Consider the following 55,212-nt stretch of genomic DNA (forward strand, 5'->3'; position numbering starts at 1 on the left):
GTTGGTATAGAACCTGTAAAATAATAATAACCATCTGAGTGCTTATAAATAAACGGATCTGCACGTTGTTCAACAACAGGAGCGTTCTTGAAAATTCTAGTCATTTTAAATGTTTAATTTTGTTTTAATAGTTTCATAATATTCATCAGTTATTTTATATCGGAACATAAGACCGCCCATAATAACATGAAATATTCCTGGGATGATTGTTAGCATTAGAGCAAAACCCATTAATGCGGTTTCTGTCTGTACCTTATCTGGTATATAACCAAAAATGTCTAACAAATAACCAACTGCTGCGCCTGCTACTCCCATTCCGGCTTTTTGAGCAAAAGAAATACCTCCAAACGAAAGTCCAGACACACGTTTGCCAGTCTCTGCATGTCCATGATCTACAGCCTCAGCAATAGCCGACCAGAAAACAGGCGCATGTAAATCGACTACAAATGATAATATAAAGTACATGAAGTAAGCTAATATTAAATCTCCGGGTTTAATAATCACAAACATCACTAAACTAATAACTCCAACTGCAAGTTGTGAATATTTAAAAAGCTTCACTTTACAATAACGTTTCGTAATAAATGTAGAAACTGGCATGGCTAAGATTGCTGCAACAACACCTGTTGCCATAAAAGTTGATTGAACTGTAGCATCACCGCCAAGAAAATACTTTGCATAGAATATAGCTACCGAACCACGAATAACATAGCCTACTGTTCCTGTAAAACAGACTCCAAATAATAGTGTCCATTGACCATTTTTAACTAGTAGTTTGAATTGTTCGAGCAATGGTGTTTTATCGACCACATGTTCTACACGTTCTTTAGTTGTATAGAAGCTAAACAAAAATAAAAGTGTTCCTAGTAATGCCATTGTTCCCATTGCTAGTTGATATCCTTTCGCCAAATCATTTTTACCCAATTTTTCTGCCATTATAGGCACAACTATAGAAACAAGAAAAGCAGCAACTTTTGCAAAGAAAAGTCGAAAGCCATTCGCAGATAATCTTTCTTTTGGATCACTAGTTAATACCCCTATTAAAGAAATGTATGGAATTGTGACAGAAGTAAACATTAGTGTTACAAATATATAAGTGATATAAGCATAAATTAGTTTACCTGTGTAATCAAACCCTGGCGTTGTAAATGTTAAGAAAACTGAAATTCCGAAAGGCACTGACAAGAACAAAAAATAGTGCCTGTAACGCCCCCATTTTGTTGTAAACTTATCAGTTATAAGTCCCATAAGTGGATCCGTTATCGCATCGATAAACCTAACCAACAAGAACATTAATGCCATGTCCGTAGGTTTTAAACCATAAACATCTGTATAAAAAAATGTAATAATTAGAAACATGGAAGAGATAACGACATTGACTGCTGCATCTCCTGATCCATATCCTATTTTTTCAAGTATGCTTAACTTTTGACTGTTAGATTTCATAAATTATTTTCTAAATGTTTAAAATATTCAACAGCTAAGTGATTATCACTTGTGCCATTTAGTTGGTTTAATGTTCCATATTAACCCTCGGTTGGTGATATAGAATTATAATTTCATTATTGTTAATTTCATTTTTGATATATCTCTTGAATTTATTCTTTAAAATGAAAAAATTTAAGTCTTTAGATTTAATACAGTCTTAAAAATGAATTGATACTGTAAAGTTCAACTTGTTGTTTTAATTTGTATTAAGGCTAATTAAGCGAACACCGTATACTCCTGCTGTTGATGAATTTTTATCGGCTTCAAAACGTACGGTCAATACGTCTTTGTCAACCACAGATTCAGGTAAACTATAGTCCACATCAAAAAATGTTTCACCTTTGGAGCCATTTAACTCAACAGCTGCTATTTCTACACCATTAACTAAAATTTTAAACTTCCTTCCGGCATCCTTTCCAAAATAAGTAACACGTATTGTTTTAGCTCTATTTTCCTTATTTTTAAGATTGTAACTAAACCAACCTGTGGCATCGCGCCAATGGCGATTTTGATGTAATCCACTATTAGATTTTTCAGATTTAATATCGTGATCAGCCTCTGGTTGCTGTTCACCTGAAGCCACATAATCTAAGGTTATCGATACTAAATGAGATTCTGCTTTCTGTTTTTCGATTAAATTTCGTTGCATTTCTGCTAACCCATCCTGACTTTCTACTTTGAAATAAATAGAATAACGTTTTTCGTGTATCGTATAAAACGGTTGTAAGAACACGTTTTTATATTTATCAGGATACAATACTGCCGAGGCCGAAAACTTTAAAGGGTATCCCAAAATAGGCTTAATATTTTTTAAAATGTTATTACTGTTTTCAGCAAGGAATATGGGTGCTTCGTCTATGGGGAGAAAAGGACCATTTGCAATATGACCACCCCGACTATCATCTGCAAACAAACCATCCTGATTATCTGTACCTGTTTTGGCTGCAAGTACAATAGGACCATATTTTACAGATACGTACCCCGAATTATCTTGAATTTCTTCTAAACTTAATTGCATGGGCAGCTGCATTTCAATACGATCGCCATTTGTCCATTTCCGATTAAGCACGATGTATGTTCCAGGTTTGGCGTTTATTTCTTGAGATTCACCATTAATGGAAACTTTTAAAGTACCCTTTTTAACCCAACTTGGGTAGCGCAACATTATGGTAGTTTTTGTTTTCCGTTGACCCGTCCAAATTAAAACAGTTTTAGGGTCTTCAGGAAAATTGGTTTGTTGTGTAAGTATTGCACTTTTTTCTTTCCATTTCACCGTTGAAGGAACAAACAGATTCACATAAAGTGCATCGTCCGTTTTTGCATAAATGAGTTCGTTATACTTGGTATGATTTTCCATTCCGGAGCCTACACAACACCAAAAACTTGTTTCGGGCTGTGAATAAACCCTATAATGCCCTGGGCGCATTGGAGTAAAATAAACGAATCCGCCATTGGGATTTTGAGAAGATAAAATATGATTGTAAAGTCCACGTTCATAAAAATCGATATACCCAGCATCTGCAGAACCTTCAAAAAACATTTTGCTCAATTTGAGCATATTATACGTGTTACAGGTTTCCGGACCTTGCTCGCTAGATAAAACCGAACTAAAATCATCGATTGGGTTAAAATGCTCCCTCACACTATTCCCCCCAATACTTAATGAACGATGGTTTACGATATTGTTATAAAAATTTAAGGCTGCATCATGATAGGTTTTAGCTGCCTCCATTTGATTAATTCTTTCAAAGCCAATAAATTTAGGAATTTGAGTATTGGCATGCATTCCTGTTAAAATATCTTCATTAACAGCCAATGGATTTAATAAGGCACGTTCAGAAAATCGCTTTGCTAATTCTAAATATTTAGAATCTCCTGTAATATGGTGAACCTCTGCAAAAACTTCATTAAGCCCTCCATGTTCAGAACGTAACATATCCTGTACCTGAGCTTCAGATAAGTTTTCTGTAACATTTACAAACCAATCGGTCATTGGTATTAACATGTTTTTTGCTTCTGATTTTCTAGCATGGATCCAAGCATCCTTTAATCCGGCAAAGGCCTTATGTATATTATAAAGTGGTACCCATCTGTCATTCAAACTAAAACTACCTGCAGTTATTTTTCCTGCTTTAACTTCGTTCCATAAATCATCACTTTTAGGAATACCACCAATATAGCCATTGCCATTAGCCTTTTGTACACTTTTTAATTCCGATAAAACATAATCAATTAAGGTTTCTGCCTTTTTGTCTTTCGTTGAAGCAAAATACATAGATAAAGCAGACAAATAATGACCAAGTGTATGACCATCTAGCCCTGTATTTTCCCAATTAGTATATGATGGTGCTTTGGGCTTCAATCCGGCTTCTCTTAAATAAGGTGCAAGAAGTCGGTCGGGGTCTAACTGTTGAATATAGTTAAAATCCGTCTCTGCAGCTTGTTTAAAAACCCCTGAAGTTACGGAAACAGCTTCCAAAGGAAACAAATCCACCCTTTGCTGCGCTTTTACACTAAAAAAACCAATTAAAATAATACTAATTACACAATTTTTCATTCTAATCCATTGGTTTTACAACGGGCCAGCCATCAGTCCATGATACTTCTTTCACAATCAATTTTGGTTTTCCATTATCGCTCGCATCATAACCATGCATAAATGTATAATCCTTACCATCAAAGGTAAATACGCTATTATGCCCAACGCCATACCAATTTTTGTTACCTTCAATTACTAAAGACCCTCCTCCTTGATTAAGTTCCTTACCATCTTTATCTACATATGGTCCAGTCACAAATTTTGAACGACCTACAACCAATTTATAGGTGCTTTTATCCCCGCGACAACAGTAATCCCATGATAAAAATTGATAGTAATAATCAGCTTTTTTAAAAATGAATGGCCCTTCTAAAGCGGCATTACCCGCATCTTTATCATCTAGATTGCTATCTCTATCTCGTCTCGCAATAGTGTACCATTCTTCAGGTTTTGCAACTGTTTTTAAACTGTCATTCATTTTTACCATTTTTAATCCACTCCAGAAAGAACCAAAAGCTAACCATGGCGTTCCACTTTCGTCAAAAATTAAATTCGGATCTATTGCATTCCATAAATCTCTACCTGGTACAGACTGAATAACAATACCTTGGTCTTCCCATTTATAATTTTCATCTTTAGGATTTAAAGAAGTATTTGTAACTAAACCAATAGCTGAAGTGTTTTTACCAAAAGCAGACACAGAATAATATAGGTAATATGTTCCGTTATAAAATGAAATATCTGGCGCCCAAATATGTCCGTTAAATCCTGGAGCTACATCTTTAGCCCATTTTGGCTCTTCAGCGAAAATAGGATCTGCTTGTTTCCAAGTTTTTAAATCTTTTGAAGTAAAACTTGTAATACCAGGTCCTGTACAGAATAAATAATAGGTGTCACCTTGTTTAGCCACCACTGGATCGTGGGTAATTGGTCTTTGTTGAGCACAAGAAACCATGGCTATTAATACTACTGGTAAAAGGATAAAACTTTTTATTTTTTTCATGTTCTTAATTTATTGAATACCTTCTGAAGTCATGATAACACGTTTCATTGTGCCATCTGCATTATAATAAAGTCTATCAACACAAACCGAACGTCTAAAACTTCCTCCATTGGGTTGAATACCTCCTGTGTGATAAATAAAGTAATCTACACCTTTAAATTCTAAAATCGCTTGATGGTTTGTGTTAGAGTTTCCAGCTAATTCGTTTAAAATCCCTTTAAACTCCCACGGACCATTAATAGATTTACTCATAGCATAGGCTATTTTTTCAGGAAATTGATATGCATATGATAAATAGTACCAGTCTCCTTTTTTATGAATCCAAGGAGCTTCGGTAAAATTTGGTAAATCTATAGTTTCAATTGGACCATCTAGTTCAAGCATATTTTCATTAAGTTTTGCATAATGACAAACTGTGTTTCCCCAAAACAAGTACGCTTGACCATCATCATCAATCATAACTGAAGGATCAATATCGTCCCAACCGATTTCTGTTTGTGTAGTCATATCGTTAGTAATTAAAGCTTTTCCTAGAGCATCTTTAAATGGTCCAATAGGACTAGTAGATACAGCAACACCAATAGCTTTCCCTCGAATACTTCCGTGCTCAACAGTTACATACCAATAAAATTTACCATTACGCTCTATAACTTGAGAAGCCCAAGCGTCGCCAGATGCCCATTTAAAATCGGTTGTTTTAAGTGGTACTGGATGTTCTTCCCAATGCACCATATCTGATGAAGAGTACACCAACCACTCTTCCATTTTATAAAAATTAAAATCGTTAGGTGCAACATCATGACCTGCATACAAATACACTTTATCATTAAAAACAATAGCTGCAGCATCAGCAGTGTATTTATCTGTTACAATGGGATTATTAATCTTTAATGATTTTTCAACAGTTTCAGATGCGTTCGATTGTATAATCGTATTTTCTTTTTTCGAATTGCATGAAACTATAATTACTAAAAAAACCAGTATATATAAATTCTTCATATTATTAAATTTTCTTTCCCCAAACAGGCAAACCTCCTGAAGTAAGACCTGAATAGGTTATTGTTACTTTTCTCGTTGAAGCTTCCCAATCCCAAGCATCATTCACTTTGCATTTTACACCGTTAATAGTTAATGTTTTAGCAGCACTATCGTAAGACCAAGAACCTGTTATACCTCCACTTACTTTTTTGTCAGCTGTTAAATATATAGTTGACGCATTTTGAATGGTTTTATACTGATATTTCATTTCAATATGTTCCCATGTACCAATGAATGATGTTTCAGAAATCTCAGTTTTTGGCACCCCAGCATATCTTTCTGGTGCTACAACTGGCCAGCCATCTTCGGTCCATTGAATTTCCCTAACATGTCCCATCATTATTGCATTTGAAACTGAAATTCCTGGAACGTTTTCTGGTAAACGTGCTTGAGATGCATAAAACCACTGCTTTGTATCTGGATTTTGAAAAACCGAGCAATGTGAGAAACCTACCCATCCCGTATGATTTTTGAAACTATATGGATGCGTAAGCATTGGATAGCAATCCGCACCACTTGATACATTTGCTCCGTTAATTCCCAAATAAGGACCAGCAATATTTCTGGATCGAGCTACGCGCGTATTATACGCTACAGACAACTCATCATAAGCCAAAAACAGATAATAATAATCGGTATCTGGATTATAAATAATTTCAGGTCCTTCAGAAGCTTGCCACCTGCTATTACCTCGTTTGGCTATCGTTATACCATAGTCTGATAATGTCTCTAACTTATCAGGTTTTCCGGTAGCTGGATTTAATTTTACTGCCGCGATACCTGAATGCCAGGATCCATAAATTAACCAATGTTCCCCTTCTTTAGTTATAACCATTGTTGGGTCTATGGCATTATATTTAAAATATCCGCTCCAATCATTCCCACTTGTTCTGGTATACGTTTCTAAACCATCTGCCACAGAACATACCACCATGCCTTTATCAATCCAATTATTAGATGCTAAATCATCTGTTTCGGCTAGACCAATAAATGCCCTTTCAGACCAAGATGAGTTATAATCGGTTCCAACAATAGGAGCTAAAACAACAATACTATAGTACATTCTATACTTATTGGCTGCCACTTTTTTAATATATGGGGCCCAATAACCATATTCAGGATTATCGATTGGAGGCAATGCAGGACTCATTTTCGCCCGTTTATTATTTAACGAATCCTTAACCCAAGCAGGAACTGTTGCCATTGAAAAATCGCGATATTCCCAATTTATTAAATCTTTTGAACGCCTGTGATGAAAATGTCCATGACCATCATGTGCATTGCCATAAGATGCGTCGGTTTGATACATGTAATAATAGTCGCCGCTTTTTTCAACTGTTGGATCGTGGACATTAGCCAAGTTCCATTGAGCCCTACTTCCCCATGATGCTATTGGAGAATAATTATCTGGATAGGTTGGTCCATTAAAGGATACGGGTTGTACGTAACCACACTCCACCGAGTTTTCAATATTATTAATGGTATAGCCACCCTTTCCATCTGCATATTTAATTATTTGAGTAGTTCCAGAACAATCTTTACTTATAACAGTTCCTGCTTTTGGTTGATCAATTCCATCATCTTTTGAACAACTAGCTACAAAACACGCCAACAACAAGATTGCCAACTTAGTTCCGATTTTAATATTTTGCATTTTTCATCTTTATTTACCCTCCATCATCACCACTGAAAATGGTGGAATTGTTATTTCCAATTTTCCCTTTTTATTTTCAAAAGTTTTAAAAATAGCAGGTTTAATTTTATTAGGATTATCAAAAGTGTTATGATCTTGTAATTTTGAAGCCGACAAAATGGTTCCCGAGAACTTTTTAACATCTAATTTTGTAATGTCAATCTCTACTTTATTTTCTTTTTTTGAATCGATATTTACCAAAGAAACATGAACCAATCCGTTTTTATCAATAGAAGCCGAAGCAGAAATTGCAGGAAGTGATTCGTTATTAAATGTATATGATGGTGATTCAAAGGTTAATGGTAATAGTTTAGCGTCGTGATGTGCTGTGTACATTTTCATAACATGATATGTTGGCGTTAATAGCATTTTTTCCCCTTCGGTTAAAATTACTGCCTGCAACACGTTTACTGTTTGGGCTAAATTTGCCATTTTTACTCTAGCGCTATGGTTATTAAATATATTTAATGTAGTACCTGCTATCATGGCATCTCGCATGGTGTTTTGTTGATATAAAAAACCCGGATTTGTTCCCTCTTCAACATCATACCAACCTCCCCATTCATCAACAATAAGAGCTATTGTGTTTTTTGGATCATATTTATCCATAATATCCGAATGTTTGGTAACTAATTCTTCCATTTTAAGTGCTGTTTGCATGGTTGAAAAATATTGAGCTTCATCAAACTTAGTTGAAGACCCTTTTTTATCCCATGTAACAAACGAATAGGAATGCAAAGCAACTCCTTCAATTAAGTTTTTAGGAATATCACGCATTAAAACTTCTGTCCAATGGTAATCTGCAACATTCGCTCCTGAGGCTATTCTAAACATTTTATCACTGTTAGTCCAATCGGTCATAAATGTGGCATATTGTCTATATAAATTAGCATAATACTCTGGAGTCATATTACCGCCGCATCCCCACATTTCATTACCAACACCCCAAAAAGAAACATTCCACGGTTTATCTCGACCATTTTCTTTTCTAAGTTCTGCCATAGGACTTCCTCCTTTATGGCTCACATATTCTATATATTCCGTAAATTCTTGCACGGTGCTACTACCAACGTTAGCAGCTAAATACGGTTCAGTTTCTAACACTTCACAAAGGTTTAAAAAATCATGTGTACCAAAACTATTGTCTTCAGTTACACCGCCCCACCATCTGTTTACCATAGATGGTCTGTTCTCTTTAGGTCCAATTCCATCCTTCCAATGGTATGTATCCGCAAAACAACCACCTGGCCAGCGTAAATTTGGTATTTTTAATTCTTTCAAGGCAAGAATAATATCATTTCTTACGCCATTTGTATTAGGGACTTTGCTTTCTTCACCAACATAAATACCGTCATAAATACACCTTCCTAAATGCTCTGCAAAATGCCCGTAAATATGTTTGCTAATAATAGGCGATTCTTTATCTGCTTTTATTTCTAAAACCGTAACATTATTTTGAGAATTACTTAAAAAAGTGACTAGAATAAATACAATTAGATTTGACAATTTTAATAGTGCTTTATTTTTCATAGGATTGATTTTAAAAAACATATGGCAAGCATTATGCCTGCCATATGAAACTAATTAACTCAATTAACAAACTTTAATTATAAACATTTTAGTAGCCTGAATTTTGTACGGTTCCTGGATTATTATCCATTTCTAACTGAGGTATTGGGAAAAACTCCCTTCCTGGAGAATACGTATCAAACTCTGGATCTCTTGATTTTAACCAAGTAAGTTTTGTTTGGTCTTGCAACCAACCCCAACGACGAATATCGTCAAAGCGGTGTCCTTCCAAGGCGAATTCCAAATATCTTTCATGACCTATTTGCTCCCTCATTTGCTCTTTTGTCATGTTTGGTTTTACGACACTTAAATTTGGTAAACCAACACGATCTCTAACAGGCTTAATATAGGTATATGCACCAGGAGTATCGTTTGTTTCATTCAAACATTCAGCATACATTAACAATACATCAGCGTATCTTAGTAAACGCTCATTAATTCCAGAACGCCAATCATATTCATTAGGATAAGCGCCATCAGAATTTTGGTATTTTCTACAAAAAAGGTCGTTCAAATCTTGTGCATTACCTCCATAAAACGTTGCGAAGTCTTGACCGTACAGCATCATACCTCCTGGTTTGTTATAAAACATAGTGGCATCTAAACGAGGATCTACTTCACCAGAAATTGTTAATTCTTGTTGAAATTCATTAAACAATGCTCTCGTTGGCTGCACATCAGTCCATCCAAAAGCTCTTGGCCCGTATGTTATAGCTCGTGCAGATGTTTTACCCCAACCAGAAGCAGGAGCACCACCCCATCCTAAATCAACTCCGCCTGCGTCTCTACTAAATTGCACTTCAAATACAGATTCCGAATTGTTTTCATTCACATCTGTGAAGTTATCGCGGTAATTTGATACTAATGAATATACGCCTAAATCTATAACCTTTTTAAATGTATCTCTGGCATTAGGAAAATCCTTAGTAAACAAATATGATTTGCCTAAATATGCTAACGCTGCACCTTTAGTTGCGCGTCCTTTTTGACCTGCATCTAATCCTGAAACATTAGTATAAGAAACTGGAAGTAAATCGGCAGCAGATTGAAAATCTTCAATTACTTGAGCCCATCCTTCCGCTTCTGTTTTCTGAGGGTAAATAGCCGCCAATTCGGTTGGAATAGGTACGTTTTTAAACATATTCACTGCGTGAAACAAAAATAATCCTCTTAAGAAATATGCCTGCCCTAATATTCTGCTTTTTAGTGCAGAATCTTCAAAATCTATATCTGGAACGTTAGTTAATACTTGATTTGCACGATATACTCCTTGATAATATGTTTCGTAAGCCCAACCATAAATAGCCGCATCGGTAACGTTTGAATTAAATTTACCTACCACGTACATAGCTCCCCAAGGGCTATTACTTTTACAATCATCACCTTTTAAATCTAATAACAGAGGTGTACTTCTCATATATGTCCCATCTGTTAATAAACTACCGTAAGCAGCATTTACACCCTCAAGTGCATCAACATCAGTTTTCCAAAAAGAATCAACTGCATCGTTATTAGGATCTATTTGTATTAAATCATCTTCTTTCACGCAAGCAGTTAAAACAACAGATAGCGAAAGAAATAATAATAAGTTTTTAAAATTTATATATTTCATTTTAATTCGTTTTAATTAGTTAATCTAATATTTAAAAATCTACTTGAACACCTAATGAAAATGTTCTTGGATTAGGGAACGACCCACCGTCGTAACCTCTGGAGAACAATCCATCATTATAACTAAAATCCGCATCGTAACCTCTGTATTTACTTATAATAAACAAATTTTGACCATTAACATAAACTCGAGCATTTTGAATAACATTTTTATTGCCTAAAGGAATATTATACCCTATTTCCATATTTTGAAGCTTGATATAATCGCCGTTTTCGATAAATCTGTCAGAATCTCTTGCATTAGCATTAGGATCTCCTATTATTGGTCGTGGCACATTTGTATCTGTATTAGTAGGTGTCCAATAATTTAATGCATCTGTATGATGATTAACGTATTGCATAATCATTAAATTTCTATACATCCCATTAAATACTTTATTCCCACCAGAACCTTGAAAAAAGAAGGACATATCAAAGTTTTTATAAGTACTATTAAAATTTAAACCATAACTGTATTTTGGAATAGTAACCCCTTGATAAGTTCTATCTAAATCAGTTATTTGACCATCATCATTGATATCTTTAAACTTAATGTCCCCAGGAGCAGCACCTACTTGTGTCGGTGAAGCAGCAACTTCGGCAGCATTTTGAAAAATACCATCTGTTTCGTAAGCAAAAATTTCTCCAATAGACCTACCCACTTCTGTTTTTGAGGCAGCTCCATAAATTGGGTTTCCATTTATTCCTATCTGTAATACTTCATTCTTAAGAGTTCCTAAATTTGCAGAAATATCATATTTAAATTCACCTTTATCATTTCTATAAGAAGCGGTAAATTCTAAACCTTTATTTTGAACTGCACCTGCGTTTGTTGTAATGCTAGCAGGAAATGCTCCTGTAGAAAACGGAAGTGGCACACCTATTAATAAATCAGTTGACTTCTTAACATAATACTCGGTAGTAAATTGCAACGCGTTATCCAATAAACCTAATTCTAAAGCAACATTAGTGGTTTTTGTTTTTTCCCAATGCACGTTTGGATCCAATGCACTTACAACAGTTGTTCCAGGTGCCAATGCATTATTAAAATTGTATCCTGCAAATTGATTTGTAGTTGTGGCGAAAAAATATGGAGGAATTGTATTGTTTCCTAATTCACCATAACCACCTCTTAGTTTAATAGAGCTTACCCATTCTGGCAAGTTTATGAAACTTTCGTTACTAATTTTCCAAGCACCAGAAAATGAGTAGAAATTTGCTTTATTATTTATGGCACTAAATAATGATGTTTTATCTTGTCTGAAATTTGCAGTAATTAAATAACGATCATCAAACGAATAATTTAATCTACTTAAATATGACAAACCTGTTACAGTACTTTCATATTCACCAGTACTAGTGTCAGTGGCGTATTCTAAATGACTAATGGTTCCTGCTGGATACCCTACACCCCTCGACCAATGATTATAATAATCATTTCTTTCTTGAACAGCACCAGCTAACGCCGTAATTTTATGCTTCTCAGCCAAAGTCACATCATAAGTAAGTAAATTGTTTAAAAATGTTCTAGTTTGGCTTCCTGTTGCAATATCTAAAGAAGCTTCTTCAGGCGTTGTTAAATAATACCAGCCCAAATTACTTTCTGGGATATATCTTCTGTTTTTCCAATCAAGTCTATCAAAACTAGCATCTATTTTATACTTCAAGCCTTTAACTATTTCGAACTCAGCCCAAATATTTCCTATAAAGCGATTTCTTTCTCCTGTGTTTTGGTTTACATTATTAAAACCAATTACGTTCATAGAAATTGCTCTTTGAGTTAAATTATCTGTTCCTCCATAACCACCTAATCTATTATCATCATATACGGGCATGGTTGGAATAGCCCCTAACAAATCGCTAATAGGACTTGACCCTGCTAGATATTCATTAAAAATTTCCTTATTGGATTGTGTATATCCAATTTTAGACCCATAGCTAAATCTACCTTTATTCCCAGTTAAATTAATATTGGTAGAAATTCTTTCGTAATCTTGCGGTGAATCCATGTAGCTACTATTCTTAAAGTAATCTACGTTCATATTATATCCTAAACTTTCAGCGCCACCACTAAATGTAACTGCATGATTTTCAATAAAACCAGTACTAAAAGCGGCGTCTTGCCAATCGGTATCAACATTACTAATAAACGAAGCGCTGGCTGGGTCATTCCCTGGGGCTATACTTAACCCAGCGTTTAACTCGGCTGCAGTAGTTATGTTTTGATATCCAACTCGATCTGTTACTGACCAACTTCTTGCAACATTTTGAACACCATAGAGGGATTTTAATTTAATATCAAACTTCCCTATTTTTCCTTTTTTTGTAGTAATAATTACAACGCCATTCGCTCCTCTTACACCATAAATGGCTGCGGCCGAAGCGTCTTTAAGAACTTGCATGGATTCGATATCGCCTGGTGCAAAATCAAAAGGACTATCTATAATCATTCCGTCTATTACGAACAACGGATTATTATTACTAAAGGAATTTATACCCCTAATTTTTATATTTACAAATCCGCCTGGTTCGCCTGATGATTGTACCGTAACCCCTGCAACTTGGCCTTGAAGCATTTTAGCTGCATCGTAAGTCACTGTTTTTTTTGCATTATCAATGTCTACAACACTCACCGAACCTGTTAAGTCAGATTTCTTCTGCGTTCCATAACCAACAACTACCACTTCATCCAAAGAGGTTGCGTCTTCTTGTAAAGAGACATTTATTTGTGTTTGGTTACCAACTTGTACTTCTAAACTCTTAAATCCGAGATAGGAAAATACAAGCAAATCATTGTTAGAAGCAGTGATTGAATAATTACCATTAAAGTCACTAACAACACCATTTGTTGTTCCTTTAACTAAAATATTTACACCCGGAAGAGTTACGCCATCATTTGAAGATGTAACAATCCCTTTAATAACTTTTTTTTGTTGAGCAAACATATTATTTGCACAAAAAAATATAATTACAAACGCCATTAGCCATCCTTTTAAGGACTTATAAAATCTGTAATTATTAATCAATTGTTTAGTTGTTGTCATACTAATTTAGTTTAATTTGATTATAAGTGTTAGTTTTACATTTGTAAATTAAAAACAAAAAAACCACATAAACAAATTTTTTGACGAATAAATGTCAAACACACACTTATAATGTAATCATTATGTTACTTTTAATTAAAAATTATATATTAGCTTAAAATTATTTACTATGAATAGAGGTTATAATCCTGCGGACAAAGTCTTTCTTGCTGTAGATTGTATAATTTTTGGATTTGACAATGAAGATTTAAAAGTACTTTTAATTAAAAGAGATTTTGAACCTGAAAAGGGCAAATGGTCCTTAATGGGTGGATTCTTAAAAAAAGATGAAACATTAAATGATGCTGCCTCTCGCATATTATTTAAATTAACTGGTATGCATAACATCTATATGGAGCAATTATATTCGTTTAGCGAAGTTAATCGTGATCCCGTTGCGCGAACCATCTCTACTTCGTATTATGCCATTATTAATATTGAAAAACATAATGAAGAATTAATAGCTAATTATGGAGCTAAATGGTTTAGCCTTGCTAAAGCACCTCATTTAATTTTTGACCATGATGAAATGCTAGGCAAAGCGATTAGAAGATTACGCCGACGCACCTCGATTAGTCCAATTGGATTTGAGCTTCTCCCTGAAAAGTTTACGATGAGACAACTTCAAAAATTATATGAAGCAATCTTAGATAAAGAACTAGACAAAAGAAATTTTATTAATAAGATAAATTCTATGGATATATTAATAAAATTGAAAGAAAAGGACATGAGCTCCTCAACTAAAGGAAGTTATCTATATATGTTTGACCAAGAAAAATATGATGACAAACAGACAAATAACTTTTATTTAAAATTATAAAATAGCCCAATTAAATTTGTTATTCTTTTAATAATCTAGATAAAAAATTCACTACAATTTCTAAATAAAATTAGTCCTAAGCACTCAAATCGCTAAACTGATATTCGGTTTTTACGTATTTCTTGTAACATCTCGTTAAGTCTTGATAGACATACACTGATTCTTAATACTTTTTTTAGCAGACAATCGGCTGCTTTTGCATAATCCTGTTTAGTACAATTAATTTAAGGTTTGCTTTAGTCTGCCAACTATTGGCCCCGGCTAACAAAAAAAATAGAAATCGTCGCTATTTTAAATTGCTAATGGGTATTTAACTTTGGAGTTTGAAAAGTTTCCTTCATATGTAAATAATATGAACTTTCGCTTGTATTTTCACTTTCAAAGTTTATATTTTATCTAAATTTACTATAATACTAGTTGTTTAGTCGAAGCTAATCCTTTCATTCTATTACGGTAATACTTTGAGGTTATAATTACACTCAGACTAGTGACCTTCGTGTTATAAGCTCTTCTCTTAAATTAATTTAAGCACAAATTTTAAGCTCAAAAACCCTAAAAATTATAAAATCGTATGCAAAAACGTATGCACTTTTTAGTTTTCTGATTATTGAAATATTTGATGCAATATAATTAAAAAAAGTCAAATAGTACAAACTTGAACATTCAGACACGACAAATCATTTAAAAAAAATAACATCTTCTAATACTATGAATAGTACTAAAAAAGCTTAACTAATTTGGATTTTTCTATTCATTTTTAGCATAAAACAAAAAAGTATTCGCAAAAACAAACCTGAAATAATTGGATTTATCATAATTTATTCTAAATTTGTGCAATCGATTACAAATTAATTTTTCAATATCTCAAATTATAACTTGCGATATGATTCAAATCGACTAATGTGTAACAATATAACATCACTGTAATAAGAGCGTAGTTCTTAATTGAAAATTTATTCGATTCAGATAAATTGAATTTGGTCTTTTCGCTTTACCACATATTAATAACAGTTGACTAGCTGGAGAAAATTTAGATTATGGCGACAAGGATGTTGCTAAAATTACAGAGTTAAAATAATTTTATTAATATAATAATATGTCAATTAACTTATTCGATTTAACAGGTAAAATAGCACTGGTAACAGGTAGTACCCATGGTTTGGGAATGGCTATGGCTAAAGGGCTGGGAATGGCAGGAGCCACCATTGTAGTTAATGGAAATTCCTCGCAAGAAAAAATTGACAATGCAGTAGCAGAATATGCTAAAGATGGTATCAAAGCTTTTGGTTCTAAATTTAACGTAGTTAATGAAACTGAAGTTAAAGAAGCCATAGCAGCCATTGAGAAGGAAATAGGATATATTGACATATTAATAAATAATGCGGGTATTATTAAGCGTTCTCCGTTATTAGAAATGGAGGTTGCAGACTTTAAAGAAGTTATAGATATCGATTTGGTTAGTCCGTTTATAGTTTCAAAACATGTTGTAAAACGCATGATTGAACGTGGTGGTGGAAAAATCATAAATATTTGCTCCATGATGAGTGAATTAGGAAGAGATTCTGTAAGTGCTTATGCAGCGGCCAAAGGAGGTTTAAAAATGTTAACCAGAAGTATGGCTACCGAATGGGCAAAATATAACATACAAACCAATGGTATTGGGCCAGGATATTTTGCAACAAGCCAAACGGCACCAATAAGGGTAGATGGGCACCCTTTTAACGATTTTATTGTAAGTAGAACACCCGCTGGGCGTTGGGGAGACCCCGAAGATTTACAAGGAGCAGCCATCTTTTTAAGCTCTAAGGCCAGCGATTTTGTAAACGGACATGTTGTTTATGTTGATGGTGGCATATTGGCAACTATTGGAAAACCATCAAACGAAGATTAATTCCACAAAAAAATATTATGAGTACTAAATTTATACACGACAATTTTTTACTAGAGAATAAATACGCTGAAGAGTTGTATCATAATTACTCTAAAAATCAACCTATAATAGATTATCATAATCACTTGCCTCCTCAGCAAATTGCTGACGATATTACATTTAACAATATTACCAATGTTTGGATAAATGGCGACCATTATAAATGGCGCGCCATGCGTACTCTAGGAATTAGCGAGTCGTTTATTACTGGTAAAAGTTCTGATAAAGATAAGTTTTTAAATTGGGCCAAAACAGTGCCGTATACCATGCGTAATCCATTGTACCATTGGACACATTTAGAGCTTGCAAGGTATTTTGATATTTATGATTTGCTCAACGAAAAGTCTGCAGAAAACATTTGGGAACAAACTCAGGAGAAACTAAATTCAGATGGGTATAGTTGCAGAGGTCTACTTAAAAAAGTAAATGCAGAGGTTGTGTGTACTACCGAAGATCCTACCGATACTTTAGAGCATCATCAAAAATTGGCCAAAAGCGGTTTTGATGTTAAAGTTAGCACTGCATTCAGACCAGATAAAGCTATTTTAATTTCGAATGATGGGTATAATAATTATATAGACACTTTAGGAACTGTCGCAGGGGTAACTATTGGCACATTTAGCGATTTATGTTCTGCCTTAAAAAACAGAATCGATTTTTTTAATGCCAATGGATGCAAACTATGCGACCATGGTTTAGACCAGATTTATTTCGAGAATTATACGGAAAGTGAAGTCAACGCAATTTTAAAAAAGAAAAGAGAAAACAAATCAATTAGCACCGAGGAGGCGCTAAAATTCCAAAGTGCGATATTAGTATTTTTATGCGAAACTTATCATGAATATGGGTGGGTACAGCAATTCCATTTAGGAGCATTAAGAAATAATAATGCGCGCATGCACCGTGTTTTAGGACCAGATACAGGATGGGACTCTATTGGCGATTATCCACAAGCACAAAAACTATCAGCCTTTTTAAATGCCTTAGATAGTAAGGATAAATTATCTAAAACTATTATTTACAACTTAAACCCTGCCGATAATGAGGTCATGGCTACCATGATTGGAAACTTTAATGACGGTAGCGTAAAAGGAAAAGTCCAATTCGGCTCAGGATGGTGGTTTTTAGATCAAAAAGATGGTATGACAAAACAATTAAATGCCCTTTCAAACATGGGTTTAATTAGTTGTTTTGTAGGGATGCTAACCGATTCGCGTAGCTTTCTGTCTTTTCCAAGACATGAATATTTCAGACGCGTACTTTGTAATCTTCTAGGTGATGAAATAAAAAGAGGTGAATTGCCAAACGAAATGGAATGGATAGGCAAAATGGTATCTGACATTAGTTACCATAATGCAAAAGAATATTTCAAATTTTAACCGGAAAATATAACTAGACAAATTCCAACTAAACAACAAGTTATGATTGAAACAAAAAAAATTGGGAACTATCGTTATCGAATTTTAGCCCTTCTAATGTTCGCTACCACGATTAACTATTTCGACAGAAGCATCATCGGTGTATTAGCACCAACACTTCAAAAACTTTTTGGGTGGACAAATAGCGATTATGCAGGAATAATTATTTGGTTTCAAGTAGCCTATGCCATTGGTATGTTAATTATGGGCGGTGTTATCGATCGTTTAGGTACCAAGAAAGGATACACATTAGCCATTGGAACATGGAGTATCTTTGGAATGTTACATGCCGTAGTGCCAGCATCGTTTAGCATTTTGGGCTTTTCTGTTGCGCGTTTTGGCTTAGGATTGGGTGAATCTGGAAACTTTCCAGCAGCTCAAAAAACGGTTGCAGAATGGTTTCCTAAAAAAGACAGAGCATTTGCTACAGGACTCTATAACGCAGCAACAAGTGTCGGTGCCATACTTGCGCCATTTGTGGTAGGATGGATTGTGCATGAAAATGGAAAAAATTGGCAAATCCCTTTTTTAATAACAGGAGCATTAAGCGCCATTTGGGTGTTTTTATGGTTTAAAATTTATAAAAAACCAGAAGTTCATCCTAAATTATCGAAAGAAGAATTAGAATATATAGTTAGTGATTCTGAAATCGAAAATGAAGAAAAATTACCTTGGAAGATGGTGTTGTTTAAACGACAAACATGGGCTTTTGCTTTAGCAAAAACAACCGATGCTGTTTGGTGGTTTTACTTATTTTGGGGCGCAAAATTCTTATCGTTAAACTTTGATGTTGATGTTAAAAATATAGGACTTCCATTTTTTGTAATTTATATTCTTGCCGATTTTGGAAGTATCTTTGGCGGTTATATATCTGGATATTTTATTAAAAAAGGATGGTCTATAAACAAAGCCAGAAAATTAACCTTGTTAAGTTGTGCGCTTATAATATTACCTGTGGCATTTGTTGCCATTACTGAAAATAAGTGGTTAGCCATTTTCTTAATAGGCCTAGGTGCTGCAGGACATCAGGCATGGTCATGTAATATTTTTACATTAGCATCAGACGTGTTTCCTAAAAAAGCAGTGGCATCTGTAACTGGTATAGGTGGAATGTCTGGAGCTGTTGCCGGCATCGTAACATCCTTCGCTTTAGGTAAAGCTCTCGATTCAGCTGGAAAAGAAGGTTTCTTTTGGGCATTCCTAATTGCTGGTTCTTGTTATTTAATCATACTTGGTTTCGTACATCTATTAATGCCTAAAATGACACCCTTAGATGAAAATTTAAAGCTTAAAAGTGAATAAAGTACTGTTTAAGGTTTATAAATTGAATTAATAAAAAGACAAGATGAATACACAACATAAACAAAAAAAATTAAATCGAAAAAACGTTGGCTTGGAAAATAAACTCCCCATCAAAATAGTACAATTTGGAGAGGGTAATTTTTTAAGAGCTTTTATTGGCTATGCGTTCCAGGAATTGAATAAAGCGGTCGATTTTAACGCTGGAATAGCTGTTATTCAACCCATCGACAAAGGTTTGGTAAATATGCTAAACGATCAGGATGGTTTGTACACATTATTCATGAAAGGTGTAAAAAAGGGGAAAGAAATTCAAGAAATTGAGTTGATTTCTAATATTGTAAAGGCTGTTGATCCATATACAAATTTTAACGATTATTTAAGTCTAGCTAAGGAAGCGTCATTAGAATTTATGATTTCTAATACTACAGAAGCAGGCATTGCATATGTAAGTTCAGATACTCCTGAAATGCAACCACCTAGTTCATTTCCAGCTAAATTAACAGTGCTGTTATACGAACGATTTAAGCATTTTAAAGGAGATACGAGTAAGGGCTTAACAATTATTCCATGCGAACTTATTAATCATAATTCTGAAACTTTAAAAGAAATTATATTAAAGTATATTTCTGATTGGAATTTAGGTGATGCTTTTAAAACTTGGATTTTGGAAAGCAATTCGTTCCACAGCACATTAGTTGATAGAATTGTTCCTGGGTATCCAAAAGATGAAATTGATGCTTACAATGCACAGTTAGATTATTCAGATAATTTAATAGTAGCTGCCGAAGCATTTTTACTTTGGGTTATTGAAGATGGCGACGATTTAAAAGCTAAATTACCATTCAGTAAAACGAATTTAGATGTTAAGATTGTTGATGATATGCAACCTTATAGAACGAGAAAAGTGCGTATATTAAATGGCGCTCATACAGCCATGGTACCTTTTTCTATTCTTTACGGAAACAAAACGGTTAAACAATCTGTAGATAATGCGTTTACAGGCGAATTTATCAACAAAGCGGTATTCAATGAAATTATCGATACCTTAGAAATGGATAGAGCGGAACTAAATAGTTTTGCTGATGAAATTTTCGACCGTTTCAGAAATCCGTTCATCATTCATAATTTATCAAGTATTGCATTAAATTCCGTTTCTAAATTTACGGTACGAGTACTTCCTAGTTTGTTAGAATATATAAAAATTCATAATAAAGTACCAACCAATTTAACATTTGCATTTGCCGCTTTATTGCGTTTTTATAAAGGCACATGGAATGGCGAAGTATTACCAGTACAAGATAGCGAGGATATTATATCTAGGTTTGCCGAAATCTGGAAATCTAATGATTATACCCAAATAGCTAAAGATGCGCTTAGCATCAAAGATTACTGGGGAGAAGATTTAACCAAAGTTGAAAATCTTACTGAAGCAGTTGCCTTGGCGTTAACAGAAATCGATACTCACGGAATTGAAAAAGGATACGCAAATTATAGTAAGAAGTTTTAAAACGAAATTATTAAAATGCAAAAAAAACTAATAAAAGTAAATCCATCCGATAACGTAGCTGTTGCTTTAGTAAACCTAAAAGCAGGTGAGGTTATATCTTTTGAAGGACAAGATATAAAAGTACTTTCCGATACTAAATCTAAACATAAAATTGCTTTAGAAGCTTTTGAATCTGGAAATAGAATTATTATGTATGGTGTATTGGTGGGAACAGCAAATGGTACCATTAAAAAGGGCGATGTTTTAACTACCGAAAATGTAAAACATCAGAGTGAAAAAGTATATGGACGAACTGATACTTTTACTTGGCAAGCACCAAATATAGAAAAATGGAAAAACAAAACCTTTCTAGGGTATCATAGAGAAGACGGACAAGTAGGAACAGAAAATGTTTGGTTGTTTTTTCCATTGGTCTTTTGTGAAAACAGAAATATTGAAATTTTAAAAGAAGTATTCGAAAAGGAACTTTTAAAGCAAAAGGTGAATCCACATCAAATGTTGTTGCGCTCGCTTGTTAGTGGAAAAGAAGAAACCGAGGTTATACCTTCATCAACTGACGTTTTCGAGAATATCGATGTAAAATTCATCACGCACCCTGGAGGTTGTGGGGGCATAAGACAAGATTCTGAAAGCTTAGCAAAACTACTAGCAGGTTACGTTAATAATCCAAATGTAGCTGGAGCAACCGTATTAAGTTTGGGGTGTCAAAACCTTCAAATAAGTATTTTTAAAGACGCTTTAAAGGCTATCAATCCTAATATTAATAAACCTGTGCTTATTTTCGAACAACAACAAATGGGAACGGTTGATGAAATGTTATCGGCAATAGTTAAAGACTCATTTGAAGCGATTAAAAAAGCGAATAATGTACAACGTAAACCAGCACCTTTATCAAAATTAAGAGTTGGTTTAGAATGTGGCGGATCAGATGGATTTTCCGGAATTTCAGCAAACCCAACTTTGGGTGTGGTTTCCGATATTTTAGCAGCTTTAAAAGGAACCGCCATTCTTTCGGAATTCCCTGAATTATGTGGTGTTGAGCAAGAATTAGTAAATAGATGTGTTGAAGATGAAAAAGGCGAAAAGTTTTTAAAACTTATGAAGGCTTTTGAAAAATCAGTTATCGATGCTGGTTCAGGTTTTGACATGAATCCTTCCCCAGGAAATATAAAAGACGGATTAATAACCGATGCAATGAAATCGGCTGGTGCAGCAAGAAAAGGTGGGACCTCACCTGTAGAAGATGTTTTAGATTATGGGGAATATATAAGCAAACCTGGATTGAATTTATTGTGTACACCTGGTAATGATGTAGAAAGTACTACCGCCATGGTAGGGTCTGGAGCCAATGTCGTATTGTTTACCACTGGTTTAGGAACCCCTACTGGAAATCCAATTGCGCCAATAATTAAGGTGTCTTCTAATACCGAATTAGCTCAAAAAATGCCTGATATTATAGATATTGAAACTGGTGCTGTTATTCGAGGAGAAAAAACCATTGAAGAAATGGCTGATGAAATGCTTGAATTTATTATTAAAGTAGCCAGTGGCGAAATTCAAACGAAAGCAAAATTATTAAATCAAAACGACTTTATTCCTTGGCGTCGAGGTGTATCCTTATAAAGGAATGGATTAATAGCCAAATAAAACCCCCAAGACAAAAATCTTGGGGGTTTTTAGTAACTAACTTTTTTAGTTAGCAATATTAATGGGCAATTACTTCAGATTTCAATGACGATTTTCTAATCATCAATTCCGGAGTTAAAACCACTTGTTTTTGCGTTTTTATTTTTTTGCTTTTATTAACTTCTTCCATAAATACTTGTGCTGCAATTCTACCCATTTCAACAGGTGATTGATCAACAGATGTAATAGAAAGCTCCATAAATCGTGTAAAAGGCTCATTTGCAAATCCTACTACACAAATATCCTCTGGAATTTTTAAACCGCGGGACTTAATTTCTTGAATGGCTCCTAAAGCCACAAAATCACTTGATGAAAATATGGCATCTGGCGGTGTTTCCATATCTAATAACACTTTAGTAGATTTACTTCCCTCTGCTACTCTACTGGTTGTTTCTATAACTAAACTTTCATCAAACTCCAATCCATTATCTATTATAGCTTGTTTATATCCTAAATAACGATTTTTAAAAATCTCAATTTTTCTATTATTCGACAAATGTGCTATCCTTCGGCATCCTTGATCAATTAAATGCTGGGTTGCTTGGTAACCTCCTTTAAAATCGTCAATTGTTACAGAACTAACTCCTTCAATTTCTTTTTTTCTATCAAAAAAGATTAACGGCACATTTTTCTTAATGAGTCGATCAAAACTTTGGTTTTCTTCAGGTCCAGAATTTGAAATCGACATTAATATCCCATCAACTTGAGCATTTAGCAAGGAATTAATATTTTCTATTTCCAAACTCTTTTGATCATGAGTTTGACAAATAATAACATGATATCCTTTAGGATATAGTTCCTCTTCAATACCACGAATTACCGAAGCGAAAAAATTACTATCAATTCGAGGCACTATCACGCCAACATTATAGCTTTTTCCACTTTTTAAGGCGAGAGCTAGCTTGTTTTGTTCATAATTCATTTCTTTAGCCGTATCACTGACTAATTGGCGTGTAGCCTCACTTATTTTTGGGTTTCCATTTAATGCTCTAGATACTGTAGCAGCTGTTATTCCAAGCTTCTCTGCAATATCGTAAATGGTTGTTTTTTTGGTCATGAGATAATTGACAAATTTTTAAAAAGCAAACTTAATATTTTATTTAAAACAAACTCAATGATTTGGCCTTATTTCCTTAAAAGTATACTTTCTATCGAATAAAATATAATAATTTATTTAAATATACATTTTTTTTATTAAATTCGTGCAATCGATTACAAATATATTTTTGAATTTAATTTTCCACTAAAATACAATTTAACTTTAGTGACTTAAAATAATATTTCACCATGCATAAAATTTTAGTTTTCATAGTTACGTTAATCACCACTTTCTCTTTCGCTTTACATAAAAAGGATGCTCCAAATAAACATTTATACTATGCCTTGGCTGCAGACTTTGTTGTAAGCACGCCTCAAGAATTAACAAACGCACTTTCTGCGATAACTGCAGGAGGCACTATTTTTATAAGAGAAGGAAGTTACGTATTTACCTCTAGAATTAGTATTTCAAAAAGTGGCACATCTGTTAACCTTATTTCAATTCTTCCACATCCAGATAATACTGGAAGAGCAAAGCTTGATTTTTCGTCTATGGCTGAAAATTCATCCAATCGTGCAATAACATTATCTGGCTCCTTCTGGCATATAAAGGGTATAGATATTTTTGGTGCTGGTGATAATGGCTTATTTATTGGAGGCAGTAATAATTTAATTGAATTTTGCACATTTAGTGAGTGTAAAGATTCAGGTTTACAAATTGGCAGTGGTGGTAGTAATAATACCATTCTTAATTGTGACTCTTTTAATAACGCAGATTCTGCTGTAGAAAATGCCGATGGTTTTGCATGTAAATTAGATGCAGGAACTGGCAATAAATTTATAGGCTGTCGTGCATGGCAAAATCTTGATGATGGTTGGGATGGTTACATAAGAGGCGCAGATAACATCACCACTACTTTTACAAACTGTTGGGCATTTAAAAATGGTTACTTAAAAAATGGCACTATAGGTGGTGGCGACGGTAATGGCTTTAAAACTGGTGGTAGCGACGACAAATTACTAAAACATAATGCTATTTACAAAAATTGTCTTGCTGTTGGAAATGTGTTTGATGGCTTCGACCATAATAGCAACCGTGGGAATGTAGAGCTCTATAATTGCGGCGCATACGGCAATGGTAAAAACATAAGTTTTAGTAGTAGCAATATAGCTAATACTCTTACCGTAAAAAATTCTATTTCTTTATCTGGAACTAGTAGTGACAGTTTTTCTGCAACAACTACAAACATAACCAACAACAGTTGGCAAAATGGTTTAATAGCAAATGCCGCTGATTTTGTGAGTTTAGATATTAATTTATTATCGAGCCCTCGAAAAGTTGACGGTAGTTTACCCGATATTGATTTTATGAAACTAGTGCCTGATAGCGATTTAATAGATAAAGGTGTAGATGTTGGATTATCCTATAATGGGATTGCACCAGATTTAGGTGCTTTTGAATCTATAACATTAGGCATAGATAATTTCATGTTCGAACAAGCTATATTTAATTACCCTAATCCGTTTTCAACAGAAACCCATGTTGTTTTTCACACCAAAGCAACTACTACAATAACCATTTCTATCTATAATTTAATGGGAGTAAACGTTTTCAATACCACAAAAAAAACATATCCTGCAGGGAAAAACTCTATTATACTACACAGAAATAAATTAGCATCAGGTAATTATTTATTAGTTTTAGAAGGTAACAGCAATCAAAGAACTAGCAGACTAATTACAATTCAATAATTCTAATTAAAATACTTCTTTTAGAAATATTAATTTAAATTATGTAAAGTAATTAAAAGCGTGCCAATTTTATTCTGATTATAAGCTAATAGATGATTCTATTTTAATCTTTCAATACGTTGTTTAAAAAATTTACCGTGTAAGCTAGCGTTATCTCGAACCAAGGATCCAACAACCAAAAGGCATGAGGACTGTCTGTAATAGTATGTATTTCATTATAAATATTATACTTATTCAAAATAGCAACCATATCATCTCTACCCGCATGAAAACGTGGTTCTGCACTATTTATAAATAATGTAGGTGGTGTATTTTCATTTACATACTCCAATGGTGACGCCTCTTTCCAGTTTTTATAATTTAAATCCTTTGACCCATTAAGCCAAATACCTGCCATTTTACCTTCTTCAGATGCTTCTGGGTGAATAAAAGAGACAATACCATCTATATTTACTATAGCTTGAACCCCATCTGAAATAATTGAGTCGAATCTGTAAATTTCCGAATTTGGCGTAACTGCTATTAAAGTGGCCAGATGTGCGCCAGAAGAAGCGCCTAAAACAGCAATTTTATCTGGATTAATGTGAAGCTTATTAGCATTTTTTCGCATCCATCTAATGGCGTCTTTTAAATCGATAACACCAGCAGGATAAGGGGCTTCCAATCCTAATGTATAATTTGCAGCAATAGCAGCATAGCCATTTTTAGCCAAATGTTGTGCCATAATGCGTTGGTTTTCCTTGCTACCGGTAAGCCAACCCCCTCCATGAATTAACAATACTGCCGGATGTGTTTTAGAATTTTTGCTTTTTGGAAGATAAGCATCTAATCTTAATTTAGTTCCGTTTTCATTTTTATAAACCAGATTTTCTTTATACTTGATTTCTTTAGAAACTAAAGGTTGAATTGGCTTTATAAATTGGTATTTATTTTTTAATTTTTGAAAAGTTGACTCTATAGTATATGGTTTAAATTGGGATTGCCTTTCTTGTGAATAACTATTATTTATTATCAAAACAACCATAAATGAACAGGTAATAATTCTTGAAATTCTGATTTTCGTTGAAATAATCCTAGACACTTTCATACTTATCTTTTTACTGCTTTTCCAATAAATTATAAATCGTATTTATTTTACGCATAATCATGCTTAATCATGCTTAATTTGAAATTTTAAACCAATCGATATCTGCATATCCACCAGAGATTACCTCTAGTTCGCTAACGCAAAATATACCCACTTTCGCACCAATCCATTTACCAGGTTGTGCTTTAAAAGGTTTTCCAATTTTCTTATAGTCTTTTCCGTTTTCAGAATAACTAAATTGGCACATGGCATTTGGTGCGGACACTTCCACTTTTAAATAAGCCATATTACTTTTAAGTCGTTCTAACACATTAACTTTTTCAGGACTTCCGTTAATGGCGTTAATCGCTTCAGTTTGATTAATGAAAAATCCTTTTTCGTCGTGTGATATACTTAAAGTTGCATAATCCATTCCCATAATTATTATACCAGCAGTTTTACCGCTTTTAGCATCTTCAGGAATTAAAGATATTTTTGTTGTTGCGGTGAAGGTTGGAGCAGGAAACTTTTGAAGTAATAGGTTTGGAACCGTCCAAAGATTCTTAGCATCTTCAGGAACTTTAATTGAAAACAATCTTAAAAAATCATTACCTGGTAATTTAGCATGCCATATTAGATTTGAATTAGCGTTCCATTGCCATTGCAGACCAATTTTAAAATTGTCAAAATTATCAGTTTCTGCAGGTGTCTCTTTTGGAAATGTTTTACCAATTTTTGGTTTTTTATAGGATAACACAGGCTCTCCAATACCATTTCCATCTACATCTTTTCCCATTACTGGCCAATCGTTTTTCCAAGACATTGGCTGTAAATAAACCACTCTCCCATAAGCTTCTAAATCTTGAAAATGATAAAACCAATGCTCGCCTGAATCTGTGTCTACCCAAGCACCCTGATGTGGACCATTTACATCAGTACTGCCTTGTTCTAAAACTATTTTTTCTTCATAGGGGCCGTAAATGTTTTTAGACCTTAATATCAGTTGCCAACCCGTTGCAACACCACCTGCCGGGGCGAAAATGTAATAATACCCGTTGTGTTTGTAAAACTTTGGGCCTTCGACCGTTTTGTGATTTTCATGACCATCAAACACGTGAATTCCTGAATCTATAACTTTTGTACCTTCAGGATTCATTTTATTTACAGTTAGCAAACTATTAACCCCTGCGCGACTTCTTGCATAGGCATGTACTAAATAGGCGTCTCCATTAGCGTCCCAAAGCGGACATGGATCTATGAGTCCTTTACCTTCCATAACCAAAATAGGGTCTTCCCATTTACTTAAAGGGTTATTTGTTTTTACCATATAAATTCCAAAATCCGGATCGCCCCAATAAATATAAAACTCATTATTATGATATCGAATACTTGGTGCCCAAACGCCATTGCCATGTTGTGGAATTTTAAAAATTTCGTTTGGAATTTGCTGTGGCAAGGCATGGTTAATTAATTTCCAATTAACTAAATCTTTAGAATGTAGAATAGGTAAACCAGGTATGGCATTAAAACTTGATGCTGTCATGTAATAATCATCGCCAACCCTTACCACATCAGGATCGGAATAATCGGCATAAAGAATTGGGTTTTTATAGGTGCCATCGCCTTTATCGGCAACCCACACTTCAGATTTATACGGTTTATTGGATTGCGCCAAAACACAGGCACCGTATAAAAATAAAATTAAAAATGAATGCAGTTTCATATTTTATCGATTTTGCGTTAGGGGTTGAAGTGTAAAGCCCACAGTGACCCCGATGTTTCGGGGGAGCGAGGACTTGCAACGTAAAACCCGACCCTTGCGGTAACGGCCAAACGTTTTTAACAATTTACACCTTATTTGTTCAATTCTAAACTTGCCATAATGAAAGGTCCGGTTCCTTTTGGGTCGTTAGGACGAATAATTTCGTTCACATAATATTCAAATGATCCATCTCTGTATGGATTTCCGCCTAAGCCCGCAACCCCACAAACTTGATTAAGGTTTACAACACCATTCTGTTCGATGGAAATTAGATTGTCTATAATACCGGTATACGCTTTATTAGCAACTTGTAAATAGTGTTCTGGTAAATACCCTTTACGAACGCCTTTTGCGAACGCATAAGTAAACATAGCCGTTCCTGAGGCTTCTAGATAATTACCTTCTCGATTGCCTTGGTCTAAAACTTGATACCATAAACCCGACTCATGTTGTACTTTGGTTACAGCTTCAGCAAATGAATTTAGGTACGATATTATTTTTGCACGACCTGGGTGTTCTTCTGGTAAAAAATCTAATACGTCTACCATTGCCATTCCATACCAACCCATGGCTCTGGACCAAAAATGTGGAGAGTTACCAGTTTCTTTATTTGCCCATTTTTGTTCTTTACTTTCGTCCCAACCATGATACAACAATCCGGTATTTTTATCGAGACTATGCTTTTGAATTAAATCGAATTGAAGTACGACATCGTCATAAATTTTTTGAACTTTCGATGCATCTTTTATATATTCTCTAGCGTAACGTGCGTGGAAAGGTTCCGCCATATACAACCCATCTAGCCACATTTGATATGGATAAATTTGTTTGTGCCAATATCCGCCATCGGATGTTTTGGGCTGCGATTCCATTTGGCTGTTCAAGGTTTCCATAGCTTTTAAAAAGCGTTCTTCTTTTGTTTTTGGGTACAAATACAAGAGCACATCTCCAGACTTAATCATGTCTAGATTTTGATTTGATAACTTGTATGTTAGAATGTTGCCCTTACTATCAATCAATTCGTTGGCGTAGGCGTAGATATAATCGTAATATTTTTGATTATTAGTTTGCTCGTAAACTTTAATACACGCAGACAACACCAATCCGTTGGTGTAACTCCAACGAGGTTTATCTACAAAATCGAGCATAGAGGCTTTTGGAACACGCTCTATTTCTGAAAGCATCATCCGTTCTGACCATTTTAGGTTTTCAGGAACTATTTTTTCTATTAGAGCGTTATCTTTTTGATTTGGTTTAGCATTTTTGCAGGCAATCGTGCATACGCTTATTGCCAACATAAAAAGTGTGACATATTTCATTTTCATCATAATTTCAATTTAATATATTCTTGCTTTCTAAGACTTCTAATTTAGCATCTAAATCTTGAATAAAGGCCTCTTGAGTTTTAATTCCATTTAATTCTTGTTCCCAAGCACCCAAAAAGTAATATGTTAATGGTTGTATTGATGGTTTAAAAATCACTAAATGGTCGTGCATCCCCGTTTTTTGTTCCGCTACTTCATCCAATTTGTAAAAAAGAGCCATTCCTAAATTATCTGGTGGACTTGCTAAAGTTTGTTTTCCATAAGTAGCAATGTATGCCCATTTAGAACCTACTTTTTTGATTAATGGAATTTCCTTAAACTTTACAATACCAGTACATATTCCTGTAACTTCTTTTGAAGGTGTTAAAGTAGCTTTTGTAAATCTATCATGAGAGTAAATGCTAAGTTTTGTGTTTAAATCGATACTCTCATTGCCAGACTCCCAACCTGTATACGAAATTTCTACAGTTGAACTAACATTCGTGTTTTCAATTTTGGCAAAGGTGTTTTTTACCTTTTGAAAATGCACTATGCTATCAGCTACTATACGTCCGTAGCCACCAATTCCCAATGATTTTCCAGCTTTTAAAATATCTTGCCCCCAATCTGAAGGTTCATGGTATGAATCAAATCCATCTTGACCAACATATGGCAAAACTAAAGAATCTACTTTTTTGCCAAATATATCGATGGCATTTCTCCAATCTAAATACAAGCGATAGCCAATTTGACCGTTTTCCCACCCCGGGCCTTCGTAACGAATAAACCAAGTGTGATCCGTATGTTCTTTTGGAACTTGAATTGCTTTTATGTTTTTAAAAGATGTGCCTCCTTTATATTCTTTATGCCCTCTTGAGCCATCAACCCACGCTCCACCTTGTGCAATGGAAAGTTCTGCATATGTTTTTAAGGAGGGTTTCTCATAACTAACTTCTTGCTTTGATTTACATGAAAATAAATGAAAAAATACAAGAGACATGATAAATGTAACTTGTATACATGAATTTCTATTTGGTTTCATATTGCTTTCCGTTTATAGTGGTATTTTTAAATATGACTGGCTCAGAGTTTTCTACAGACATGGGTGTTTCTGTATTTTTTATATGAACATTTGTAAACGTTACATTTTTTACAAAACTTTCAGGCCTGCCTTTAATAAGTATTCCATATTTACCACCGTTTTCTACTTGAATATCTTGTAAATGTATGTTTTTAACTGAGGGCATAAAATTGCCTTCTTGTGGTCCGTAAATTGCATAGTACATATTAATTCTTAATACGGCTTCTTTTACCTGACCAACCTGAATGTTTTTTACATAAACGTTCTCTACAAAACCGCCTCTTAAAGTATTGGTTTTTATCCGTATAGCTCGGTCTAATTCTGGGCTATTCATTTTGCAATTTCTAACATATACATTTCTAACTCCAGCAGAAATTTCACTACCCATTACCACACCCCCATGGCCGTCTTTCATATCGCAATTTTCGACAACTATATTCTCACTCGGGATGTTAACCACACGACCATCGTTATTTCTACCAGACTTGATAGCAATACAATCATCACCAGTATCAAAAACACATTTGTTTATATGTACATTTTTTGAGTACTCCGGGTCACAACCATCATTATTTGGTCCATGACTTCTAACGGTCACTCCTTCTACCCTAACATAATTACATTTTATAGGATGTATTACCCAAAACGGCGCGTTAGTAAACGTCACCCCTTGAATCAATACATTGTCACACTCAAAAGGCTGTATAAATAAAGGTCTTAATTGATACCCTTCCCCAAAAACACGTTCAGAAACCGGCGTGTTATTTTCAGACATGGCCCATAACCTTGGTAAATTATGCTCGTCTTTCTGTTGAGGTGTGCCTTTTACATATCCATATTCTTCCTTACTGCACCAAGGCCACCAATTGGCATTACTAGCTTGACCATTAAAAACTCCATTACCAGTAACTGCAATATTTTTTTGCTTATAGGCATAGATTAACGGCGAATAATTCATTAATTCCTGACCTTCATAAGACGTATGTACTACGGGCAAATAATCTTTCGCATTTGTAGAAAATAACACTTCTGCACCTTCTTCTAAATGAAGATTAATATTACTTTTTAAATGAATTGGGCCCGTTAAAAATTTACCAGAAGGGATAATTACTTTACCACCTCCAGCTTCGCTACAAGCCTCAATAGCCTTTTTAATGGCGTCACTATTATTAGTTTCTCCATCTGAAATAGCTCCGAAGTCGACAATATTAAATGTGTTATTTGGAAATTCTAGCGTTTTTATTGAAGCAATGATTTTGTCAGCTTCATCAAAAGCAGAAGTTTCTTTAGTTACCTTTTCATTTGATTTGCAAGCACTAAAAGTAACTGTAAATAAAGACATACATATTAAACTAAATACTAAATAAGGACCGTTCATATTCATAAAATTCTTTTTGTTTTAATTATTTCAACTTTAAGTTATATTAAAAGAGGCATGCAAAATTACATACCTCTTAAATATTAATAACCTAGGTATTTAGGTTGTTAAAGTCTCCATCGTGGATCTCCAACCTGATCATCTTTTAAGGTTTGGTTTGTAATTGTAAAATTACCTGCAGCTGCATTAACAAAACCAGGATTTAATGTAGTTCCAGAATCATCCACTTTATTATTAGAAATTGTAGTATCAAGAAAACTTGGCGCATTATAATAATTATTTTTTGAAAACGTAGGAGCTGAAGTTGTACTTTGATTTGAATGTATTCCTAATGTTTCTGCAAAGATATTATTACGAACGGTAATTACATTTGCATTAAATCGGATATATAAAATTCTTCGACTAGTACTGTTAGACACGCCATATAAAGTACATTTTTCTAGTAACACATTAACCGTTGCGTTGCCATTTGAAGTGCCCGCCGCATCGATTCTAAAAAAATCACGACCTGGAGCACAATTGTTAAACGTACTCGTATTTACAGTTACATTGAGCACATCTGAATTTCTAAAATCAATAAAATCGCCACCATTGGTTAAAATGTTAGTTGCTATACAATTTTCAACTTTAATAGTTTGCACAATGGCATCGGTAACATTACCAGCTATAAAAGAACGATCAAAATCATGTACAACGCAACCACTTATTAATAGCGAATTATAATTACCAGCTCCCGTATATCTAACAACATCTGTTAAATCTAGAGGTGTATTACCTGTAAGATCTAAATCAATTAAACTTACATCTGTGGCTCCAGAAATAATAGAAAAACTTACTCTTAATCGAGGTTTAAAATCTCGTCTTAATCCTTGTATAGTAATCGATTTATCTAAAGTTATGGTACCTGTTTGTGCCGTGTAATCACCTTGCTCTAATAACAAAATGTCTCCTGGTGCCGCATCGGCAATCATTTGAAATAAATCATCAGTAGGTAATACCAATGTATTGTCTCCAACATCAATACCCGTTGTAAAAGATGCTGTACCTCTTATTTTAGCGCCATTTAACAATTTTGCTGTATAAGCAGTCTCACCTGTTAAACCAGTAACAGTAGCAACTCCTTCTGTTTTCTCTTGTGACGTAATAACATGAGTAATATCTCCTGGTTGAAGCACTAACTGTGTAACATTACTGTTTGCCACCCATCTAAATGTTGTTTTAGTTGCGGCCACATCACCCGGTTCAAAAGGTAACATAAGTTGTTCTGTTAAGGTTGTCGCAGTTGCCACAGCCCAAGTAGAATCTTCTAAACCTATTGCACTGATTGCTTTAACTCTTATAGAATAAACAGTTTCTCCTTCTAAAGCAATTTGAATTGGTAATTGATTAGGAGTAACATCTACTGCTTTATATATAGTACCGAAATTTGGATCGTCGGCACTAAATTCAACCACATACTTGGATACATTGGATCGTACAGTCCAATTTAGTTCTACTGTGGTTTGATTTCTAATTTTAGCCGTTAAAGCAACGGGAGCAAATGCTCTATTCACATCTAAATCATTAATCACCTCTTCATCATAACCACAACTAGTAATGGCGAATGTTAGGCAGAGAATGAATAATACTTTTAATATATTTTTTGTTTTCATATGTTGATATTTTTTGTTTTTTATGGTATTATGCTATTCGCTAATCTTCATTGGTGTTTACACCCAATTTTCGGTTCAGCTCATTTCATAATCATAATAACTTATTTTAAATATTATAAATTCTTAATAGTTATAATCGTTAACCAATTTACCATTACTTCCATCTAGGAACACTTGCCAAATAGGCCAAAATTGTCTGTTATCAGGATTAACTCCAGTTTTGAAAAGCGAATTTACTTTAATATCGGTTAATGAATTCCAAGTTTTGGCTGAGTAATCTGCTCCAGGGTTTAAGCTTTCTCCTCTATTTAAACCATAAATTTCAAGAGATTCATTGTCCGCTTTATATTTAAAATATAGTGTCGTTGGCACATCTGCATATTCACCGGTACGGTTTTTAAAATTAGCCATTTTAACTTTTGCCTGTTCTAAATTTGTTTTTAGCAAATTCCATCGAATTAGAGCTTGTTTACGCTCCATTTCTCCAGTAAATTCGAATTTATGTTCATCCACAATGGCATTGAACATAGCTTGCTTAGAGCTAAGAGCATCCACATAAGCTTCTACTTTTACGGCGTGATTAGCTGGCGCAAAAGCTCTTCTACGAAGTTCTTTTAAATATGGTGCGGCGGCGGCAGGTCCTTCTATTTCATTAGCAGCTTCAGCAGCAATTAAAAGTACCTCGGCATAACGCATATATATTTTATTCACACCATCATCGTTAGTTGAAGTTACAAAGCGATTCATCCATTCGTAACGATACTTACCAAAATTCCATGTATCAGAACTTATTAATTCTTGTTTTGAAACCCCACTTGTAGCAGTACCCCATTGGTAAGGGACACAGGTTACGTCTCTGCGTAAATCTGATTGATCATAGTCATAAAATACAGTAGGTAGCGGTCCTGCAATACCACCTCTAGCTTGACCAGTATACTGATCTACACTTCGGTGACGAACGGCAAATGAAAACAATACTCTTCCGCGACCATCTGCAAAAGGAATTTCCCAGAGCGATTCACTTCCAGCAGTAACATTTTCTTGATTGTATTTTTTCCAAAAAGATTCGAAGGAAGGATCTAAACTAGCTCTTCCACTATTAATAACATCTTTACATTCATTAAGTGCTAATTGGTACATAGCTGATACAGAAAGTTCCGGATCGGTACTTCTACGAACTGCATCTGGGTATTGCTGATAGCCGCTAGCTACCATTGCTAAACGCGCTCTAAACCCTTTTACAAACGCTTTATTAATACGCTCTACAGTAGTAGTAGCAGCAGTTTCATTAGGCCATGCAACCAAAGTAGAAGCTTCTCCTAAATCTGCAATAAGTTGTTTATAAATTATATCACGGCTTGATTTTTCCAGATATAAGGTTTCTGAATTGATAGGCTCAAAACGCGCTGGTACATCGCCCCAGGCTTTCATTAAATCTGCATAATAGATAGCTCTAAGTGTTAGAGCTTCACCTAACAATTGACCTAGTTCCGTTCCTGGTTCTGGGTTTCCAAAAGTACGTAATCCTCTTATGCATATATTTGCACGCTCAATACCTGTATACATTTGCGACCAAGCATTATTCTCGGTATTCATCTGCGAATTACTAGGTTTAGCATCGTAAATCATAAGATCTGCTTGAGCATCGTTCTCTTTATCAGAGTTAAGGTTCCATTCTGTATCGGTATTAAATCCGTAAAACGGTATAAAACGTCCTCTATAAGAGTTAGTTTGGCCAAATGGTTCTTTAATGCCATCTACAGCGCCTTTAGCTAATCCAGCATTAGAAAAAATTATAGATTCGTCTAATGTTGATTTTGCTGGTGCTTCTAAGAAATCTTCCTGACACGAGGTGAAAAGACCAGCTATTATTCCAAAAATTATTATAAATATTTTTTTCATCTTCTATTCTAAATAATGGTTAATTAAAAATTAAGGTTTAAACCAAAAACCAATGATCTACTTCTTGGGAATGGTGAATAATCTACACCAGGTGTTAGAGGTGTTTTTCTTCTTGTAGAAACCTCTGGATCGAGTCCTGAATAGTTTGTAATAATGAATACATTATTAGCTGTTACATATAGTCTTAATTTAGAAAGTCCCATTTTAGAAGTGATAGACTCCGGAGTTGAATATCCTAAAGTAAGGGTATTTAATCTTAAAAAAGAACCATCTTCCACTGCCCAATCGCTAAAAACAAAATTGGTAGAATATGGTGACCACATCGTGGTGTTCTCATTAAGTGCTGCTAGCTGAGTAGGATCTGTTACTAAGGTTCCTGTAGTAACATCTAAATTTGTCCATCTATTGCCATCGGCCATTATTGTGCTTAAATTTCTATATTGCCCATTATTATTAGAGGTTGTAAACTCAATTTTATTTGCGTTATAAACATCATTTCCGACACTCCAGTTAAAAGCAGCTGATAAGTCAAAACCGTAAGCGTTCGCATTGATAGTCATACCACCAGAATGTTTTGGGTTTACATTACCTATTACAGTATTGTCATTAACATCCACTATTCCATCACCTGTTATATCTTTTAATTTCATATTTCCAGGTCTAGGTACTCCAACAATACCACTGTTGTTTGCAACTCCAGATTTTAGCGTATAAGCTCCGGTCAGTGCGTTAAAATCAAAGTCTGACACTTCGTAACGACCATCGCTTTTGTAACCATACATAATACCTAATGGCTGTCCAACATTTACAATGTAATCATTTCCTATTTGTGAAGATGCCCAGTTTGTATTAGCTCCAAAATCTTCTAATAAACCAAGTGAATTTACTTTGTTTTTATTAAACCCTACGTTGAACGAGAAGTTTAATCCGTAATCAGCTTTTTGTATTGCGGCAATACTTAATGATGCTTCTATACCCGTATTTTGAGTTTCTCCCATGTTCCTGTATTGTGTATCATAACCTGTTCCAGGTACGGGGAAGTTGATTAATAAATCGCTGGTAAGATTTTTATAAGCTTCAACCGATCCACTTATAACTCCTTTAAACAAATCAAAATCCAAACCAATATTTTGTGTCACCGTAGTTTCCCATTTTAAATCTGGGTTTGCTAAAGTTTTTGATGCGGCCCAATAATTACTTACACCATTTATGTACGTCGTATTACTTGACTGGAAATTTTGAACGGTTTGTCCAGAAGGGATATTATTATTTCCTGCTTCACCATAACTTAATCTTAATTTAAGAGTATTAATCCACGAAGCATCTTTTAAGAAATTTTCTTCCGACATTTTCCAAGCCACAGCGGCAGATGGAAAATAGCCCCATTGATTATCGCCTAAGAATTTGCTAGAACCATCGGCACGATATGTTGCAGTTACTAAATAACGGTTTTTATAATCGTAGTTTACACGACCAAAGAAGGACAATAATTTATCGTCTGGACTATAAAAATTATCAACGGACTGTGGTACGCCTTGACTTGTTAAATTTCTCGATGTATCAAAATCAAAAAACTTAGGTAGCCCTTGAATTTCAGAAGTTATTTCGTTTGATTTAGAAATAATCATTTCTTCACCAACAAGAAGTTTTAAACTATGTACATCTTTTGTTTCAAATAAATTCTTGAAGTCGTAATTTAATGTATTGGCATTTCTAAAACGTTCTCTTTTTTCATCGCTAATAAGAATAGATGGCAACCCTTGATTCTCTGCCGACGGTCTATTATTGGCATAATAGGTAGAGCGCCCGTAAAAACGGTAATCTAAATCATTACGATTGTCTAAACCTAAATCCATCTTAAATTGCAAATTATCAATTATTTCCCAACCAAAACTACCAAGTACGTTGTAGTTTTTTCTTAGTTGCTTGCGCTGATTATCATCTACAGCAACAAATGGATTAACTAAATAAGAAGACAATGCTTCGTCTGTATTGTCTGTAGTTAAACCAGGTAGCGGTATAGGTGAATACCCCACACTATGTCTCAAACGTGCATCGGCTGATGATATTTCATTTTGTTCGTTGGCACCACCTCCATTTATTTCAGTATCTGAATAACGGAAGGTAAATGTTAAATCTACTTTGTCATTAGCTTTACCCTTTAATGAAAGTGATAAGTTATCTCTTTTGAAATCTGATCCAATCATTATTGTTTTTTCATCATAATGAGCATAGTTAAAATTAAAATTAATTTTATCTGAACCACCACGAACTGCTAAATCACGACTTTGAACTTCGCCCATTTGGCCGTAAATCTGTTTTTGCCAATTGTTTCCTTTTAGCCCATTGTATTGATCTACATCTTGCCAAAGACCAAAAATATTTTCGTAAGTATCTAATCTGTCTCTAAGTAATGCATACTCATATTGCCATTTCACAAAATCTTCTGGTTCAAGCACATCTATGGTATTAGCTATTTTCTTTGCGCCATAAAACATATTAAAACTGGCAGATATTTTACCATCTTTACCACTTCTCGTAGTTATAATAACTACACCGTTAGCTCCTCTGGAACCATAAATAGCAGTAGAAGACGCATCTTTTAAAACTGTAATATTCTCAATATCAGAAGGAGTTACATCACTCATACTGTTCACAGGGAAACCATCAACAATTATTAAGGGCGAACTGTCTTGTGTTAAAGACCCTCCTCCACGTATTCTAATATTGACCTCAGCGTCGGGAGACCCCTCTGAAGATGTAACTTGCACTCCGGCTAAACGTCCTGTTAATGCTTCAGCAACGCTCGAAATAGATTGTTTTTTTAAATCATCGCCACCTATTGCAACAACCGAACCCGTTAAGTCCGATTTTTTAGAGGTACCATATCCAATAACTATAACTTCTTCTAATGCTTGCATATCTGGTTTTAAAAGTATGTTGACATTCGTTCTACCGGCTAAGTTAATTTCTTGAGAAATGTATCCAATATATGAAACCACTAGGGTTGCGTTAGGATTAACAGAATTTAGGGTATACCTACCATCAAAATCTGTAGATGCACCGTTTGTTGTGCCTTTTACAAGTACTGTAGCACCAGGTAAAGGACCACCCAAATCACCATCTGTTACAGTACCAGTTATCGTTTTACTTTGCCCATATACATTATGTGTACATATAAAAAGTATACCTATAATAAAAGGCAAAAAAGCCTTATTTATATGAGGCATAGTTCTTTCTCCTAATTTCAGATAGGATAAGAAATGTTCAAATAGAGAATGGTTTGTCATAAATAATTTGTTTAGTTGTTTAATATATAGTTTAGTATTTTGTTTAGTATTTTGTTTAGTATTTTGTTTAGTATTTTGTTTAGTATTTCTAAGTAATTTTTAGTTTTAAATTATTTCTATCTTAAATTACAATTTATAAATGAACAAAAATTCAATCTTCATATTATTGTAATAAATCACCTTACATTTATCCCTTCTAACACTTCATTAATCACTAAAATTACAGTTTTAAGCAACAACAAAATGTAATCGATTGCCCAAATATATAAAAAAAACCATTCACAGCAAATTATTTAAAATAAATATCAACATAAACGTCATTTTTAAGCGTAAATTTTAACAATAAATGTATTTTAATCTTCCAAACATAATAAATATTCAAAATAAAAATTATATTTGTAATGGATTACACAAGTATTCTTTGTGTCAAAAAGAACTATTTTTTTATGAGACAGTTATGTAAAATCAATATGAAAAATATATTATTTGTGTGTTTCATTTTAATGACTACCTATCCTATTGTTAGTCAAAATTATTATATGACCCAGCCAGAAGGATATGGTGTTGCAACCACTGGTGGCGGTAGTGTAACCCCCGTAACGGTAACTACCTATGCGGATTTAAAAGCAAAAATAAAGTTAACGACTCCTCAAGTAATTTTGGTTTCTGGCACTATTACATTTTCAGCTTCTGAATTACAAATTAGTGAAGTAGTTACTAATAAAACTATCATTGGGTTACCCGGTGCTAAACTTGTAAACCTAAATCAAACTGCCGCAGGCTCTGGTATTCTTAATCTAAAAGCTGGATCGAGCAATGTCATCATAAGAAATCTCATTTTTGAAGGACCTGGTGCCTGGGATATTGATGGTCGTGATAACCTTGGTGTTGAAGGTTGTGTAAATTTATGGGTAGATCACTGCGAATTTCAAGATGGGTTAGATGGTAATTTTGATATTAAAAATAATAGTGATAACATAACGGTATCTTGGTGTAAATTCACTTATCTTAAACCTCCAACAACAACGGGCTACGTTAGTGGTGGGACTCCAGACCATCGATTTTCTAACCTAATTGGATCCAGTTCTACTAATTTCCCTAATACCGATGGGCGTTTTAGTGTAACTTACCAGAATTGCTATTGGGCTGATGGCGTTAAAGCTAGGATGCCCCGAGCAAGAAATTCTGAGCTTCATATTTTAAATTGTTATTACAAAGCGATTATTCCTGGATCTGATCCTGAAACAACTATAACTAGCTCTGCTGCTTTAGGTTTAGGTGCTGGTCCAAACGGCACCACTTGCTTTGTTGATAATTCACATTTTGATAAGGTAGCAAATATTTATTCACCTGTAAATGAAGGCACAGGCTCCATAAGTTTAGCCTTTGATAATTGTCTAGGTGCCATCCCATCAAATGTTGGCACAATTATTCCACCCACGTATAACTATACTAAACTTGATGTTAACGATGTAGCAACTTATATACCAGATAATAATTGCGGCGCAGGCGCTACTTTACAAGTAACATCTAGCGGCGAAATGTCTAGTTGCGGTGGTAATTTAAGTTTAGCGGAAAAAGCCATTAAAATTGGTGTAACCTATTATCCAACGATAGTAGATGATATTTTACATATTGATTTTTCAAACCAATTAAATGGCATTGTAACTATTAAAATATACGCGATAGGCGGTCAAAACGTTTTTAATTATTCAAATGACATAACCTCTAGTAAGAAATTAGAACTGGATTTAACTAGTTTAGCTAAAGGATTATATTTGTGTAATTTACAAATTAAAGACCATGCTATCAATTGGAAAATAATAAAGAAGTAAAGACATCAATATTAAAGAGTATAGCGAGACTAATTTTGGTTTTAATAAAATTTTAATATCTAAAAAAATCGTAACTAATTATTAATAAATAGTTAGTTTTTTTATCATAATTTAGGTAATCGATTACATTTTGTGTTTTAACAAAATTATCTGCTATTTAAACATGTTCCTAAATCATAGTTTACCTACATATTAATTTTTAATAGACACTAACTAAACATTAAAACAATGAAAAAACTTACAGTCATTATTTTGATTCCTTTGATGCTATTCGTTTTTACGGCATTAGGACAAACAACCATTTCTTACAATTTAAAAGACCAATCTACATTTACAAATACTGGAGTACAATGGGATCCGGTTACCTCCACTACGAGTCCCGATGGAAAAATGCGTACTCAAGCTTCAACAACCCAATGGCATAGTTCAGGTTATGGCATTGTGTTCAAATCTGGTAATTCTCTAGAAATTGATGTTCCCGAAGGCCAGAATACAATTAGGTTCTACGGTTCAGTTTATAGTGCTGGCACCATGACCGGTGGAACGACTATCGGAGGAAGTGAATTAGGCGAAAAAGATGTAGATTTAGATAACCATTCAGGTATGGCAGATAAAACTGGATATTATGAATTTTCATATACGGGTGGCGCCATTACTTTATACTTCACATTTAGCGGTTCCAATGCTTACACCCCGGCCATAGATGTTACTAACCTAGTGGTTGCTATAGCAAAAACAGATGTTTGGGATTTTGGCGCTCAACAACTTGACAATGTACTTTATAACAACATGCTCACAGAAACTAAAATAAACGCTTGGTATGGCACCACAACTCCTGGCACAACAGGGGTTGTTTTACCATCATTTACAGAAGGTATCTTAGGATTTGTTTCCGGTTCAAATGATCGTCTTAGAACAACAAACACAAATCTCACTAGATATGATACCAACATTGCTAGCTCTGCAACCTATACAGGAAGAGTATATGTAAATTCTAACGGAGCAACTAGTAGATTTTTAACTTTAAATTTAAATGAAGATGATGAAGTAACTATTGCCACTAGAACCGATGCAGGAGGTTCATTAAATTTTCAGTATTTTCCTAACCCCGCTGCTCAAACAGAAGTGGTCTCAGTTCCAGCTGCCGAAACCATATTAAAATTTGTCGCCAAATCAGCTGGAGAATATCGTGTATTTGATACAGCAGGAAAACCAAGTTACTTTAGAGTCTATAGAAAAGCAGCCAACTATAAAACAATTTCTGGTACTATCGATGAATCTTTAGCCCCAAGTATTCCTAATGGCTATACCCTTAACTTTACAAATCAAGCGGGTAAAACGTTTTCTACAGTAGTATCAAGTGGCACTTATAGCATCAATTTACCTGCAGAATACAGCTACGACCTCAGTTTAGGTGGCGCAAATGGCTATGTAATATCTAATGGGCTTAGTTTAAATGTGACAGATTCATCAACTACTCACGATGTTACAGTAATACAAGTTGATTTATATACTGTAAGTGGTAATATTACTGGATTATCAGACTTAACAAATCTTGTACTGCATTTTACCCCAGATCCGGCAGAAAATAAAGTATACATTCCAATAATTTCAATTGATAAATCAGCGTTCACTTATAGTGTTAATTTAGAAGCTGGGGTTGAATATACCATTACCGCAGATAACGTAAATGATTTTGAAATTTTAACCAATACTTTAACTATTGGTACAGCAAATCAAACAGCAAATATTGATTTTACTCTAAAACCAATATATAATGTTACAATAAATACATTTGGACTAGACGCAACTCAAAAAAGTGCCTTAAATTTAACCTTTGCGAACAAAAACGAACCTAATTATTCATATAATTTTACAGATGTAACAGCAGTGGCTTTACGTAATGGGGTTTACACTTTAGCTTATTCTGGTCTTGACACCTATCCAATAGAACTAGCATTAACTTCGAATTTAACGATTTCAGGAGCCAATACCACAAAAGACTTATCTTTTATTCCTATTAGAGAATGGGTATTTAAAGATAGAAACATTTCGAATGCAACAGCTTATAAAGGTCTCGCTTTTACAGGAAGTGTTAATGTGCGCGGTTCTAGTGGCGATTTATTAGCATCTTCTGGAGCTACAATAAGCATTCCTGTTAAAGTAGGTGATAAAGTTCAAATAACAGATTACTATCAATCTAATTATTCTATTGAAGGAGGTGCGCCGATACAAAATACTTCTAACAGCACTAGCACAAAAATTACAACTGAATATATATATACAGGCACAACCGATGGGACTGTTACAATAACAACTGCAGGCACTTCATATTTTGTATCTATTAAGGTATTAGAAGTTGTCACATTTACACCCGTAATAACGGTTGGTACTGATAAAGATTATCAAACTATTAATAGTGCCTTAAATGCTATTGCGCTCATGAATCGTCCAAATAATGAACGAGTAACGGTCTTAATAGATCCAGGTAATTACGAAGAAATGCTAGTAATAAGCAGTCCTAATGTAACTTTAAAAAATGCGGCTTCTTCACCAAGTATTGCTATTTTAAATGCTGGTGTTAACATAGATGCAAATGCAGTAAGAATAACCTCATATTACGGTCAAAAGTATAATTTCTTCAGTCAGGGAACTGATAATAAATGGCATGCCGACGTTTTAGCCGTAAACAAAGATAATGGCTATACTACTTATGTTAACCAAGAAGGATCGGGTAACGGGTCTTCGTATTGGAACGCTACTGTGGTTGTTGCAGCAAATGGATTTACAGCCGAAGATATTATTCTTGAAAATTCATTTAACCAATATATATCACTTAAAGAGTCTCAAGATGTAGTTCAACCAAAAGCTTCAGACCCTGTTAGACCAACTAACTACGGAAATACAAGTGTTCAAAACAGAGCCGCTGGCTACGTAACTCAAGCAGCCGCTATAGGCATCGCGAACAATACAGATAAAGTAATTTTAAATAACTGTCGTGTTATTGGTCGTCAAGATTCTTTTTATGGCGGAGCAGGTTCTAGAGTTGTTGTTTACAAAGGTGCCATGATGGGAGCTGTTGACTATATTTTTGGTGGTATGACTGCTGTTTTTTACAAAACCGACTTTGTACTTAACACGAGTGATAGCAGTAGCGATGCTGCATACATTACCGCGGCACAGCAAACCAGTGGCAGAGGGTTTTTAATGTACGAGTGCCATATAAAATCGCCTATCCCAGGAATAGAAACTGCCTCTGTGAATGGTTCTAAACCAGGTTATTTTGGACGTCCATGGGCACCAACTTCTAGTGAAGTTGTATTTTATAATACAACAGTTGATGAATCTACCTATCCCGGTTCAGAAGGATTATCTCTAATTTCTCCCGTTGGCTGGACAAGTTCATTAGGTGGAGAATCAAATAAAATGTACGAGTTTGGCACAATTGAAAATGCTTCAGGTGTTAATAATTCTGGTAATCGTGCTTCGTGGTCTACTGTTTTAAATTCGCCTACTTTAACACATGACGGAACAAGCATTACCACTTTTAACTTTACAAAAGGAAATGATAATTGGGACCCCATATCACAATTAAATAGTTTAGCAGTTAATGATGTGCATAAATCCACTTCTAAAGTTAACATTGCTGCATACAACGGGAAAATATATATTTCAAATGTAAAAACAACGGCTCAAATAGACATTTACAACATCACGGGAGCGTTAATAAAATCATTTAAAACAAAAACAGATACCAATTTTAATTTTGAAAAAGGTCTTTATATCGTGACTGTTAATGATGCAGACGGGCAAAAAGCATTCAAATTATTGACACATTAATAGCTGCATTAAAAGTGAATCCTTTAGGGTGATAACCATATGGTTATCACCATTTTGTATTATTTAAGAAGAAACAGATTACTTTATAATGAAGACTTACTACGCATCAGCGATTAAACATGTATTTCAACGAATTAATTAAAGTGCTAAATAAGTTTAACAACACATGTCTATGTTAATTAAAAATAATTCTCTATTTTAGACAATCGATTACATTTAAATTACATAAAGTTATGTAATCGATAACACCAACTTTAATTACTAACACTAAAACTTTTTAAAACATGAAACAAAAATTACTTTTTCTTATTTTACCCGTAATTCTGTTTACGGCGACTTTACAAGCTCAAGATAAGGTTTGGGACTTTGGAAATGATGTTACTAATTTCCCGGTAGCAGCTGGATTTACTGATACTCAAATTAGAGATGGTTTAACCTTAGTTGGAGGAGGATCCCTTTATGCCACGGTAGAAGCCAATGCCTCAACATGGCCTGCTAGCCCAGGAGGAGGTTATACGTCTATAAATCGTTTAAAATCTGAAGGAAGTAGCTCTGTAAGCTCGGGATTACCTACCCGCAGATATATGCAATTTTCAGTGACTGGTCCTGTTTCAATAAAATTATGGTTTAGGTTTAGTGGAACTGGTACACCGCGTTCAGTAGAAGTTACCGACGCTTCTGGCACTGTAATTATGCGTCTTGATTCTCCAGGTAATACCGACACCCAATATTTAGAAGCAAATTATACGGGGGGTGCTGGAACAATATTAGTATTTACTGACAATAACGCAGTTAATTTTTATAAACTGGAAACAAGTAGCGCGTTACTCGGCTTAAACAAAAATATATCACCAGTATCTACAAATGTACAAGCGATTGGAAACAGAATTGTTGTTTCAAATGTAAAAACGAATTCTGAAGTAAAAATTTACAGTATTACAGGTGCATTAGTTAAATCGTTTAAAACTAACAATGAGACAGATTTCACTTTTAAATCTGGCTTATATATTGCAACGATTAAAACGAACGAAGGTCAAAAATCTGTTAAATTATTATTACATTAATAAATTAATTGCAAAACATAAAAAAAAAGGATATCCCAACGGGTATCCTTTTCAATATAAATAAACCAATTTTAAAAATGAAAAACTTAAAAAGGTCTTTAATATTTTCATTAATTTTAGTGTCATCAACCCATGCTCAAAAAATAAACGAAATTTCAAATGATTCTATTAAGACATATACTATCGAAAATTGTGTTAATCATTTTAATTTAGATAAATCAATCTCTACCCAAGTGGGTTATCAATATTGGTTTGCAGATAAAAATTTTTTAGATGGAAGAACCCTTAAATTGAGTGTCGTGGCTCCACATAAATCTACTCATGCCCCACACCAACACATTGAAGACGAGTTCTTTTTTGTTTTAGAAGGTACTGCAGAATTTTACCTTGATGGGAAAACCCAAACTGCAGGTGCATACACCAGTTTTTACTGTCCGTCCAATTCCATGCATGGTATCAGTAATGTTGGCGATACCGACTTAAAATATTTGGTCATTAAAAAATACGAACAGAATTAAATAAAAAGTAAGTACACATGAATTTTTTAAAAAGAAATATATTAACGCTATTTGTAACTTGTTTGGTTTCAACAATAATCCAAGCACAAATTCTTGACAAATCTTGGGAAAAAATAACCCAAATAGAAGAAGGTTCTTGGTTTGCATCGCAAGAAGCAAAGGACATAGCGGAAAATGTATTGCTTTACCAAAAAAACATAGGTGGTTGGGAGAAAAATATTCAAATGCATAAACCACTTTCTGATACAGAAAAAAAGAACTTATTAGCCTTAAAAGATACTCCTAAAGGATGCACCACCGATAATGGCGCCACATATAATGAAATACTATTCCTGTCTAAAATTTATAGACAAGTACCCGATGAACGATACAAGAAAGCATTTTTAGCAGGCTTAAACTATATTTTGGAAGCACAATATGAAAATGGCGGTTGGCCTCAATTTTATCCTCTAAAAAAAGGGTATTACACCCATATTACATACAACGACGATTCGATGGTACATATTCTCAATGTCCTAAAAGAAATTAAAAACAAAACCGATTACTTTTCAATTAAACCCTCTGAAGAAAACATCGAACGTGTAAAAACGGCATTCAATAAAGGTATTGATTGCATCATAAAAACACAATATAAACAAAATGGTGTCTTAACAAGTTGGTGCGCACAACACGATGAGAATACATTATTACCGGCGAAAGCGCGTGCCTACGAATTACCTTCTTTAAGTGGTAAAGAATCGGCTAAAATTGTGTTACTTTTAATGGACATTGAAAACCCTTCAAAAGAAATTATCACTGCTATAAATAGTGCTTATAACTGGTTTGAAAAAGTAAAAATTACAGGGCTAAAAGAAGAACGCGTTTACAATGAAGCAGGAAAAGTAATAGATAAAAAAATGGTGCCAGATGCCGATGCTCCTCCTCTTTGGGCACGTTTCATGAACTTAGACGATAATACGCCTTTTTTCTGTGATAGAGATGGTATAAAAAAAGCAACTTTGGCTGAAATAGGCGAAGAACGTAGAAATGGCTATGCGTGGTATACAAACCAACCAAAAGAAGTATTAAAAAAATACCCTAAATGGAAAGAGAAATATGATAATGCTCTTTCTGAAAAAAAAAAGTAAAAGCGCCAAAGGATGATTATAACATGGTGGTGGCCAAAGATGGAAGTGGCGATTTTACAACTATTCAGGATGCCATATATGCTTCAAAAGCGTTTCCATATCAACGCGTAATAATCAATATTAAAAACGGTATATATAATGAAAAAGTACATGTATATTCTTGGAATACGAAAATATCATTAATTGGAGAAAGCAAAGAAAACACCATTATTTCATTCGATGATTATTTTAATAAAATAGACTTAGGAAGAAATAGCACTTTTCATACCTCAACTCTATTGGTTGAAGGCAACGATTTTATAGCTAAAAATTTAACGATACAAAATACTTCTGGTCTCGTTGGTCAAGCGATTGCATTATCCGTAAATGCCAATAGATGCTATTTTGAAAACGTAGCTCTTTTAGGATATCAGGATACACTTTACACCGCCGGTGAAGATTTTAAACAGTATTTCAGGAACTGTTATATAGAAGGCACTACTGATTTTATATTCGGTGAAGCCACTGTTTTGTTCGAATCGTGCGAAATTCGAAGTAAAGCAAATTCCTATATTACAGCTGCATCAACACCTAAAAACCTAGCCTTTGGGTACGTATTCAAAAACTGTAAGTTAACTGCCGACGACAACGTGACCGAAGTTTATTTAGGAAGACCATGGCGGACGTATGCCAAAACGGTATTTATAGAATGTGACATGGGAGACCATATAAAACCAGAAGGTTGGCACAATTGGTCTAACAAAGAAGCTGAAACAAGTGCGTTTTATGCAGAATACAACTGTAAAGGAGAGGGCTTTAAACCAAAAAACAGAGTGCCTTGGTCTCATCAATTAAAAAAGTCTGAAGCTAAAAAATACACTATAGAGCGAATACTTGAAAATCAATCAGGAAACTCAAAAATAAAATGGCATTAATATTTCAACAACATTTTTTATCGATAAAATTTAAATAAAAATATTTCTCATGAATTCAAAAAATAAAAATAACCTAACGCGTAGAGAATTTGTAAAAAATTCTAGTCTCGCCTTAACGGGTTCCATGATTGCTTCCCCCGCTTTTAGTTCGGTTTTAAACAATCTTACAAAAAAGAAAAAAGTAGCTTTGGTGGGAACTGGAAGTCGCGGAAATTCATTCTTTGGAAAATTTTTAAAAGAAACCTATGGCGATGTTATCGAGTTTGTTGGTTTGTGCGATATTAATTCTGGTCGCGTCGCATTTTCAAAAAAATATATTGGTGTAGATTGTCCTACATTTACAGATTTTGATAAGATGTTGGACGCCTTAGAAATCGACTTACTAATGGTAACAACTGTTGATGCAACACACCATGAATTTATAATTAAAGGTTTAAATAGGAATATTGATGTTGTTACAGAAAAACCAATGACAACAGATGAAGAAAAATGCCAATTGATAATTGATGCGCAACGAAAATCGAAAGGAAAATTAATTATGGCCTTTAATTACCGCTATGGTAAAATTTTCACAAAACTTAAAGAAATTATTGATTCTAAAGAAATTGGCGATTTAATTTCGGTAGATTTAAACTGGTATTTAAATACATTTCATGGTGCCGATTATTTTAGGCGCTGGCACGGTTTAAGATCTCAATCTGGAACCTTGCTTTTACATAAATCTGCTCACCATTTCGATTTATTAAATTGGATGATTGGATCGGATCCGATTGAAGTTTATGCTAATGGCGCTCTGGAAAAATATGGCAAAAACAATGCTTTTAGAGGAGATAATTGCAGATCCTGCTCACATACTAAGGAATGTGATTTTTATTACGATATGACTAAAAATGAGCATTATATGAACCTATATGCAGCAAATGAAAAATATGATGGCTACATAAGAGATAATTGCTTATGGCGTGAAGAAATTGATATTTTTGATAAAATGTCGGTTTTAGTTAAATATGCCAATAATGTCGAGGTTACATATTCATTAACAACCTACTCTCCATTTGAAGGATTCCGTTTTGCCTTTAATGGGAAAGAGGGTCGATTAGAAACACATGAAGGTATTCCATGGCTTGAAGAAAATCCAGAAAATCAAGCGGAGCTCCACGAAAAAGAAATGGATAACACATCACATACTAAAAAAGAAGTGAAATTTCATGAAATTGTTACCCAACGTAATTTTGAAAATTATAAAAAAATAATGTTTCCTTACCTTAGATCTGGACATTGGGGCGGCGATAAATTAATGTTCGATGCCATTTTTAGGGACAAAAATTTAAAACCTACATTAAACCATGCAGCTAACGTTAGAGACGGATCTTTAGCTGTTTTAATTGGAATTGCGGCACGTAAAAGTATTGATTCTGGCAAATCAGTTAAAATTTCCGAACTAACAGATTTGATCCCTAAAGTAAATAAATGGTCATAAATTTTGTTTAATGCAAATACATACTCTAATGAAATCGAAAATATTGCTTTTACTACCCATATTAGTTTTGAGCCTAAATTGTATAGCTCAACGACCAACTATTTATATGATCGGTGATTCTACCATGGCAAATAAAAAAAATCCTGAGACTAATCCAGAACATGGTTGGGGACAAGTTTTACCAGAATTTTTTAAAAACACTTTAAAAATAGACAACAGAGCTGTAAACGGTAGAAGCACTAAAAGTTTTATCGCTGAAGCACTATGGGACTCTATATTAAAAACTTTAAAAAAAGGTGATTATGTATTTATACAATTTGGTCATAATGATCAAAAAATAAATGACCCAAAACGCTATACCAATCCACATACCAGTTACAGGATTAATTTAATAAAATTTGTTTTAGAAACACGCGAAAAAGGAGCAACGCCTATCCTAATATCGTCTATTGCAAGACGTAATTTTAATGAAACAGGTGTTCTAATTGATAGCCATGGTGCATACCCAATGGAAATGCGATTGGTTGCATATGAATACAAAGTTCCTTTTATTGATTTGCAATACCAAACAGAACAACTCGAGGAATTATATGGTGTCGAGGGTTCAAAAAAATTACATCTACATTTTGAACCAGGCGAAAACCCATATTACAAAGATGGAAAACATGATGATACACATTTATCAAAATTAGGCGCCACAGAGGTCGCTAAACTTGCTGTTCTTGAATTAAAAAAACAAGCACCTAGTTTGGTTAAATATATTAAATGACGTTTTTAACGTGAATTCATTTTATAAAAAAGGGTTCGATTTAATTAAAAACCGAACCCTTTTTAATTTTGACTAATTTAATTTTAAAGAGTCTTATTATTTTTTAATGATAATTTGTTTATGCACTCCTTGATTGGTTTGTACACTCACTAAATAACTTCCGCTACATAAATTACTAATATCTACCGTTTTTGTATTCCGAATACTTTTCACCAAAACCCCCATCATGTTGTAAATTTGAATTTGTTCAATATTAGCAAGTGATGCTATTTCAAAACTACTAGCAACCGGATTGGGATACAGTTTTAATTTAACAGCTTTGTTATCCTTTAAACCCAATGTATTATACACCGTTTTTATATAGAATAGGTTTGCTGTATTATTTTTTGTTATTGAATGTGAACCTGCAGGAATATCCGATATAGTAACAATGCCTCCCGTGGCAGTATAATCTACGTTATCGAATTTAATTTTACCAGTAAATGAAGAATCAAATACTAAAGTTAAGTTAGAAACTACCGTGGTTGTATATGTTATTGATGTAGCCGTTTCTATTTTCAACCGTCTTGTTAAAGTCAAACCGTCATAAGTTACAGAACCATTCGTAGAATTCATATTTCCTGAAATGCTGTAAAATGAGCTGACTTTTTCTGACACTGTGAAATTATGAACCTCCTCCCCTGTAGTACTACCAGGTGGAATTACCGTAATGGTTCCAGATTCTGAAATAGATGTGCCAATAGATCCAACTGTAGTTACGGAATAAGAAAAAGTTTCTGTTGGAGTACCTGTAATGGTGATTGTTTTTCCGGCTGTATCTTTCACATAACTTAGGCCAGATGCTGGCAATCCACTTACACTTACATCCGTAGCGTCGCCACCCCAGGTAAAAACTATTGATTCCATTGCATTACCTTCAATCACTTCTTGACTCGCATTGCTAGTTGTTACGATAAGTGAATGGGTACTTGGCACAGCTTCACCTTGTATATAAGCTAATTGTGTTTCGTAATTAACAAGAGCTGCTTTTAAAGGCGTATTGACTGCATACGATGCATCATCTGCTGGTACAAAGGTCCAATTAAAATCACCCCCGTTCATTCTCCCCGCATATTGAATAACTTTTGCTTTAGCATCTGTTGGTGAATCAGGAACTAAACTTCTAATGTAATCTGTGGCCGTTTTAGAAGCATCGGTGTCAAAATTATTATATATGTTGACTCCTTTAAACGATTTTACAGAACTGGGTACTACATCGGTTCTATTCATTACAACATAGGCATCAAAATCTACCAAAGAGCCATTATTTCCTGGTTTATCAAAAGTTGAATCACCGTACGCAACAAAGCGCATGGAGTTTGTACCATTATCGGCATCAAACGTATTATTAAATGCTTTTATAATACCTCCATCTTCACCAGAAAAAGTGCCTTGGTTATTTGGGTCGTTTAATTGTTTTGATTCGCTCCAAACATCAGTTCCCTGCATAGAAATCATCATAGGATTTTTGCTGTTCCGAAAATAGTTCCCTTCCACAAAAAGTGATGAGCCATTTGTGGATCCTGAACCATATTTTGCCACACCGTCGAAATAATTATTGTAAATATGTGCAGAATAATAACGCACTCGAGGGTGGCGAGAATCGGAGTGATCATACCAGTTATGATGGTATGTAATATATAAATCTGTATCACCACTTTCGCTTAACCCTAATAGATTACTTTTTCCTGAATCCCAAAAATGATTATATGAGAAGGTTACAAACTTAGATTTTTTACAATCAAGTGCTCCATCACCTTTTATTTGGTCGGCATCAGAACCAGCATCGCCATAAAAGAAATCAACATTATGCACCCATATGTAATCGTTGTTTTGTTGCAACCCAATATTATCACCTTCACTACTATTACAGTTCATTGTACCTAAATTACGAATTTCAATATTCGTCGCATTTTTAACACGAATACCCCATCCATCAGCTACAGCATCTTCACCAACACCTTCAAAAGTGATGTAACTAGACGCATTATTCTTATTTTCTATTACAACATCACCACTCAACAAATAACTTGGATCTGTAATTTGCCCAATTAATCGAACAATTAATGGACGCGTATCATTTCCTTTCTTATAACCATCCAATATAGTTTGTAGGCCTACACACGGATTCGCATTGGCTCCGGTAACCACCAGAGATATGGTATTTTTTGTTTCTTCTGTAATATAAAGAATGACAGCTCCTGCTTTAGGTGTGCCATCTAATTTATAGGCTCCAGGAACACGACCATTTGCAAAAGCAAATCCATTTCGATCGTGTGCTAATACCGTAATAGAAGCGGTAGTTGTTCCTATTGTTTCTTCGACTGCGCCAATAACAGCTTTTACAGTGATAGTGTAGTTGCCAGGTTTTAAACCTAATAAGTCAGCTCTAAAATAAGAACCATAACTTCGAATAAGTGGATTATCAATGTTTTGATTTGTAATCCCTTCCCCTGTATAATAAACATTATAACTTTCTACTCCAGAAACAGGCTCCCATTTTACATAAGCTGTTTCAAACCAACCCCCAAATTCTGTAATATTGACAGATTGTGACCAATTAAAAAAAGTGATCATCAAGAAGAATAAAGTAAGTAGTGATTTTTTCATGTTTTTATTTAAGTGTTATTTTATTTTGTTAGAAACTATACAGTTACAAAATCAAATCACAGATACATTATATTGTAATCGATTACACAAATTTAAACTAATTTTAAAACGAAACCACTAAATTTTAGTAAAATCGATAAAGTGCCGAGGCAACAACGTTTATATACTAATACTGTAATATTTTATTTATAATTTTAGAAGTCGCAATTTATTTATTATTAAATAAACTATATAAAATGGCATGAATTTGCGGAACATATAGTATAACACTACTAATTAACAACTATTTAATTTCAATACTCTAAAACAATTTATATCTCATTTCAAAATTAAAGCTATAATAAATCACTATTTATCACTACTCATATTATAACTTAATTTTACAAAAATACCACATTCCCAGTTTCAATATCATAACATGGAGAGCGACCATATTCATCCTTACCAGCTTTATTTACCGGCAAGTAGCGCCCTGTAATAAGTGTTTTTAGTTCTTGTAAATCTTTTTTGGTGGCTGGTTTGTTGTCTTGTGTGGTGAAGACTGTTTTTACAACTTCTACAACAGCAGCTCCAGCAGCTGCATTGCCAACACCTGCTAAACTCATTTTATCAACCTTTGCCTTAGGCAATCCTAAAAATTAATAACCTTATCAAGGGCTTCATCTGTATCACTTTGAAGGAAATTTGATTGATAAAGTATCGTGGTTGTAACCGACGAGTGTCTGTATAATTTTTGTAACATCTGGATGGGTATTTTGTCTCCAGAAATATTTCCAAAGCTATGTCGAGCGATATGCATGCTCATTTTTTTGTCTATTCCAGCCTTTTCGGCAACTAGCTCTAACCTTCTATTAAAATTCCTGGTGGCTGTTTTTATTCTGGTTCTAATCAATCTATTGTCGTTAGCATCTACGCCTTCCAGTTCCTTAAACAAAAACACAGAATCTTCATGTCTTTCTAGTTTATCTAAAATCTTTAAAACCTTATCTGGCACTTTTAATGAAACCAATTTATTGTTTTTGTTCATGCGATAATATAAGCGATTATCCATGAAATCTTTCCATTTCAATTGTAGTACATCACTAACTCTAATACCCGCAAAATAAAAGCTTAACAACCAAGCAGATAAGGCATAATCTTGAGCTTTCGTTAAATCTTTGATATTTTCTAATTTGGTTATCTCATCACTGTTTAAACCTATCTTTTTGGTTTCTGGAAATTTTATCTGGTATTTGCCTTTTCCAAAGGGATATAGCTTAACATCCGCAGTGGAGTTTGTTATTGCTAAATTAAAAATGGTTCTAATGCCAATCATATAATTTACTACAGTGCGCGTTGAGAGATTGCGTTTGCTAAGAAGAAAGTTTTCAAACATTTTAAGCAATTCTATATTAATTTCACTGAAAAGAAGTTTATCTTTTTTAAGAAATTCTTTAAAGACTTTTATACGCTTAGTTTCAATATCTAATTGGTGAAATTTTTTTCGCTCTTCGATGTTTTTTAAATAGACTTTTGCTACTGTAAAAAAATCACCTTCATTATTTGAAACCATTCGTTTCTTTATCTTTTTTGATGATAGATATTCGTCTTTTATTTCAGCATTTAAAAGACTTTTATTTGCTTTGGATAATTTGGTGATAATAAGCTGATTGATTTCTAAATGATCTGGATGAGAATTCTTGACACGACCATTTTTAGAATCCCATTGATTCATTTTTATTGCTTGCCCCAAATAAATATACGAAGGTTTTCTATCCTTAATAATCCTAATGGCTATAGGATACAGATTTTTAGAATTCGCTCTTTTTATCAAAAAAGGGGATACTGAAGACATAAGTGTTCGGTTTTAAATAAATTTACAATTCTTGAAATTAAAGCTCTGCTAAAACATAGCTAAAACATTATATGATATCAAACGCCATCATTTAACATCATACAATATTTATAAAGCCTTAATTAATTGATTTTAAAGGTGTTTACGCTTAAATGATGTACGTCCCTCTAAATTCATAACCCGGAGGTCGGGGGATCGTGCCCCCCTCTCGCTACTTGTAAACAAAGGGAA

General features: G+C 34.1%; 36 protein-coding genes (1 of these 36 running past the window's edge). 15 read left to right on the forward strand and 21 right to left on the reverse strand.

Annotated elements, in window-relative coordinates:
* The 9 genes from ACFQ0I_RS13140 to ACFQ0I_RS13180 form a co-directional block, all read right to left on the reverse strand.
* Positions 1-104: the 5' portion of a glycoside hydrolase family 43 protein gene (locus ACFQ0I_RS13140; protein WP_379942967.1), read on the reverse strand. The gene continues 844 nt to the left of window position 1, outside the view; 104 of the gene's 948 nt are visible here — the first part of the coding sequence; its start codon is at positions 102-104; its stop codon lies beyond the left edge, outside the window.
* Position 105: 1 nt separating this feature from the next.
* On the reverse strand, positions 106-1,446 hold the full coding sequence (locus ACFQ0I_RS13145) for an MFS transporter (protein ID WP_379942969.1): 1,341 nt from the start codon (positions 1,444-1,446) through the stop codon (positions 106-108).
* Positions 1,447-1,684: 238 nt separating this feature from the next.
* The gene (locus tag ACFQ0I_RS13150; protein WP_379942971.1) at positions 1,685-4,045 is read right to left on the reverse strand and encodes a beta-L-arabinofuranosidase domain-containing protein; all 2,361 of its coding nucleotides are present in this window, start codon (positions 4,043-4,045) and stop codon (positions 1,685-1,687) included.
* Position 4,046: 1 nt separating this feature from the next.
* Positions 4,047-5,030 (reverse strand): arabinan endo-1,5-alpha-L-arabinosidase, encoded by a 984-nt coding sequence (locus ACFQ0I_RS13155; protein WP_379942973.1) that lies wholly within the window; start codon positions 5,028-5,030, stop codon positions 4,047-4,049.
* A gap of 9 nt (positions 5,031-5,039) precedes the next feature.
* Positions 5,040-6,029 carry a glycoside hydrolase family 43 protein gene (locus ACFQ0I_RS13160; RefSeq protein ID WP_379942975.1) on the reverse strand — a complete coding sequence of 330 codons (990 nt, stop codon included), beginning with the start codon at positions 6,027-6,029 and terminating at the stop codon, positions 5,040-5,042.
* A gap of 4 nt (positions 6,030-6,033) precedes the next feature.
* Positions 6,034-7,722 (reverse strand): arabinan endo-1,5-alpha-L-arabinosidase, encoded by a 1,689-nt coding sequence (locus ACFQ0I_RS13165; RefSeq protein WP_379942977.1) that lies wholly within the window; start codon positions 7,720-7,722, stop codon positions 6,034-6,036.
* 9 nt (positions 7,723-7,731) lie between these two features.
* The gene (locus ACFQ0I_RS13170; protein ID WP_379942979.1) at positions 7,732-9,291 is read right to left on the reverse strand and encodes an alpha-N-arabinofuranosidase; all 1,560 of its coding nucleotides are present in this window, start codon (positions 9,289-9,291) and stop codon (positions 7,732-7,734) included.
* Positions 9,292-9,379: 88 nt separating this feature from the next.
* Positions 9,380-10,942 (reverse strand): RagB/SusD family nutrient uptake outer membrane protein, encoded by a 1,563-nt coding sequence (locus tag ACFQ0I_RS13175; RefSeq protein WP_379942980.1) that lies wholly within the window; start codon positions 10,940-10,942, stop codon positions 9,380-9,382.
* Positions 10,943-10,973: 31 nt separating this feature from the next.
* Complete coding sequence (locus ACFQ0I_RS13180; RefSeq protein WP_379942982.1) at positions 10,974-14,024, reverse strand: SusC/RagA family TonB-linked outer membrane protein; 3,051 nt, start codon at positions 14,022-14,024, stop codon at positions 10,974-10,976.
* A gap of 169 nt (positions 14,025-14,193) precedes the next feature.
* Here ACFQ0I_RS13180 and ACFQ0I_RS13185 point away from each other — a divergent pair, with 169 nt between their 5' ends.
* From ACFQ0I_RS13185 to ACFQ0I_RS13210, 6 genes are all read left to right on the forward strand, one after another.
* Positions 14,194-14,883 (forward strand): NUDIX hydrolase, encoded by a 690-nt coding sequence (locus tag ACFQ0I_RS13185; RefSeq protein WP_379942984.1) that lies wholly within the window; start codon positions 14,194-14,196, stop codon positions 14,881-14,883.
* A gap of 1,096 nt (positions 14,884-15,979) precedes the next feature.
* Positions 15,980-16,774 (forward strand): gluconate 5-dehydrogenase, encoded by a 795-nt coding sequence (locus ACFQ0I_RS13190; protein WP_379942986.1) that lies wholly within the window; start codon positions 15,980-15,982, stop codon positions 16,772-16,774.
* Between the two features lie 17 nt (positions 16,775-16,791).
* Positions 16,792-18,192 (forward strand): glucuronate isomerase, encoded by a 1,401-nt coding sequence (gene uxaC, locus ACFQ0I_RS13195; protein ID WP_379942988.1) that lies wholly within the window; start codon positions 16,792-16,794, stop codon positions 18,190-18,192.
* Between the two features lie 42 nt (positions 18,193-18,234).
* The gene (locus ACFQ0I_RS13200; protein WP_379942990.1) at positions 18,235-19,533 is read left to right on the forward strand and encodes an MFS transporter; all 1,299 of its coding nucleotides are present in this window, start codon (positions 18,235-18,237) and stop codon (positions 19,531-19,533) included.
* Between the two features lie 43 nt (positions 19,534-19,576).
* Positions 19,577-21,040 (forward strand): tagaturonate reductase, encoded by a 1,464-nt coding sequence (locus tag ACFQ0I_RS13205; RefSeq protein ID WP_379942992.1) that lies wholly within the window; start codon positions 19,577-19,579, stop codon positions 21,038-21,040.
* Between the two features lie 15 nt (positions 21,041-21,055).
* Entirely contained in the window at positions 21,056-22,663 is a 1,608-nt protein-coding gene (locus tag ACFQ0I_RS13210; protein WP_379942994.1) for a UxaA family hydrolase, read from the forward strand.
* A gap of 82 nt (positions 22,664-22,745) precedes the next feature.
* On the opposite strand, the gene ACFQ0I_RS13215 is transcribed toward ACFQ0I_RS13210, so the two are convergent.
* Positions 22,746-23,783: a LacI family DNA-binding transcriptional regulator gene (locus ACFQ0I_RS13215; RefSeq protein ID WP_379942995.1), complete on the reverse strand. Its 1,038-nt coding sequence runs from the start codon at positions 23,781-23,783 to the stop codon at positions 22,746-22,748.
* A gap of 230 nt (positions 23,784-24,013) precedes the next feature.
* Here ACFQ0I_RS13215 and ACFQ0I_RS13220 point away from each other — a divergent pair, with 230 nt between their 5' ends.
* A complete protein-coding gene (locus ACFQ0I_RS13220; RefSeq protein ID WP_379942996.1) occupies positions 24,014-25,516 on the forward strand; it encodes a right-handed parallel beta-helix repeat-containing protein in 1,503 nt (500 codons plus the stop codon).
* A 103-nt stretch (positions 25,517-25,619) separates the two neighbouring features.
* Here the strand turns inward: ACFQ0I_RS13220 and ACFQ0I_RS13225 are convergent, their stop codons facing one another.
* The 8 genes from ACFQ0I_RS13225 to ACFQ0I_RS13260 all read right to left on the reverse strand — a co-directional run bounded on the left by ACFQ0I_RS13225 (position 25,620) and on the right by ACFQ0I_RS13260 (position 38,951).
* Positions 25,620-26,603, reverse strand: coding sequence for an alpha/beta hydrolase fold domain-containing protein (locus ACFQ0I_RS13225; RefSeq protein WP_379942998.1), 984 nt, complete (start codon positions 26,601-26,603; stop codon positions 25,620-25,622).
* Positions 26,604-26,676: 73 nt separating this feature from the next.
* Positions 26,677-28,305 carry a glycoside hydrolase family 43 protein gene (locus tag ACFQ0I_RS13230; protein WP_379943000.1) on the reverse strand — a complete coding sequence of 543 codons (1,629 nt, stop codon included), beginning with the start codon at positions 28,303-28,305 and terminating at the stop codon, positions 26,677-26,679.
* 131 nt (positions 28,306-28,436) lie between these two features.
* Positions 28,437-29,672 (reverse strand): glycoside hydrolase family 88/105 protein, encoded by a 1,236-nt coding sequence (locus ACFQ0I_RS13235; RefSeq protein ID WP_379943001.1) that lies wholly within the window; start codon positions 29,670-29,672, stop codon positions 28,437-28,439.
* Between the two features lie 4 nt (positions 29,673-29,676).
* Positions 29,677-30,690 (reverse strand): DUF4861 family protein, encoded by a 1,014-nt coding sequence (locus tag ACFQ0I_RS13240; protein WP_379943003.1) that lies wholly within the window; start codon positions 30,688-30,690, stop codon positions 29,677-29,679.
* Positions 30,677-32,071: a glycoside hydrolase family 28 protein gene (locus tag ACFQ0I_RS13245; RefSeq protein WP_379943004.1), complete on the reverse strand. Its 1,395-nt coding sequence runs from the start codon at positions 32,069-32,071 to the stop codon at positions 30,677-30,679. Before ACFQ0I_RS13245 ends, ACFQ0I_RS13240 begins: the two co-directional genes overlap by 14 nt.
* A 143-nt stretch (positions 32,072-32,214) precedes the next feature.
* Positions 32,215-33,759, reverse strand: a complete 1,545-nt coding sequence (locus tag ACFQ0I_RS13250) for a DUF5123 domain-containing protein (RefSeq protein ID WP_379943005.1) — start codon at positions 33,757-33,759, stop codon at positions 32,215-32,217.
* A 123-nt stretch (positions 33,760-33,882) separates the two neighbouring features.
* The gene (locus ACFQ0I_RS13255) at positions 33,883-35,661 is read right to left on the reverse strand and encodes a RagB/SusD family nutrient uptake outer membrane protein (protein ID WP_379943007.1); all 1,779 of its coding nucleotides are present in this window, start codon (positions 35,659-35,661) and stop codon (positions 33,883-33,885) included.
* A 23-nt stretch (positions 35,662-35,684) separates the two neighbouring features.
* The gene (locus ACFQ0I_RS13260; RefSeq protein ID WP_379943009.1) at positions 35,685-38,951 is read right to left on the reverse strand and encodes a SusC/RagA family TonB-linked outer membrane protein; all 3,267 of its coding nucleotides are present in this window, start codon (positions 38,949-38,951) and stop codon (positions 35,685-35,687) included.
* 470 nt (positions 38,952-39,421) lie between these two features.
* Here ACFQ0I_RS13260 and ACFQ0I_RS13265 point away from each other — a divergent pair, with 470 nt between their 5' ends.
* The 8 genes from ACFQ0I_RS13265 to ACFQ0I_RS13300 all read left to right on the forward strand — a co-directional run bounded on the left by ACFQ0I_RS13265 (position 39,422) and on the right by ACFQ0I_RS13300 (position 50,498).
* Positions 39,422-40,786, forward strand: a complete 1,365-nt coding sequence (locus ACFQ0I_RS13265) for a pectate lyase family protein (RefSeq protein WP_379943011.1) — start codon at positions 39,422-39,424, stop codon at positions 40,784-40,786.
* A 228-nt stretch (positions 40,787-41,014) separates the two neighbouring features.
* Positions 41,015-44,626 carry a pectinesterase family protein gene (locus ACFQ0I_RS13270; RefSeq protein WP_379943014.1) on the forward strand — a complete coding sequence of 1,204 codons (3,612 nt, stop codon included), beginning with the start codon at positions 41,015-41,017 and terminating at the stop codon, positions 44,624-44,626.
* Positions 44,627-44,910: 284 nt separating this feature from the next.
* Positions 44,911-45,690 carry a T9SS type A sorting domain-containing protein gene (locus tag ACFQ0I_RS13275; protein ID WP_379943015.1) on the forward strand — a complete coding sequence of 260 codons (780 nt, stop codon included), beginning with the start codon at positions 44,911-44,913 and terminating at the stop codon, positions 45,688-45,690.
* 77 nt (positions 45,691-45,767) lie between these two features.
* Complete coding sequence (locus ACFQ0I_RS13280; protein ID WP_379943017.1) at positions 45,768-46,208, forward strand: cupin domain-containing protein; 441 nt, start codon at positions 45,768-45,770, stop codon at positions 46,206-46,208.
* Positions 46,209-46,225: 17 nt separating this feature from the next.
* Positions 46,226-47,335: a pectate lyase gene (pelA, locus tag ACFQ0I_RS13285; RefSeq protein ID WP_379943019.1), complete on the forward strand. Its 1,110-nt coding sequence runs from the start codon at positions 46,226-46,228 to the stop codon at positions 47,333-47,335.
* Between the two features lie 23 nt (positions 47,336-47,358).
* Positions 47,359-48,249, forward strand: a complete 891-nt coding sequence (locus ACFQ0I_RS13290; protein WP_379943021.1) for a pectinesterase family protein — start codon at positions 47,359-47,361, stop codon at positions 48,247-48,249.
* A gap of 49 nt (positions 48,250-48,298) precedes the next feature.
* Positions 48,299-49,729 carry a Gfo/Idh/MocA family protein gene (locus tag ACFQ0I_RS13295; protein WP_379943022.1) on the forward strand — a complete coding sequence of 477 codons (1,431 nt, stop codon included), beginning with the start codon at positions 48,299-48,301 and terminating at the stop codon, positions 49,727-49,729.
* 28 nt (positions 49,730-49,757) lie between these two features.
* A complete protein-coding gene (locus ACFQ0I_RS13300; protein WP_379943024.1) occupies positions 49,758-50,498 on the forward strand; it encodes a rhamnogalacturonan acetylesterase in 741 nt (246 codons plus the stop codon).
* A gap of 96 nt (positions 50,499-50,594) precedes the next feature.
* Here ACFQ0I_RS13300 and ACFQ0I_RS13305 read toward each other — a convergent pair whose 3' ends face one another.
* The 3 genes from ACFQ0I_RS13305 to ACFQ0I_RS13315 form a co-directional block, all read right to left on the reverse strand.
* Positions 50,595-53,147, reverse strand: coding sequence for a pectate lyase family protein (locus ACFQ0I_RS13305; protein WP_379943026.1), 2,553 nt, complete (start codon positions 53,145-53,147; stop codon positions 50,595-50,597).
* 380 nt (positions 53,148-53,527) lie between these two features.
* Positions 53,528-53,776, reverse strand: coding sequence for a hypothetical protein (locus ACFQ0I_RS13310; RefSeq protein ID WP_379943028.1), 249 nt, complete (start codon positions 53,774-53,776; stop codon positions 53,528-53,530).
* Between the two features lie 2 nt (positions 53,777-53,778).
* Positions 53,779-54,981 (reverse strand): tyrosine-type recombinase/integrase, encoded by a 1,203-nt coding sequence (locus ACFQ0I_RS13315; protein WP_379943030.1) that lies wholly within the window; start codon positions 54,979-54,981, stop codon positions 53,779-53,781.
* Between the last annotated feature and the right edge of the window lie 231 nt (positions 54,982-55,212).

Origin of the sequence: Mariniflexile aquimaris (assembly GCF_042676825.1) — a bacterium.
GTDB lineage: Bacteria > Bacteroidota > Bacteroidia > Flavobacteriales > Flavobacteriaceae > Mariniflexile > Mariniflexile aquimaris.

Bases quoted from the DNA above. Each gene is read 5' to 3' on its own strand.
- ACFQ0I_RS13145 (WP_379942969.1), bottom strand. From the start codon at position 1,446: ATGAAATCTAACAGTCAAAAGTTAAGCATACTTGAAAAAATAGGATAT.
- ACFQ0I_RS13150 (WP_379942971.1), bottom strand. From the start codon at position 4,045: ATGAAAAATTGTGTAATTAGTATTATTTTAATTGGTTTTTTTAGTGTA.
- ACFQ0I_RS13155 (WP_379942973.1), bottom strand. From the start codon at position 5,030: ATGAAAAAAATAAAAAGTTTTATCCTTTTACCAGTAGTATTAATAGCC.
- ACFQ0I_RS13160 (WP_379942975.1), bottom strand. From the start codon at position 6,029: ATGAAGAATTTATATATACTGGTTTTTTTAGTAATTATAGTTTCATGC.
- ACFQ0I_RS13165 (WP_379942977.1), bottom strand. From the start codon at position 7,722: ATGCAAAATATTAAAATCGGAACTAAGTTGGCAATCTTGTTGTTGGCG.
- ACFQ0I_RS13170 (WP_379942979.1), bottom strand. From the start codon at position 9,291: ATGAAAAATAAAGCACTATTAAAATTGTCAAATCTAATTGTATTTATT.
- ACFQ0I_RS13175 (WP_379942980.1), bottom strand. From the start codon at position 10,942: ATGAAATATATAAATTTTAAAAACTTATTATTATTTCTTTCGCTATCT.
- ACFQ0I_RS13180 (WP_379942982.1), bottom strand. From the start codon at position 14,024: ATGACAACAACTAAACAATTGATTAATAATTACAGATTTTATAAGTCC.
- ACFQ0I_RS13185 (WP_379942984.1), top strand. From the start codon at position 14,194: ATGAATAGAGGTTATAATCCTGCGGACAAAGTCTTTCTTGCTGTAGAT.
- ACFQ0I_RS13190 (WP_379942986.1), top strand. From the start codon at position 15,980: ATGTCAATTAACTTATTCGATTTAACAGGTAAAATAGCACTGGTAACA.
- uxaC (WP_379942988.1), top strand. From the start codon at position 16,792: ATGAGTACTAAATTTATACACGACAATTTTTTACTAGAGAATAAATAC.
- ACFQ0I_RS13200 (WP_379942990.1), top strand. From the start codon at position 18,235: ATGATTGAAACAAAAAAAATTGGGAACTATCGTTATCGAATTTTAGCC.
- ACFQ0I_RS13205 (WP_379942992.1), top strand. From the start codon at position 19,577: ATGAATACACAACATAAACAAAAAAAATTAAATCGAAAAAACGTTGGC.
- ACFQ0I_RS13210 (WP_379942994.1), top strand. From the start codon at position 21,056: ATGCAAAAAAAACTAATAAAAGTAAATCCATCCGATAACGTAGCTGTT.
- ACFQ0I_RS13215 (WP_379942995.1), bottom strand. From the start codon at position 23,783: ATGACCAAAAAAACAACCATTTACGATATTGCAGAGAAGCTTGGAATA.
- ACFQ0I_RS13220 (WP_379942996.1), top strand. From the start codon at position 24,014: ATGCATAAAATTTTAGTTTTCATAGTTACGTTAATCACCACTTTCTCT.
- ACFQ0I_RS13225 (WP_379942998.1), bottom strand. From the start codon at position 26,603: ATGAAAGTGTCTAGGATTATTTCAACGAAAATCAGAATTTCAAGAATT.
- ACFQ0I_RS13230 (WP_379943000.1), bottom strand. From the start codon at position 28,305: ATGAAACTGCATTCATTTTTAATTTTATTTTTATACGGTGCCTGTGTT.
- ACFQ0I_RS13235 (WP_379943001.1), bottom strand. From the start codon at position 29,672: ATGATGAAAATGAAATATGTCACACTTTTTATGTTGGCAATAAGCGTA.
- ACFQ0I_RS13240 (WP_379943003.1), bottom strand. From the start codon at position 30,690: ATGAAACCAAATAGAAATTCATGTATACAAGTTACATTTATCATGTCT.
- ACFQ0I_RS13245 (WP_379943004.1), bottom strand. From the start codon at position 32,071: ATGTCTTTATTTACAGTTACTTTTAGTGCTTGCAAATCAAATGAAAAG.
- ACFQ0I_RS13250 (WP_379943005.1), bottom strand. From the start codon at position 33,759: ATGAAAACAAAAAATATATTAAAAGTATTATTCATTCTCTGCCTAACA.
- ACFQ0I_RS13255 (WP_379943007.1), bottom strand. From the start codon at position 35,661: ATGAAAAAAATATTTATAATAATTTTTGGAATAATAGCTGGTCTTTTC.
- ACFQ0I_RS13260 (WP_379943009.1), bottom strand. From the start codon at position 38,951: ATGACAAACCATTCTCTATTTGAACATTTCTTATCCTATCTGAAATTA.
- ACFQ0I_RS13265 (WP_379943011.1), top strand. From the start codon at position 39,422: ATGAAAAATATATTATTTGTGTGTTTCATTTTAATGACTACCTATCCT.
- ACFQ0I_RS13270 (WP_379943014.1), top strand. From the start codon at position 41,015: ATGAAAAAACTTACAGTCATTATTTTGATTCCTTTGATGCTATTCGTT.
- ACFQ0I_RS13275 (WP_379943015.1), top strand. From the start codon at position 44,911: ATGAAACAAAAATTACTTTTTCTTATTTTACCCGTAATTCTGTTTACG.
- ACFQ0I_RS13280 (WP_379943017.1), top strand. From the start codon at position 45,768: ATGAAAAACTTAAAAAGGTCTTTAATATTTTCATTAATTTTAGTGTCA.
- pelA (WP_379943019.1), top strand. From the start codon at position 46,226: ATGAATTTTTTAAAAAGAAATATATTAACGCTATTTGTAACTTGTTTG.
- ACFQ0I_RS13290 (WP_379943021.1), top strand. From the start codon at position 47,359: ATGGTGGTGGCCAAAGATGGAAGTGGCGATTTTACAACTATTCAGGAT.
- ACFQ0I_RS13295 (WP_379943022.1), top strand. From the start codon at position 48,299: ATGAATTCAAAAAATAAAAATAACCTAACGCGTAGAGAATTTGTAAAA.
- ACFQ0I_RS13300 (WP_379943024.1), top strand. From the start codon at position 49,758: ATGAAATCGAAAATATTGCTTTTACTACCCATATTAGTTTTGAGCCTA.
- ACFQ0I_RS13305 (WP_379943026.1), bottom strand. From the start codon at position 53,147: ATGAAAAAATCACTACTTACTTTATTCTTCTTGATGATCACTTTTTTT.
- ACFQ0I_RS13315 (WP_379943030.1), bottom strand. From the start codon at position 54,981: ATGTCTTCAGTATCCCCTTTTTTGATAAAAAGAGCGAATTCTAAAAAT.